Here is a 43,645-nt window from a genome sequence, read left to right as displayed (position 1 = left end):
TGATCAAGTTCAAGGTAATGTTTCAAATACAAATATTACATCCGGTAATTTTGGCGTTGGTAACGTCAGTGGTATCTCTAACAGCACCAACACTGACCAATATCAAGGAAAATATATTAATCCTTTCTGCGTAACTGGCAACCAAATTCAAGGTAACGCTACCAACACTGGAATCTCTGCTAGCAATGTCGGTTATGGTAATGTAACTGGAATTTCTAACGGTACAAACACCAGCCAAAGCCAATACGCTAGAGGCTGTTCTTACTAATCTTCACCCAAGTCTGCATTTCCAAATCTGCGCGACTAAATTTGCAAACATGCACATATAACTTGGTGAGGTGTTGCTAATACCTCGAAAATAGCCAAACCCTCAGGCTTTAGCAACTTTATCTTGGCAAATTTTTAAACTAACCCCACAACACATAACTAATAAGGACTAGAAACATGTTGAACAAATCTTTGGCTCTTGGTGTATTAGCTGCTTTTGCAATGGCTCCTGCCGCATTTGCTGGCGATCAAGTTCAAGGTAACGTTACCAATACACAAATTAATGCTGGAAACGTTGGTTCTGGAAACGTAACTGGAATTACCAACAGCACTGGTACTAACCAAAGCCAAGCCAAATTTGGTGGTCGCTGGTGTCGTACTTCTGGGAACCAAGTTCAAGGTAATGCTACCAACACTGGCATTTCTGCTGGAAACGTTGGTGTTGGAAACGTAACAGGAATTTCTAATTCCACTGGTACTAACCAAAGTCAAGTAGCTGGTTCTGGTTGCTATTTCCGCTACTAAATCTTGTGTTGCTAATATCTGCAATTAAATTGCCACATCAGCCAAACCATGTAGTGATATTAGCAATTTCCTCTCGAATTTCGATTTTTTCTTTGATTTAATTTCACAACACAACACATAACTAAATAAGGACTACGAACATGTTGAAGAAATCTTTGGCTCTTGGTGTATTAGCTGCTTTGGCAATGGCTCCTGCTGCATTTGCTGACCAAGTTCAAGGTAACGTTACCAATACAAGTATTGGCGCTAGCAATTTTGGTTCTGGAAACGTGACTGGGATTACCAACAGCACCGGTACTAACCAAAGCCAAGCCAAATTTGGTGGTCGCTGGTGTCGTACTTCTGGAAACCAAGTTCAAGGTAATGCTACTAACACTGGAATTTCGGCTGGAAACGTTGGTGTTGGAAACGTAACAGGAATTTCTAATTCCACTGGTACTAACCAAAGTCAAGTAGCTGGTTCTGGTTGCTATTTCCGTTACTAAGTAATAACGAATCTGAAGCTTCCGCAATCACATTACTCTCCTTCCCTTACTCAAGGGTAGGGTTGGAGAGGATTCAAGTCTAAATTTTTCTCTGATTTAATTTCACAACACATAACACATATCTAACAAGGACTACGAACATGTTGAAGAAATCTTTTGCTCTCGGTGTATTAGCTACTTTGGCAATGGCTCCTGCTGCATTTGCTGGTGATCAAGTTCAAGGTAACGTCACCAATACAAGTATTGGTGCTAGCAACGTTGGCGTTGGTAACGTCACAGGTATTAACAACAGCACTAACACTAACCAATACCAAGGTAAATATGGTAGTCCTTTCTATGGTTCTGGAGTTGGTAGCCAAATTCAAGGTAATGGAACTAACACAGGTATCGGGGCTGGAAACACTGGTTATGGTAACGTGACAGGAATAGATAACACTACCAATACCAATCAAAGTCAAACTTCTGGTAATTATGTTCGTTTCCGCAGACGATAAACAGATTAGTTAGTTAAATCTGTATATTGGCGACTCGATGCCAGGTTGGATAAGTTAAATACTCTCAACAACCTGAATTCACAACTTCAAGAAAACAAAAAAATCTGGTTAGCGAGGCTATTGATTATTGCTCAATGTTTTGGAATTAGCCAAACCCTCAAAAACATTAGCAACATTAGCTTCGTAACCAGCAACACACAACTAATTAGGTCTAGAAAGATGAAGAATAAAATCTACACCTTCGGTTTTTTAGCTGCTGCTCTGATTATATCTCCTGGTGCAGCGCTTGCCCAACAAAGCCAAGGGACAACCCAGAATATGGATCAAAATGTAGTTATCGGTGGTTCTGGTAACTCTGTTCGCACAAGTGGAACTCAAATTACAAACCAAAGCCAACAGAAAACTGGCTGGTGTAATTCTGGCGCTCAAATCCAAGGTTCTGGTCAAAACTTAGCTCAAAATGCGGTTGTTTTTGGTCATGGTAATCGCGTAAATATCGATGCTATCCAAAGAACTGTACAACAGCAAAGAGCAGCAGGTCGTTGTTACTAAATTTATTTACTTATTGGGTATTGGGTCTTGGTTATTAGTTATTAGTTAATAAGTTATTGGTTATGAACAAATAACCAAATGACAAAGTAAAAATAACTTTTAATCATTAGTAATTCACCATTACCCACTAATTGTAAATAATTCACTTTTTTATTTTATTGAGGATGAACGCCATGCCTGCTAAAAAAATCATATTCGCGATCGCACTCTGCTCGATTCCCCTGGTATTCACTTCTGGAATCGCTAATGCTCAAGATTTAAATATTAATACTGGCAACGTGCAAATGTCACTGGGTCAAAATGGTGTATTCATCAAAACGGCTCCAGTATTTCCTGTATATCCAAACAGTAACTTCAACAACAACCGTCGCATACAGACTTATCGTACGAACAAAGTTTTGAAATGTCGTAACGTTCGCCAAAATAGACGTTATTTCAGAGCTGGTAGTCAAGCGATCGCGTCTTCTTCGACAACTGTATGTAATTAATTTATACAAACTGCTGCTTTTACACTGACCGTACAAACTCACTTCACTAACTTAACTTCACACACTTAAAGGAAAGGAAATAACATGAAACTCAAATTACTGGCACTAGGTGCTTTCTCGATTAGCGCTATCTCGACTTTTCTTCCTGGATTAACACCTTCTGCAAATGCTGTTTGTGTCCTCACAGATGTTGGTGTACAAATCGCGATTCGCGGCAAAAATAGCGTTGCTAACCAGAATAACAATGTCAGTCAGCAAGCTAGTCCAGATTGCTACGGAAACACCGCTACAACTACGGGTACGCAAGTTTATACAGGTGCGGGTTCTGTTAACCAAAATCGTAATGTTGGTCAATATGTTTCCGGTGGCAACAACCCGACTGGAGTCCCCATGCCGGCGATTAAAATACATGTCAATCCTCAAATTGATGTCCCTGCTTATCCTAGTTTTTAGTTAATAATTATTACTGAATAGTCTCTAATTATTAACAATTATTAATGACTAACTAATACCAAAATTATTAGGAGAAAAATGAAACTGAAATTACTTGCTTTGAGTGCTTTTAGCATCAGTGCCATGTCCGCATTTACCCCAGCATTAACTCAAAAAGCTAATGCAGTATGTATCAACAACCGGGTGGGTGTACAAGTTGGTATTCATGGTAAAAATAGTGTTGCTAACCAAAACCAAAATGCGAGCCAAAGTGCTAGTGATGATTGCTTTAATAACCAATCAAGCGTTACAGGCACTCAAGTTTATACAGGTAGAGGTTCTGTTAACCAAAATATGAATAGTAATCAACATTTATCTGGTGGTAATAATCCCACTGGTGTTCGTGTCAAACCGATTAACAATAATGTCGAAGTTAAGGTTAATGTCCCAGCTTTTCCTAAATGATACCTTAACTATTCAGTTGATGCGATCGCCTCAATATAAATTGCAACGATATATTACCCCTACGGGGGTTTTTCGTCTTTCTTCGATAAATTGAAATAAGAGGCTGGGTATTGGGAATTGGAAATTAGGCAAATAATTAACTACTTAGAACTATGCCTTTCAAGGTGGGTGACGACTAATGTCAGCAACCGGGTTTATTTTTTAGAACTCAGTAGTCCCAATATTAACAGGATAAAGTCTCAGTTTTTAATCATTGCGGGATAATTAGTAGCAATCATCACCTGATTGAACAACGTCAAATTTTTAGTAATCCAGTCCCCATAGCCTATTTCCTCTTCCCAAACCTCACCCTAGATTTCAAATATCAAACTTCATATGAAAAATATACTCTTGTACGCTCTTTGCGTAGGATTAATCATTAGTCTCTGGACTGCACTCAGCAACAATTTTTCGTACAGTCAACAAAGTTCTTCGATTGATTCTTCTATTGATTCTTCTATTAACTCTAGTGGGAATAGTGATATGAAAAGCTTTACTTCTATCCAAACCCAGAATTCTAACTCTAGCTATTCTTCCAGTATTCAAGAAAGTACGATTAGTGTCAATTCAGAAAATCTGCAACAACCCCAAACTTTAAAGATTAATTCGTCTGGAACAGAATTCAAAGGCGAAATTTTGATTAATGGAAAAGTTATAAAACGTCTCGATCGCAACCAGTCTGAGATTAATTTATCACCCTATTTATCAACTGGTCAGCAAAAAATTGAGATTAAAGCTAATTATAAGCCAGCTTCCGCTAATGTAAATGTGGATATCGTCAGTTCGGGTAGTAATATTTCGCAACAAACAAGCGGGAATGGCACATTAAATTACACATTAAATTTAACTGTACAGTAAAGTAATGCGGTAAATTGACAGCATTATTTCTAAATTTAGATTCGCTGTCAAACGGTGATTTACAATTCCAAGTCGCCGTTTTTGAGAAATAGTTGTGGGCTGATTCCTGCTGTTTTAGCCGCATTTATTTTGATATACTTATGATTAGCCCTGGCTAGAGGGCTAAAGACTGAATAGTAGATGGATGAGTAAATTTTCCGAATTATATCTATTGAGTGTAATAATTTTTGCTTCTGTCTGCCAATTTTTATCTTCTATAATTCTGTATGTTGACAATCATTCTTTAACGTGAATATGTTGATGGGAGAGTATACTGACTAGTCGCTTGTAGTTGATTTTCAAGACTGGAACGGAGACGTAATTCGGAAATTGACCAAATCCAAAATTTATCTGGTGCATTTGTAAAGTCTTGATTTCGATGAGTAACGATCGCATTTATTTCTTGGAAGCTAGCACAAGCAAATTCGACTGCGGATTCAAAGTCTTGAATTGCCGAAGCACGAGCTAATTGCAGCATATCGCCATCTACTGTACAAATAGTAATTTTGTCTTTTAACCAATCAACAACAGCTTGAGCAACTTTTGTATTTTGCAAGCGACTGATATAGGTATAAACTTTTTCCCAACCAATATCAGTAACATACATTTTTAGCTGGGGATTCACTCTGTCAAATAATTCGCCAATATCTCCTACTAACTGGTTTCGATTCATTAATGCTTCAAGTATTAAATCAGCATCAATTAAAATTCCAATCACTTTAAAACTCCCGCTTGACTAAGCAATGACTGAGCGATTAATGCAATATGAAGTACGAATGAGTCGCTGTTCTCACTTCACTTCAGGAATATATCTACATACAAACTCAAATAGTGAAATTTCTGATTATTGGCATTTTTTGTAGAAATTCAAGTAATGTTTACGTATAAATTACTGCTTATCCTGTTATTTTCGTTCAAAAGTAACAGTATCAATTAAGTAGTTAATGTTATTTTTCATGACGAAAGAGATACCTTCTGGTTCCTATTATTTTTAATGAATAAAAATTAATAACTATTGACTTAGTTGGTGAATTGGTAGTTGAAAATTGTGTATTGCCAGCAAGCTAATCATTTACATCTCTAAATATGGTTTGTGTGATTGCTACTTGCTTATTTTTGACAATTAACTGACTTTAATTCACTAATTTTAAGATTGGGAATCAGCGAACATTATTCATCTAGAAATTTTGACTTCGAGATTGTATTTTTTTAATTTCAAATAATTTTCGCATCTATCTAAAGATATACTTACGTACCCTTAAAAGCATAATTATGACTTTTTTCATGATTTTGGTTTCAGCAGTAAGTAAAACAATTGTCCACGCCCAACGGTGACACCAGCCCTTTCGCCTGCGACTTTCCCCGTACCCGTGAAGTAATCAACACGACCCGCGCCTTTAATCGCACCACCGGCATCTTGGTCAAGTACGTATCTACTAACAATCCGATGTTCCATAGTTCCTTGGGAATTAGGGAAGGGAAGGTGAGCGCGAATTAATGCTAAAGCGCCGGGAGGCATCAGTGCTTTGTCGGTAGCAATAGAACGGTCGGCTGTAATTGGTACTGAGGTTGAACCTGTTGCTGTCACACCATAATTTTCTTGAAAGAAGACAAAGCTGGGGTCTTTGGGTATGTATATACTTAATTCTTGGGGATACTTACGAAAATAATCCAAAATCTTGGGCATTGTCATACCCTCTAGGGGTACTTTTCCATCGTCAGCCAGTGACTTACCAATACTTTTATAATTTTGGGCAATACTACCTGCATAACCAACATGAGTTTCACTACCGTCAGCAAGTTTAATTTTTGCTGAACCTTGTATTTGCATCATATAAGGTTCCAGGCGATCGCGAAACCAAAAAAATTCTAAACCCTTAAGTTTACTTTTGCTAGCTTGCAATCCATCTGCACCTTCTAAGTCGAGACGGGTAGGATGGGGTTTTTTCCAGGATTTTAAATCGGGGGGAACCCGGTATATTGGATAACGGTATTCGCTAGTAGGAACGCGACTTGCTTCATAAATCGGTTCGTAATAGGAAGTGAATAGTACCCCTCCTTGTTTGTCACCGCCAATCGACTGGTAAATCAGAAACTCTCGTCTCACTGCGTCGTTGAGTTGTCTGGCTGACTTGCTAGTTTGTAATAATTCCCGGAATCTAATCAAACTTTGAATGACATTGTTACGGGTGATGCCAGTTACAGGATAATTTCGATAATCCGCTTCTGCCTTAGGAGTTTTTAAATATTTCAAGCTTTGGTTAATTGAATTTATCAGTGCTTTTTGATCTGCGATCGTTTCATCTTCACCCCATATTTGATGATCGAAACAGGATGTATCATTTTCACAGCAAGTTACCCAAGGTCTCAGAACAAGTACGGCTGAACCTGTTGATGTTGGTTGAGTTTTTTTTGCGGTTGTTTGCGGTAGATTCCATTTTTTAACATGACATCTTTCTGGACTTAATGCTAAACGTCCTAATGGCTGTAAAGAGACTAAGTAAGTGAGAAAAAATACAGGTACACCGAAAATTAAAATTCCCAAAGAGAGTTTTTTCGGATTTTTCCCTAGCGAAAAGAGTCGTTTAGTTAGAAGTGTATTCACAATTAAAGTTAACTAGGACAATTCACCCAAATTTTAATTCGTCATAGTGACAATAGTGACATTTTTGCGAGCTTTACGAGAATTTTACGTTTGGTACTCTTAACTACGAAACATGCCAAGCTATTTATGCAACTAATCTCGAAAAGATTTACATTTCGTAATATTTTGGATTTGAGATGATTCCTCATCTTTAAATCTACCTGATGGCAGAGGAGACATTGAAAGAGGGAGAAGGAAGTAATACCAATTCTCCAAAAGAGAGTAACAGATGGTGACGCGGGGATTAATTTTATGTGTTGCCAGATTTTGGAGAAACGATATAATCCCCAATAATTCCCAAAAAGCAAAGAACCTAGCCAGTTACGACTAGGTTCTTCAGTAGTATTGGGGTAAGTCCCCGAAGTTTTCGATATATAGAGTTCGGTATAAGTTGCTTAACTGATTATTACTACCCAGGCGTTGACATCGATTTCGGAAAAGAAGCAAAATTTTTTTGAGGCGATCGCACTTAATCTATTATCCTGAATATATGAAACACTATTAGAACGGTATACAATCAGTATCAGGATTACGAGACTGCAAATTAGTGAGTTTAAATTTAATCAGTATTTTTCAGGAAGATGAATCATGATTTCTAGAAAACTTTTCGCAACTAAAAGTTTGCAAATACTAGCTGTCGGTGTTTTTTTATTAGGAATGATATTTCTCATAATTACCAATAATCCTAGCTTTGCAAATCAGAAACAACCAGTAAAAGTTGATGAGTTTATTAGTCGAGGAACAGAACCATTTTGGAGCGTTGAAGTGACTAAAAACGGTATTGTTTACTCAACTCCTGATGCGAAAAAACAGACTTTCCCTTACGTCAAACCCCTTTCGGCTTCCGGGCGTACTCTTGATACAGTCAGAGTGTATCGAATGAGAAGCAGAAATAATAATCACAATGTTTTAATTCTCAAAAAGCAAGATATTTGTAGTGATGGGATGTCTGATAAAGAATACCCATACTCTGCAACTTTTATTCTCGGAAATACTGTTTTAGACGGTTGTGCGGAGAAAAAATAAAAAATCTTTTTGATTTTGATTTTAATTTTGATTTTGATGATACATATCTTTCTCCGCCAATCAATATTCCAGAATCTTGTTATGCTAATGTGCCACCTTCACTCTTAATTAACTCTAAATAATGCCCTTCAACTTGACGTAACTCATCATGAGTTCCACGCTGGACAACTTTACCGCGATTTAAAACAATAATTTCATCGCAATCACGAATCGTACTCAAACGATGCGCCACAATTAAACAAGTGCAACCACGTAAGCGTAAATTTTGATCAATAATTTTTTCTGTTTCTGTATCTAATGCACTAGTTGCTTCATCCATCACCAAAATAGCTGGATTATTCACCAAAGAACGAGCTATTTCTAATCTCTGTCGTTGTCCCCCACTCAAATTGGTTGCGCCTTCCAATAAATCGGCATTATAACCACCAGGAAGAGAAAGTATGATTTCATGAACCGCAGCATCGCGGCAAGCTTGCATCAAATTACTATCAGGAATAGTTGTATCCCACAAAGTCAAATTATCCCGTACAGTTCCCGCAAAGAGTGTAATTTCCTGTTCAATAGTCGCAATTGAATTAGCCAAAACTTGACGGGGAATTTCTGTTTTCGGCTTACCATCAAAACAAATTTCACCTGTCCAAGGTTGGTATAAACCAGCCACAAGTTTGGCAACAGTTGATTTACCCGAACCACTGCCACCCACTAATGCAACACGTTGCCCCGGTTTCAATGCCAGACTAAAATTTTCAATTAAAGGTGCAGCATTCCGATTGTAACCAAAAGTGATATTCCGTAATTCCAAATATCCTCCTAATTTGGGAAATTGCGTATGATTTCTGGCAAATTGGGTATGGGAAACTTGTTTTTCTCCACTTCCTTCCGGGGGATTTTGTAAAACATCATCAAGTCTATTTACACTTCCTTCGAGTTCCTGCAAATCGCTACCTAAACTAACTAACTGATTCACAGGTTGGAGAAATTGCTGCATCAAAGCTTGAAATGCCACCAACATCCCAATAGTCAAGTTACCATTCATTACCCGCAAACCGCCGACAGTCAGTAATAGCATCGAAGTTACACCTGATAAAAACCCAGGCAATGTTCCTAAACCTTGGTTGAGACTGTCCATATCTTGACGAACATTAATTGCTTTCGCGTAATATCCCGCCCAACGGTTGAAAAAATCAGATTCTAAACCCGAAGCTTTCAAAGTTTCCATACTTTGTAAACCAGATATTGCTACCCCGCTTACTTTCCCTTGTTCCTGCATTAAGCGCATATTGGTATCTACACGCTGTTGAGACACCCACTGCAAAGCGACAAGATTAACTACTACAAAAGAAATACCAATTGATGTTAAAACTTTATCGTATTGCCACATGACAATACCATAGAAAATTACCATTACGGCAGAAATTACTGTTGTTGCTAATTTACCGGAAAGTAAACTGGCAAGATTATCATTAATTTGAATTCTACTACTGATTTCTCCAGCAAATCTTTGGTCATAAAAACTAACAGGTAAATGGAGTAAATGCCAAATAAATTTACTTGACATTCCCATTGCCAACTTGATTTTCATCCGTCGCAATAATTGCAATTGTAATCGAGTTAATAACCCACTTAAAATGGCTGTAAAAAACATTGCAAATATTAGGGGACGTAACCAATCTTCGCGATTTTGAATTAATACTTGGTCAACAAAAACTTGGGAAAAAGTCGGCATTGCTAAACCCGGTAATACCAGAAAAAATCCAGCTAAAACACAATAAATTAATGACCAAATATTTCCCTGTAACCTTTCCCATAAAGATAAATATAAACTGGGTTTGCGTCCACCTTTCTTAAACTCATTACCCTTTGCAAATACTAAGACAACCCCCGTAAATGCTTCGCTAAATTCCTCTAGTGTAACTTTACGTCTTCCTGTTCCTGGATCATTCAAAAAAACGTACTTTTTACTAAAACCTTCGACAACTAAAAAATGATTGAAATTCCAAAAAACAATATAGGGAGCTTCGAGATTTTTTAAACCTTCTAATTCAACCTTAAAACCCTTCGCTTGTAAACCATAACTCCGGGCTGCATTAAGTACATTCGTTGCCTTACTCCCATCTCGTGAAATCCCACAAGCCTGTCGCAATTCCGCCAGAGGAACAATGCGATCGTAGTATGCTAATATCATTCCTAATGATGCTGCACCACATTCCACAGCTTCCATTTGTAGTAATGTGGGAGTGCGACGAATAGGACGAAATTTAGGTTTTATTTTGAATGTTTTTTCTAGAATTTGTTTCAACATCAATCTTTAATTCTCCTGGCTAGAGAAGTGATATATCGCCCTCTCTCAATAAATATTTAGTCACTGGGGCTATTCTGAGAACTAACTATTTCTAGGAGAATAGACTGATGCAGTTTCGTACCTGGCTACAATCCCAAGCAATCAAGCAAATGTAGTGTTTGTGTAGTTGCATTTGCGAAAACTGAAATTCAGCTAATTTCCAGTCGCAAAAATACTTAGGCAAGCCCAGCCTGAGACATTTCAAACAATCTCCAGTAAACTGGTCGATTTATCGGTGATTAGCAAATATTTGATTTTATGAGCGCGAGGCTTTAAGGTAAAGTCAGATATGTAAACATCAAGGTGAAATTTTTCACTTATTATTTAATGACAGCAACATAAGTTAATTTATTGCTGTAAATATTAATTGGCAGAGTTGCGCCTATGGAATTATCAAGTAAGTTAGAATACGCGCTTTTAGCGTTGTTAGAAATAGCAAACCTTCACAATAACGGCGAACCCCTGCAAATTCAACAAATCGCAGATGCTCGAAATATACCCAAAAGATACTTAGAACAAGTCTTAGCAACTCTCAGACGTGGGGGCTTGATTAAAAGTACAAGGGGAGTTAAAGGGGGTTATGTTTTGGCGCGAGAACCTCACCAAATCAATGTTTTAGACGTATTAGAGTGTATTGAGGGATTGGAAGCAACGTTACCTAGTGCGAATATTAACCCGGAAACTGTGGGCGGAAAAGTGATTCAAGAAGTTTGGCAAGATGGGTGTAAGGCGCTGTATAAAGCTTTACAAGAGCGTAGCCTGCAAGATTTATGTGATTTAGAGAAGAAGCATTCTCATATGGCATTGATGTACTACATTTAAGGATGTAAAAACACTGTCAGGCACTAAAATTTAGTTGCGCTCAATTATCGGACAGATTTTATTTTCAGTTTGCTCTGGAACTTTTTCCCAATCTGAAATAATTTCTTCTAGTTCCGACTTCAAAACAAGTAAATGTTGAATTTGTTCTTCGATCGCAGCTAGTTTATCCAGCAATTTCGCTTTAATATGTTGGCAGGGTAAATTACCGCGATCGTGGACATCGAGAAACTCTCTAATTTCTGTTAAACTTAAACCTAGACTTTGCGATCGCTTAATAAAATGTAAACGTTCGATAATATCTGCATTAAATAATCTAAATCCGCCTTCAGTTCGACTCGAAGCCCTGATTAAACCGACTTCTTCGTAATAGCGAATGGTTTTAATGGGTATACCGCTTTCTTTGGCGATTGTGCCAATTTGTTGTAACTGTTCTTGAACTAACATAGATTTATTATTTATTTACCTTTGCTGGCTAATATCATCCTAAACTCTCTAGTGAACTAGAGATGAAGATAATTTCAAGTCTGGCAAATCATTGATTATTAACTTTTCCCTGCGTCTCTCTATCTCCATATCTCCGCGTCAGTTTTATCCTAGGTATTTAAGCGAACCTGATATAATTCCAGAAAACTCCAGTTCAATTAAAATTTCCGCGCCCAATCATCACGCCAACGCTCAACAACAACTTTTGTTTGTGTAAAAAATTCCACAGCATGGTTTCCTTGTCCATGTAAATCGCCAAAAAAGCTTTCCTTCCAACCACTAAAAGGGAAAAACGCCATTGGTGCAGCAACGCCAATATTAATACCAATATTCCCAGCTTCTGCTTCATATCGAAACTTCCTCGCAGCAGCCCCACTAGTGGTAAAGAGACAAGCCATATTACCATATTGTCCACTATTTACTAGTGCGATCGCTTCATCAATTGTGTCCACATGCATTAAACCTAGCACAGGACCAAAAATTTCTGTTTTGGCAATTTTTGATTCTGGATTGACATTGTCCAAAATAGTTGGACGAATAAAATAACCCTTTTCATAACCAGAAATTTGGGGTTTTCGTCCATCTACTAATAATTTTGCACCTTCTTCATGACCTTTTTGAATTAAACCTTCAATCCGCTTTTGACTTTCGGCGGAAATTACAGTCCCCATTTCCACATTTTGGTCTAAACCATTACCAACTATTCGTTTTTTGGCTGTCTCCACAATGGCTTCCGTAAAACTATTTTGCGCGGCTCCTACTGTTACAGCCAAGGAAGCGGCGAGACATCTTTGCCCTGCACAACCAAAGGCACTATCGGCAGCAATACGGGTAGTCATTTCCATCTCGGCATCTGGCAAAATAATAATTGGATTCTTGGCACCTCCTTGACACTGCATTCGTTTACCACTGGCGGCACCACGAGAATATATATATTTAGCGACGGGTGTAGAACCAACAAAACTAATTGCACGAACTTGGGGATTATCTAAAATACTATCTACAGTTTCTTTGGCTCCATTAACTAGATTGACAACTCCTTTAGGCAATCCCGTTTTTTCCAATAATTGAAAAATCTTTTGCATTGTTAGCGGTACTTTTTCCGAAGGTTTGATAATGTAAGTATTGCCGCAAGCCAATGCATAGGGTAAAAACCAAAACGGAATCATCCCTGGAAAATTAAACGGACAAATTGCGGCACAAACTCCTAAAGGTTGCCGTATCATCATTTCATCGATACCGCGTGCAATATCCTCGGAATTAGTTCCCTGTATCATCATGGGAATACCACAAGCAACTTCCACATTTTCAATTGCCCGTTGCATTTCACCTTTTGATTCTGCCAGTGTCTTACCACATTCCTGGGTAATAGTTCTGGCTAAATCTTCAAAATTTTCTGCTAATAGATTTTTGAGTTTAAATAGGTATTGTACTCTTTCTGTTGCTGGAGTTCGTCGCCAGGAAATAAATGCTGTAGCTGCCGCTTGCACAGCTGCATTTACCTCAGCAGCAGTTGATAAAGGCACTTGCGCCATTACTTCTACTGTGGCGGGATTTCTCACTTCTAGGTAGTTGGCAGTGGCGGATGTACACCATTCACCATTGATATAATTGGGTAATTTATTCAGGGTTTTCATAAGTCAGGATATGTTTAATTAAAGTAATATTGAAATATTGTTTTTTTAAGTTTCACGGTTACAGGGAAATAGTTAATCAAAGCTAACACAATTTAAGTGCGATCGCATTTCTCATAAACCTCAATTACAATATCAAAAATACAGTTCAGAAGATGACAGTAACAACACTCTTAAATTTCATGTTTTTTTTAGTTTTTACTATTGAATTTTATGTATTTTCCAACCATAAGCATTGTTACTAGCCAATACCCAAATGAGTGTGAAAACCGAACCTGATTGGAGCGCTATTTCTACCTGAAAAAATCATCTTTGACTCGATACAATTAAGACATGGCTGAAATGATGCTGTTTCTTAAACAAGTTTAATAGCAGTAAGACATGCAGTCTTCAGGAGAAAATAAAAATATGGGAAATCAATTCAAAACAGCTGCTTTGCTTGCTGGATTAAGTGGTCTTTTAATTGCTATCAGCTATTGGGTTATTGGCGGTACTACAGGTTTGATTGTAGGTATTGGCTTGGCAGCAGTAACAAATTTATTCTCTTGGTATCAATCAGATAAAATTGCACTAGCAGCTTATCGTGCCCAAGAAGTAAGTGAGGCACAAGCACCAGGGCTTTACCGCATGGTAAGCAAGTTGTCTCAACGAGCAAATTTACCGATGCCGAGAGTATATATTGTACCTGACTCTGGAGCCAATGCTTTCGCTACAGGACGTGATCCTGAACATGCAGCAGTAGCTGTCACAGAAGGGATTATGAATATTTTACCTGAAGACGAACTCGAAGCTGTCATCGCCCATGAATTAACACATATAGCTAATCGCGACACCCTTACACAAGCGGTTGCAGCCACGATTGCAGGTGCAATATCCTTCCTGGCACAAAACCTATTTTGGTTTGGTGGAGGCTCGCGGGATGATAATAACCGGGGTGGGAATTTTGTCGGTTTATTGTTAACAATGATACTTGCACCGATATCTGCAACAGTCATTCAAATGGCAATTTCCCGTACCCGTGAGTTTTCAGCCGATGCCGGAGCCGCCAGAATTACAGGAAATCCTCGTGCTTTAGCCCGTGCCTTGCAACGTTTAGAATCAACTGCACGTCAAATGCCCGTAGAATCTGGAAATCCTGCATTTGAGTCATTATTAATTATTAATCCTTTCTCTGGTGGTTCATTCGCTAATTTGTTTAGAACTCACCCGACAACAGAAAAACGAATCGAAGCATTACTCAATTTGGAAAAAGAATTACCAATTAGATAGTAGTGAATCCTAAATTCCCAATTCTAAATTCTGAGTAAATAATAATTTCTCCTTTCTCCTTTTCCCTATTTCTATTTATGGGTGCAACTTCCTGCCAATAACACCATAATTACAAACAAAAGGATGTTGAAAGTATGACTAACCATAATATTGAACCCGTAGAAATTGACATCACTCCACAAACCAACGATATGGTTGATACAGAAATGGCTGGCGAAACTGATGAATTAAAACAGGAAACAAAAGCTTTGATTGAAGCGCTAAAACGCCGTGCCCAAGCTGAAGCCGAATCTGCGGGAACACTAACTCGCGAAACCTATTTAAGTGCAGTGCGGAAAGCACGGGAAACTATTGAAGGTGAAAAAATTATTGAACGGGAAAAAATTGAAAACTCGTTGAATGTGATGCAACAAGAGGCTGAAAAGAATTGGCATTTGTTTGTCAACCAGTTTACCGAGTTAGGTTTGCGTCTTCAGGATGCTGCAAAAGCTGCATGGGAAGCTTTTAATGCACCACGCCCAAATTAGAACGAATATTACTCATCCTATCCTAGTACGTGAAGGCAGAAGTAAGAAGGCAGAAGTAAGAAGGCAGAAGTAAGAAGGCAGAAGGCAGAAGTAAGAAGGCAAAAGGCAGAAGGCAGAAGTAAGAAGGCAGAAGGCAGAAGTAAGAAGGCAGAAGGCAGAAGTAAGAAGGCAGAAGGCAGAAGGAATAAAGCTTCTAAAATAAGCTTTTTGTCACTTTAGAATGATTGGTTCATTTCCGCCGAACTGTACTAGTCTATAAAATTACCAATAGAGACGTGACATATCGCGTCTCTATTTGATTATGCATAGGCATAGATAGGTATTATATATTACCTAAACACAAATTTCTGTATTTTGATTCTGGAACAATTCTGAAATTTACGTGTCATTTCGTAGTATTCCATTTTCATTAATGGATAGCGAATCCGTTTTCTTCCGGATATATCGAAAAAAAGAAGAAAACTTGTCCTAGTAATTCTCACACACACTCGAAATAATACACATGAAGTTACGCTTTATATTACTTAGCGTCGCCAGTATTGGGCTGCTTTCTTCTCCCGCAAATGCTTCTCGACTAGAATCATGGTATTTCGATCAGACACAAAATCAACTCAATATTACTACAGAATCAGCAGTACAACCAAAGGCATTCTTAATTCAGAACCCGACACGATTGGTACTAGATTTACCAAATACAAATATTGAGGGAAATACCATACGCGATCGCTTTGGTTCTAAAGTTAGGGAAGTTCGCATTGGTAAAGTTGATAGCAAAACTGCTAGGGTTGTTGTGGAATTAGCGCCGGGATATACTGTTTCACCGGAAAAGGTATTAATTCGTGGTGATTCGGCTTCACACTGGATTGTGAATTTCTCATCCATTGAACGTATTTCTAGTGGTGGTTCTCAATCTAGTGAAGAAAAATTTCCTGTTCAAGTAGGTAGTATTTCCCCTTTTGCAGGTGTAGTTCCTTTAGGTAGTGAAATATCACAACTAGCTGCTCAAGTCAGAACCCTAATGGCACGTTATAAATCCATCGAACCGGGCATATTTGTTCTGGATTTAGACACAGGTAATTATTTAGATTACAACGGCGAAAAAATTTTTTCAGCAGCCAGTACAATTAAGTTTCCGATTCTAATTGCTCTTTTTCAAGAAATAGACGCGGGTAGAATCAAACCGAATGAAACCTTGGTGATGCGGCGCGACTTAATGACGGGCGGTTCTGGAAATATGCAGTACAAACCTGCTGGAACTCGCTTTAACTTGATGGAAACTGCCACCAAAATGATTACCATCAGCGATAATACTGCAACTAATATGATTATTGATCGTTTGGGTGGAAAATCAAAGCTCAATCCTCGCTTTCGCAATTGGGGATTACAAAATACAGTCATTCGCAATCTTTTAGGTGATTTTAAAGGTACAAATACCACTAGTCCCAAAGATTTGGTAAGACTATCGGCATTAATTTCCAATAATCAGTTATTAACTAACTCCAGTCAGACTAAAGTGATAGATATTATGCGGCGTGTGCGAAATCGAAGTTTGCTCGCATCTGGAATTGGCAAAGGTGCAGTCATTGCTCATAAAACTGGAACATTAGGAGTAATTCTCGGAGATGCAGGAATTATTCAACTACCATCAGGTAAGCGTTATCTAGCTGGTATCATGGTTAGAAGACCTTTTGGAGATTCGCGAGGAACCCAGTTTATCAGTCAAGTCTCTAAAGTTGTATATGGTTATCTGAGTCAACCGAGAGTTGCCAGACAACCATAATAATTCGTAATTCGTAATTTCCTAACTCAGGACTTTTAACTGCTTAAAAAACTCTTGCAATTTGCCTTCGATTTCCAGAATCTAGTAATAGCGCATCGACTAGGGGAGCAATTTTTATTGCTTCCTCAACCGATTTTTCATCCTCTAACTTTATCAAGACGACGAAATAAATATAACCAAAGTGGTAGAGAAGCATTAATTGCCATCAACCTGACTAAATGTCCTGCTGTGACTATCTCAACATGATGATTTAAAGAAAGTGCCACTAAAATCATTTCCGCAGCGCCTCCAGGTGCGGTGACTAGCAAGCATGTCAACCAATCCCAATCTGTTAGGAACATAGCAATTAAAGATGCAAATACACCTGCAACTAATGTTGCGATCGCACAAACAATAGCATAGATCAAAGTTCGCTTGCTAAAGGTGGGTTTTTCTCCCCAATATTCCCCAATTGTAATACCCAATAACATTTGCCCAATTAAATTAGATAATGATGGAGGAGTAAAGTTAATCTCACTGACAAATGGCAAACTATTCATGATTGAATGAAAGCTCATGCCAACCATTAATGCGGCAAAAAAATCAGCAGCAGGTATCTGTAAACGTACCGCAAAATTCACTGCAATCACTACAAACAAGAATACTATTCCCAACAATCCTAAATATGATGGTTCCAGATTAATTAATGGTGAATTGCTGAGAAAATATGGTTGCACCACATCCGTATCTATCCCAGTTCTGGCAATGAGGGGAATCAGCAAGACAACGGATGTAACACGAATAACTTGAACCAAGGCTACAAGGGTGACATTACGATTATAGTCAGCTGCGATCGCTGACATCACCCCCACTCCTCCAGGTACTGTCGCCAGCATTGCTGTAAGTAAGTTGGTTTTACTCAAGCGTGAATAAACATAACCAATCCCGCAACCACTAATTAATAAAAAAAACGTCAAGACAATATATACAGGAATACCCTCAGCCACATTTGCAAAGTTCGCTTTGGCGTTAGAAAAACCAATTGCTAAACCCACCAACACCATCCCTACTTTCCTCGCCATGCGGTTGGGTTTGGCTTGATATTGAAATAATATGCGAATACTTTGAAAGATAATTCCACCCGCAGCAATTCCTCCAAATATCCAAGCAATTCCTCCAAAGTTGAACTGAGTCAGGATATAGCCTAGAGGTATCGCCAGAAGCAACTCTAAAGTTAAAATGATTAACTTTTTTGGCGATATTTGTAATTTTGTAACAGATGCTGTTTCATGTGCAGATACCCGCGAAGTTGGAGTCGCACTTAAAGTTTGATTGATTAACACGAGTTTATTAAATTAGTCTGTTTAATCGAGTTTATATATCCAAGCTAACCTGAAGCGAAACCAAATGCACCTAACTCAAGCTCGATTAGCAACTCATTTCCCCAAAAAGACAAAATTCTCGCTACAGCTAAAGCAAATAAAGCCAATTTAGCTATAACGAGGCATATACTTCTGATTTGGAGCCATTGAAAACCTTCGGTAGAAACAATTAACTAAGCTTTAGTCTTGTTGTTCCCACCTATTCGTAAAGATATTATTAAACTGGAAAATAATCTATCTATCGGAAGGAATATTTAAATTGTTCATTGAAATTCTTCTCATCGCGATTGAAGGATTGTAATTGGATGGGGATATTAAATATAAGCTAAAAGCCAATAGTGAAGGACGAACGAAGATAAAATTTGAAGAAATGGCTAATTACACAACTTGCAATTAGCCAGGAGCAACCAGGAACACTTAGTCATATCATGTCCGCTTGAATACTTATTATTAAGACTGACACGGAGACTTAGAGACGCGGGGACGCGGAGAAATTTTAATTGTAAGTGATTAGCCGAACATGATGTCAAGGGCAATCAGCAATCGCAATCATTCTCATATATGCGGCTAGATAAATAATTACCCCTAATCTCATTGTTAAAGTATTTACCAACGGAGTTTGTATCATGCAAATCCTGCCAAACTTCCGGCTCTACACCTGCATATTGGTAAACTGCACCGTTACGAAATTCAATTTGTAAAACAGACATGTCCGCATCATAGCCAACTGCATTTGCCATCGACGAATTAATTGGTAACATTGCGATCGATTCATTAGCTGGAGGTAGTGCCGTTGCTTCTGCAACTATCTCATTGAGTTCTTGCAATCCTGCAAATACTGCGACTGGTGCTTCTATCTCCAATAATTCCAGTTCATCGCCTCGATTTAATAATAACTGCAAGTGCCCATTTGTATGGGCTACAGCAATTACACTACTCAAATTCAGTCTCGACAGCTTCATGAATTTAGCTCTCCTAAATTGCTGATTCTGATGACTTTTGCCATGCAATTTCTTGATTGGGGGGACTTGAGAATCTTTAAAGATATTCAACTAATTAACAAGTGGTAGTTCAAGTGTACTATACTTTAAGCCCGTGGTCAAGTATTTAACTAAAAAATACTCAACCGCGATTCATGTTGAGCATTTATGGGAATATTGGCGTAATTAGCAGACAGACTTGTCGCTAGCTCAGGGAAAATACAGAAGATTTGACGTACTCTCATCTATAAATTGGAACAATTTGATTTATTTCTGATTGATGATATTGCTAATTGTCGTCGCTAACTTGCCTACACCTTCTTGACTATAGTTAGGATCATCCTCATCTAAATTGATCCGTTGATTGGATAATACCGCGATCGCAATACCTTTGGAAAACTCAAGCCTGATGTGAGATTCTGCACCCCTTTGAGCACCACTATAAGTAAAAACACTGTTCCATCCTAATTGTTGTCGTCCTTGTGGAGACAGGAATGAACCATCGATGACTTTCATCCCAAATTTAGCCAAATCAACGCTAGAGGACTCAAAACCACCGCCTGCATATTTCCAACTCAGATTATCTCGATTTGCTGGTATATTCTTATCATTAGCATCATTTTTATCTTGATAGATATTTGCCCGTTTACTGTTGGCTTGGTTGATAAATTCAGGACGCAAGCTTGATAAATTTAACCCTTGAGTCAGTTCTTGATTGACTAATCCCGTAAATGACTTTTTCGATGAACCTTCGAGTACCGCTCCTAAAACTGTATAAGCATGGGTGCTGTAACAGGGTTTAGTACCAGGTTTGAACATCAAGGGGTCTTGACTAAATAATTTTGTCGCTGCGGTAGCTGTTGAATATTGGGTATTGCTGGAATCCTTCCAATTCGGGTTATTGGGAACTTCACAGTCTTTGGCTTTACTTCCCCGATAGTGACGAATACCAGATTGACGTTTTAGTAGATGAGCAACAGTATAGGTGTGATGGGCTGGTAGTTCAGGGACATAAAAACGGGCTGGCTTGTCAAGCGAAAGACCTTTTTCAACTTGACGCATAGTCAAAGCCATTGTAATTGGTTTGCTCACTGATGCAAGGCGAAATACAGTCCCAGAGTCAACTTTTTGCTGTTTAGCGATGTCTGCGAACCCAAACCCAGCAGCATAAACTATTTTGCCATTCTGTGCGATCGCAACACTCATCCCCGGAACATTAAATTTATTTTTGTAGGTATTAATTGCAGCATCAACTTGTCGTTTTGGTGTCCAGTTAGCTTGATTTATTTGCCGCTCAACTTGTGCATGGATTATTGGCGGAGTTGGAGATATGGACTTGTTGAAGGAGCTTTCTCTAACTTCATTTGGTGTAATTTCTGCTACAGTGGCAGTCGAAATTGAAGCAACAATTAAGATTATAGTTGAGAAAAAAGTCATGGAGATTTTCATGGTTTTCATAGTTACTATACTGAATATCAAAAGTAAATTTATTGTTGATTTACCGGCGTTAATTGATGAGAAGTTCGATTATACTCATACTTACCCGCAGGTATTTCTGAAGTAGGATTGACGCACACATCACTATTACTTAATCCTGTAAGTATGACCACTGAATTTCCAGAATCACAATCAACTTTTGTCCACCCCCATTTAGCTAAAATTTCATCAGCCGAATTACCCACTTGAACAATTGATGGTGGAGTTCCCGGTAGTGAGTTTGGGTTTGTAGCCAGTTCTTCTGCATTTTCTGAAGCAGAATTGGAATTATCTGATCTTATTCCTTGATGACCTAAAGTTTCAATCCGTTTTTGTTCAGTTTCTGCATCTGCGGTAATTGCGGTTTTGACAATTCCAGCTATTTCCCGAATTATTTCCAACCCTGTCGAATTAGATTGCGAATTATCACTAGATTCTAAGTCAGGGGTTTCTGGATTTGCTAAATCGGGATTTTCAGCTTCTGGTTCTTGAGTTTCAGTTGCTGTATCTGTTGGATTGGGTTTTTTCTCGGTTGGAGTTCCTACCCTACCTGGTAAGTTTGAAAATACACGAGTTCGGCTTCTATTGGGAAAAGAAATAGCTGGATTTAGCCGAGTTGTAACTCTTCGGGGTGCTGTCACCCGTGCTAATAAAATTTTGCCACTGCGGTCTTTGCGAAATTGATAATTACCATTTTTTAAGGGATACTGTTTACCTGTACCGACGATAAATAGACGTAGACGGTTCGCTGGTAAAGTATTTTGATAGGAAGCTTTTTGCCCTGGAGCTAATTCATAAATTTTACCTGTCGGGAGAGCAAACTTAATTATTTTGTCAGTTTTATTTTCAATCGTATATTTAATACTAATTGTTGGTTGATTAGGTATTTGGTTTTCTTGGCAAGGTGCAGCAGAATCACCACACTTTCCTTCTCCAGCTTGGACAATATTTGTTATGCCTAATAAACTAGTTGAGACAATACTCAAAACCAAAAATGTACCAGTTATCAGTTTATGTGTCCGCATCGCTTAAACTCCTTTGAGAATAATATTTTTGCTTGTCCATTTATATTTACGTACGGGGGATTTTGAAAAAATATGCATAAAAATACTTATTCTCTATCAATAAAAAATTAAGAAAAGTAAAATCAAGTCGATTGGAGTTGTTAGCTGGTCGAGAATGTGACGTGTATGCATTAACAACACCAATCTCCGATTACTTGCTATCGCACTCTTTGAGATGGAAAATCTTTGTCATCAAAAGTTGCAGTTACTGTGACAGGAAATGTTTTCTGTTGTCTTGCAAGACCAGAACATTGTCCCCACACATCAATTGATTTTTTCAGAGTTTTTTTGACAGTCTTCGTTTTATTGTTAGATGGACCAGGTTTAGGCCAAGCACCACCTAAAGCTGTTTGTCCTGCTTTTTCTAATTCTTCTAAGGAAAATGGTTGCATGGTCACAGTTCCAGAATAATTCTGAAAATTGGTATTTCCATTAAACACAACCCTTGTACTTTGTCCTTGAGGTTGATAAGCTAAATAAGTAATTTGACGACCGGCAGGACAAGTCATACCCAGCTTGAATTTGATGTCGAGATTTCCTGATTTAGTAGCTAAAACATGGATACCACAATCAACAACTCCTTCACAGTTACTACGCTTCATGGGGACATATGCAGTCGTACCACCCAGCTGAGATAAACTTGGACCCAACGGAGGAGGGGAACTACCTAAATCATCCTTTGTTGTAATTTGTGCAAACACACTATGGGATATTGATGCTGCAATTAAAGTGCTGATTGCAAGAATTTTGAGATAATATTTCATCACTATTACCTTTATTTTAATTAGTTTCTTGGTGCTGGAATTGGATTATTTTCCGGACAGTCAACCGAATCAATTACGCCCAATTGACACTTATTAATCTGAAAATCTTGAGGTATTTCTGGTGGAAATTTAAATTGACTGTTTGGATTTGGATTTTGAAAATTTCCGTTTAATGGTCGAGGTTTGATCCGATTGGGAATACAACCAAGTTGAGGATTTAAAGGAGGTGTTGCGGGAACCCAGCCATCGGGACAACCGGGTGGATTCACTGGTGTTGATGCAAATGCTACGCTGGAGATTGAAATGGTACATAAAGTATTTATGACCATTAATGATGTCAAAATTTTGCGATTTAACATGATGTTAACTCCTGAGAAATAATCAAAAACATCCAAAAAACAAGAAAATTTAGTAATGCGATATTAGAGGCGATCGCATTACTCAAAATTTACAAATTAAAACATTAAACAGCTATAACTAACTAGTCACCTTAAAAGTACAACCACTCCAACCTGAACTCACACGCATATTCGATGCATTTACAAAAAAGTCACCTCCATTTCCTCTCACTGTTTTTTGTCCTTGAATGCAAGAGATTTTTCCAGTATTTTGACCACTGGTTTTGTAGTATCCCCATTCGGCTCTATCTACACTATGACCAGCATTTAATACCTTTTGAAAAACACTGAAACAATCATCGGCAATTGAACTACCACCGTACGCATAATAACTAATCCCTTTATTCGATGCGGCTGTACAATAAGCCTTTTGATTCGATTGTGCTACAGCTTGGTTTGTATTCATAGTTGAAGATAAGGTCACAACACTTAGTAACAAAGCTGCCGACAAAACTGGTTTAAATTTCATAATTTTCACCCATTAATATTGTGATATCTACTTGAGAGATGAAAATCATTAAGCTTTATTTATGAAATATTCATCTCTTCAGTTCATGGCTATATCATGACGTAAGTAAATCAAGCTCACAATAGGAAATAATCAGACATTAAAAATGTCAAAAAATAAGTAATCAGATATTAAACATAGGAAAAAATCAGGTAGTTATAAACCAAAATAGGATAAAGTCAGGTTTTAGCTGGCAATCATTGCCACAAGTCAAAGAAAAACTATAATTAACTCAGCCTCAGTTATTACCCAGTAATTTTTTATGGACTCACCATTAGGTACTGGTGAACAAAAACTAATTGTCAAGAAATGTAAAGCCTGTCTGTTAACTTCCGAAAAACTACTTCAAACTTTGAAGCTATACAAGAAAGTTAAACACAAAGTTATCCAACTTTGTACTTGTATGACAGAATCAGATTTTACTTGGGAAACAGCCCTGGAATTTGCTGATAAGCTTATATTTGACAACACTGGTATTCATTTAAAAGATATTGAAATAAACGTACTTCAGGCTTCTTGGGAAGGTGTCACCTATCCGCAAATGGCAGATAATTACGGTTATAGTGCTGAATACCTAAACAAAGATGTTGGCAATAAGTTGTGGAATAAGCTTACCGAAGCATTGGGAAAGGGAGAAAAAGTTAGCAAACACAATTTTAAAGAAGCACTAAGACGAAGTTGGAAGCAGCACAAGTGTGTAATTAATGACATTAGTCAAACTTTACAATTATCATTAATACCAAGAGACTCTGTTTATATCGAACGTCCTCCCATCGAAGAACGCTGTTTTACAGAGATTATCCAACCTGGATGTCTGCTACGAATCAAAGCTCCTTTGCAGACAGGAAAAACTGAGCTGATGTCGAGAATATTGCATTATGCAAGTAATCAAGGCTATCGAACAGTGGAGTTAAATTTGCGGGACGCAACTGCGGCAGATTTTTGTAGCTTAGACGCCTTTTTACAGTGCTTGTGTACCAGTATTACGGAAATGTTGCAGGTGAGTTATCCAGTTGCGGAACATTGGCGGAAAAGTTTGGGAAATAGCAAAATTAAGTGCAGAACCTATTTTGAAAAATATTTGTTAACGGCTGATAAACCTTTGGTTTTAGCTTTAGATGAAGTCGATAAAATGTTTCCCTACCCAGAAATTACAGGCGAGTTTCTAGGGATGTTAAGAACTTGGCATGAAGATGCAAAAACTCGTCCTTTGTGGCGACAATTGCGGTTAGTTGTGGTGCATACTCAAGCTTATATGCAGTTAGATATCAATCAGTCACCTTTTAATGCAGGAACAGAGATAAGTTTGCCAGATTTTACTGCCAAACAAGTACTGTTATTTGCACAAAAATATGGTCTAGATTGGGATATAAATCAAGTTATGCAGTTAATGGTAATGGTGGGGGGACATCCTTATTTAGTTGGAGAAGCCATTAAACATATATCCCAGGAGAATATATCCTTAGAAGAAGTTTTGCGAACTGCTGTGACTGGATGGGGTATGTATCGCTATCATTTACAGAAACATTGTCAGAACCTTTTGGCTAATTCTCAATTAATTGCAGCATTTAAAAAGGTTGTCACCACAGATATTTCCGTTGAATTCGATGGGCTACTAAATCAAGATACAGCAGTTAAGTTAAATGATTTAGGTTTAGTTACACTTTCGCAAACAAGTGCTAGACCCCGTTATGAATTGTATCGTTTTTATTTTCGCCAGCGTTGTCAAGAAAATGATTAATATTCGTCAAAACACTTGCTAAATCTCTGACATAAACCACATCTATATTAACTTCATTTCTCAAGCTAAATAAGGCTTAAATTAGTAATTATTAATATAGGATAATCCAAAATTGGATGATTTATGAGTACAGTCAAAACATTCAGTAATTGTTATCAAGTTGGTGGTAGTTTACCTTTGACTACAACTACCTATGTCTTGCGACAAGCTGATGAGGAACTGTATGCAGGATTAAAGGCTGGTGCGTTTTGTTATGTGTTAAATTCTCGACAGATGGGTAAATCTAGTTTGCGAGTGCGAACTATGAGAAGATTAGCAGCAGAAGGATTTGCCTGCTGTGCAATTGAAATGAGGGATATCTGTGGGTATGGAGTGACACCAGATGAATTTTTTGGTGGTTTTTTGAGTTTAATCGTCAGTGGTTTTAATTTAGAAATTGATGTGGGAGAATGGTGGTATCAGCATGAATATATTTCTCCGTTACTAAGGTTAAGTAAGTTTATTGAAGAGGAATTATTAGAGAAGTTTGCTCATAATATTAATAGCAAAAAAATAATTATTTTTGTTGATGAAATTGATAATTTACTCAACTTAAAATTTAAAGATGATTTTTTTGCTTTTGTAAGTGGCTGTTATAATAAAAGGGCTGATAATTATCAATATAATCGCTTAACTTTTGCATTATTAGGAGTTGCAACACCCACAGATTTGATAGCAGATAGTAATCTCACACCGTTTAATATTGATAGTCAAGCTGTGGAATTAACGGGTTTGGAACTTGAGCAATCAGTTCCCCTGGAACAAGGATTTGTGGGAATAGCTAGAAATACAAAACTGGTGTTGCAGGAAGTATTAAATTGGACAGGTGGGCAACCATTTCTAACTCAATGGCTGTGCCAAATAGTTTGTACATATCCTTCTATATTTGTGTATCCAAATAATGAAGCTGAGTGGGTAGCAGAAATTGTTAAAGAAAGAATAATTGATAATTGGTGGACACAGGATAAACAACAGCACTTACAAACAATTAAAGAGCGTATTTTAAGTAATGAGTCTCGTAGTTGTCGGTTATTGGGTTTGTATCAACAGATTTTGCAACAAGGGGAGATTACTGCTGATGATAGTCGTGAGCAAATAGAATTAAGGCTATCAGGTTTAGTAGTTAAGCAGCAAGGCAAAATAAGAGTTTATAATCGCATTTATGAGTCAATTTTTAATCGTGATTGGGTTGACAAACAACTAGAAAACTTACGTCCTAATTTTTATACACAAGCATTTTTAAAATGGCAAGCTTCTGGTTATCAGGGAACTACATATTTATTACAAGAAACAGACTTACAAATAGCTTTGAAATGGGCAACAGGTAAAAGTCTAAGTGATTTAGATTATCAGTTTCTTTCGGATAGCCAAAAATTAGCAATTCAAGATTTTGAAATTGCTTTAGGTGATGCTGAAACAGAGCTTAATCAGGCTAATTTACAAAAGCAACAGGCACAACAACAAGTTAATCATGTATTACGACAAATTAAGTCAGCTAAACAGCAATTAAAGAGGACAATTACTATCGGCTCTATTTCCATAGTGGGGATGATATTAGTTGCGACAGGATGGGCAAAAAAAGCTGATTTCTATGCTCGTAAAGCTGATAAAGAACAGGAAAATGCCAAATTAGCCCAAATCGAAACTCAAGAGGTACAGCAGGACTTATTACAAGCTATCGAAAAAGAAAATTCGGCGAGGGAAAAATCATATTTAGCCGAAAAACAACACAAATATGCTCAACAAAAGGCAAAAGAGGCAGAAAATGTAGCACTAGATGCTCACATTCGAGCAGAAAAAGCTGAAACTTCACGCAAACAAGCTCAAGGAACAGTAAAGCAAGCGGAAATATTAGCAGAAAAGGCTCAAATTAGACGCACTCAAGCAGAAATTGCGCGAGCAAATGCTCAACAACAAGCAGCTATAACTGAGCAAAAACGAAAACGGAAAGAACGAGAATTAGCAGAAAGTCAGGTAGTAACTCTTAGTTTATTCGCGCAAGCAATTTTACCAGAAAATCCCTTTGAAGCAATGTTAAAAGTGATGGAAGGGTCACAAAAATTCAAAGAATTAGAACAAGTAGCACCATCTGCAACTAATACAAGAATAGTAATAAAATCTACATTACAACAAGTTTTATTTGTAATTAGAGAACGAAATCGCTTACAAAGCCATCGAGGTACTATTAGAAGTGTAAGCTTTAGCCCAGATGGTCAATATTTAGCTTCTGGTGGTGAAGACAATACAGTAAAATTGTGGAATAAAAAGGGGTTTTTAAGATTTACATTTGAAGGTCATAGCGATAAGATTTGGCAAGTTACATTTAGCAACGATAGTAAAATTTTGGCATCTGCTAGTGATGATGGGACAGTGAAATTGTGGGATATAAAAAAACAAAGTCTAATTAGAACTATTCCTGCTCATCGTGAATGGGTGAGAAGTGTGGTTTTTAGTCGAGATGGTAAAATTTTGGCTTCTTCTAGTTCTGACGGCACAATTAAATTGTGGGATGTGAAAACTGGTAATTTATTAAAGACTTTAAACAAACATCGCGGTTGGGTGACACATCTGAGTTTGAGTCCTGATGGTAACATTTTGGCTTCCACTGGAGCCGATCGCACAGTAAAATTATGGAATTTAGAAACTGGTGATTTACTGCGAACTCTTGAAGGTCATACTGGTAATGTCAGAAGCGTAGCTTTTAGTCCAGATGGGAAAGTTTTAGCTTCCGGTAGCGAAGATAATAGTATTAAATTATGGAATTTAAAAGATGGTAAGGAAATAGAAACTATCCAAGAATATCGCGCTCAGATTTGGAGTGTTGTTTTTAGTCCAGATGGTAAAACTTTAGCTTCTCTGGGTGCTGACAGTACAATCAAATTACGAAAAGTAGATAATATTACTGATGTCTCAACCGAAGCTCAAGTCTTCAAAGGACATCAAGGAAGAATTTGGAGTGTGGCTTTTAGCCCAGATAATAAAACTTTAGCATCTGGAAGTGTCGATGAAACTGTCAGATTATGGAACTTAGAAGAAAAAGTCGATACCTATGTTTCTGCTAATAGTTTGATTAGCGTTAGCATCAGTCCAGATGGTAAATTATTTGCATCCGCAGGTAATGAGGGGATTGTAAAACTGTGGGATATGCGAAGTAAACAACTACTCTTTACATTTAAACATGATAAAGCGATTCGCAGTATTCGATTTAGTCACGATGGTAAATTTTTAGCTTCCGCTAGCGATGATCAAACAGTGCGTTTGTGGAATGTTAAGGATGGTAATCTATTTAAAACCCTTCAGGATGGTCATAAGTATAGTATTGTCAGATTTAGCCCTGATGGTAAAACTATTGCAACTAAAGGTCATAGAAGATTAAAACTGTGGAATATTCAAGATGGTACTCCCATAAGAACCCTTGAAGATACGTCAGACAAACGTTGCTTAGTGAGAAGTATTAATTTTAGCCCCAGTGGTAAAACGATCGGTGTTGCTTGCTCCTACGGCAATGTGCAAATATGGGATACCATAACTGGGTCTGTGCTTTTGAATATTAAAGCTCACAGCAGCCATGTTTCTAGTATTAGTTTCAGCCCTAATGGAAAAATATTTGCCTCTGGTGGAACTGATAGTAAAGTTAAATTGTGGAATGTGAATAATGGTAAGCTAATTAATAAAATTAATGCCCATCAAAGTGATATTAGAAGGGTGACATTTAGCCCTGATGGTAAAATTTTAGCTTCAACTGGCGACGATATGATAGTCAAGTTATGGAAAGTGGCGGATGGTAGCCTTGCGAGTGAGTTGAGAGGGCATCAAGGAAGGATTATTAGTCTTAGTTTTACTCCTGATAGTAAAATTATTGCTTCCGCTAGTTCTGATAACACCGTAAAACTGTGGAATTTAGATGAGCATTTTGATGATTTTCTCAACCAAAGTTGTTCGTGGTTGTCAGATTACTTTGTCACACATCCAGAGTTAAGAGGTAAATTCAAAGTGTGTCATCAAAGCAGCAATTTGTGAAGAGAATTAATAGTCCAAGTTGTACTATTCGTATGGGTTTGATTTCCAATATTTAATTTAAATATATTTAAATATTAATAATGACAACTTAACATTAGCTTCCAGTCGCTATCTGAGGTAATTGCTTGGGAATATTTTCCTCTATTCCCTCATCATCACTATCATCTTCTTCGTTGATATCTGGCTCAATTATTTGCTGTTTTTGGTGAATATTTTCTTCATTATCTAGGTTCGCTTGCGCTATCTTTTGTAAATCTTTAGTTTCTTGATTAATTTGGCAAACTAAAACTTGCATTGCTTCAACATCAAGTAATACAGATTGTATCTGCGGTTTTTGGATTTCTAAGGAAATATGATTTTGTCTAAAAATCTTGCCTAAATTTTCAGAAACTTGAGCCAGCAAACGCTCTAATTTTTCCTGATGATTAATTTTATGATTGAGTATTTGCTGAATTTTTTGTGATTCTACTTGTTGAAATGTCTTTTCGATGCTTTCTTCAACTTCAAAGATTTCTTTGATTTCCAGACTTTGTAGTAAATTTGTTTCCGTGACAATCCCAATTCCTTCTCCCCAATCCCACGATACAACCAGTCTCCGTACTTGGCGATTCTGCATCTCTTGATAGGCTGTCCACAGGGTATCTTCCGGTTGCAATAAAAACAAGGGACTACTCATCACCCTATCCACAGGAGTTTGACTCATATCGAGCTGCAAAGCTTGAAAGTGGAGAATATCCCGTTCAGTCACAATTCCCACAGGAAATGCCCGATTTTCTTCACCCTCTACTTCAATATCTTGGGTAATAACAACACAGCTAACTTGATGAACTGTCATGAGTTGAGCAATCTCTGATACAAACGCTTGCAGAGGTGCAACAATTACTGGCGTTGTCATCACTTCTGCAACTCGCTTAAGTTTCAGAAAGTCAGTCGGTTTTACTAGCTGCCTAATGCTATCTTGAGAAATAATACCAATCAACTCACCGCGATCGCCAACTATGGGTAAGTGTCGAATTTTATACCTGCGAAACAAAAACAATGGACCAAATAAATCCCGCAATGAGTTGATTGGCAAAGTAATCACTTGAGGAGTCATCACTTCCCCAACGGTTAAAGTTTGAATATTTCTCCCTTCAGCCGCTAATTTCACTATGTCCCGCTCTGTAAATATCCCTAGCAGCTTTTCGTCTTTCATCACCAGTGCAAAGCTTGAAGTTTTGCATTTTGGATGATTCGAGCCTTGATTACCAGCTAAATTAGATTGGTTTTGGCTATCAAGCCCACTCTGAGTCATTAGAACCACTACTTCAAATAGGGGAGTCTCAGGAGTAACTAATAATGGCTGACGATCAATAGCGCTGTCGATATCTCTTTCGGTTGTCAATGACTCATCAAAGTGCATAAACAATACAGTTCCGCTATGGCTAGTGGACTTTGTTTCAATTGAAACATATGATAACGGATGTTACGCTTTGTTGGGTGCAAATTCAGCAAATAAAAGCGTTTACAATCTATATAGGTTTGCCAAACTAGCCAGTAGCTAACTGATTAATCTAGAACCAGATTAAGAATTTTCCTCCAATTGGATACGTTGATGGTGAGTATTGCGATTTTCGATGTAATTCGAGTTGCTACTTGTAGTCACGCCTGATATTCTAGGTGTCTTGCCGTATAACCGGTCAAGCACTCGCTTCACAGATATTCGTTTCCACATCTGACCTCTTTTGGTTGTGTAATCGTTCTCGTTTAGCCAATTAGCTATTTGCTGTAAAGACTTTCCTGATTTATGGTGGCGACGAATCATCTCAATTATGGCTTGCTCGTCTGGGTTTTCAACGAGTTCGCCGTTAATTGAGGTCAGACCGTATGGTGGTGAACCGTAACCAGCGTAACCACCACGTGCAGCCTTTAACTTTCTGCCACGCTCTAGCCGTTCCCAGATACTTCCGTTGTGGGAGTTATCTGCTGTCATTTTCTTTAGGGTAAAACTCTATGTGCGTTGTTATCTTAACTCAAGATGTTAAGTATGTACACGTATTTCTTTCCCTCCTACTGGGGTTGCGATCGCTATGCAATGTTTTTAAATCAAGTCAAGCTAGATGAGATTTTTAGAGCTTTTTAAACATCAAATTTGATTCAAAAACCAGTAAATGGTCAGAATCTAGGGCAAATATTCCGATATTGATTTTGATACATGTATTCACAGCTAGAAAAGCTGATTTCTGGTTTTAGATTGTTGATGGGTTTGTTTTCTTTTGGATCAAAATTGCAATAATTTGTGATGCGGCAATACAGAGATAGATTCGTATAATACACAACTCTACTATGTTTAGTTGTCAATCAATATCCTCAGATATATTAAAATCATTTTTCAAATTTTAAATTTCAAAAATTAATTAAAACTAGCCAGATTAAGATATGTAACAATTGATTTCAATAATCACAGTCATCTCAACATTAGAAATATTAGTGAGCATCTTAACATAGCTTAATGTCAATCAAAATTAGCGTTCTGGCTTGTATAAAAGAAAGGTAAACAAATTTTGCAATACATGTACTTTTCTCCTACGATAAATGTCGGATGACAAAGCATAGGGATGCTGACAAAGGTTAGGATTCCAGTTTGCAACAACACAAACTCCAGAATCGCTAATTATATTTCATCCAATACAAATTGACTTCTGCCTTTCTATACATTTTCTATCTTGTAGTTGATGAAGAAATGGCATAAAAGCAATTATTGTTGTAAGGAAGTGAGCTTGTTTGTCAGTTCCTCCTGAGCGATGCAAACTGCATCCTCCAATTCAACAGCCTTTTGGTTGTATTCTGTCGGATAAGAAAAGCTTAACTGTCATTATAAATGGAAGCGGAAATGCAAGAACCGGAAATCATGGAAACAAAATCTCCAGAGGCGACAATGCCAGAAATCAACAACCAAACAGGAACCATTACCAGGGTTCAACCAGCTGGTTCTCAAGACGAATGGCTCAAATACGGGGAGAAGCTTTCTAGCATTTTAGCAACGCTGCCCGAATATGCTGGAAACATATTCAATCAATACAAGCAGCCATTGATTGTCTTTGGTTTAATTGTGGCTTCGATTGTTACGCTCAGAGTAGTGTTAGCAATATTGGATGCATTGAATGATATTCCCTTAGTAGCACCAACTTTTGAATTAATCGGGATTGGTTACTCAGTTTGGTTTATTTACCGCTATTTACTCAAAGCCTCAAGCCGAGACGAGTTAACTTCCGAAATCTCAACTCTTAAAAATCAAGTTGTCGGCAAAGAATAAAATATCTCAAAATTTGCTGCAAAATACAGCCACTTGCTAGTTAGCAGAAGAAACTGCGCGGCAGTGGCTGTGTTTTTGGAAGTTATCTCAAACCGGCGCAACTCTAGAGAAAATTATGGCTTGGTTGCTTGGATGATATTTTCAGATTTAATTGGCTGTAACCTACCCATCTTAACTAAGGCTTGGTGAATCATTGCTGCGGCTTCAGCACGGGTAATTTCTCGTTTGGGGGCAAGACTTCCCTTATCGGGATAATTGACTACCAGCCCATCGATGGTAGCTGCTGCAACTTTAGGAATGGCGTACTTGGGAATATCTTTAGCATCCTTGTAGATACTTAGCACCTTTTCTGGAGCAGCTGGTATTTTTAAATTTAAGCCGCTAACAAGAGCAACTAAAACTTGAACACGGGGAATTTTCTGCTCAGGTTTAAAGCTTTGATCTGGAAATCCTCTCATAAATCCAGTGGCGATCGCATCATTTATCGCTCCTGTTGCCCAATAGTTGGCTGGAATGTCATTAAAATTTAACTTTGTCTGTCCAATCTCTTTCTTAAAGGCACGATTGACAATCGCTGCAAATTCAGCCCGATTGATTGGCTGATTTGGACGGAATGAATTATCTTCAAAGCCTTCGATAATTTTGCGTGAAGATAGCACATCAATAAAATTCCGCGCCCAAAATTGATTCGGTACATCCGTAAAAGTTTTTGGAGGCGGGATAGTAGGTAGTTTTGTTGCTGGCGTGCTAACTTCAGGCTGGGGCGAAATATTTGGGGTATTACTATCAACCAGTGGCGGAATTACCCCAAAAACCCCAACCGCCGGAACAACAGGTTTTTCTGGTGTCGGCATCTCGACTGCTGGAATACCGGGTTTGATAGTGCCCTCAGAAACATCAGAACTGGGAATAGCAGGTATTTGAGGCTCTAAAGCGGGTGTAACTTGAACTTTAGGGATGCCAGGAAGTAGATTATTAAGATTATTATCTAAACCTACTTGAGCATTGGGTTGTATGCTTGGAGCCACAGATGGAGACAGTGAAGGCATCCACTGAGCAAAATTCCAGCCTGATTCTTTACGAGATAAAGCCCAAAATAGGATTGAGCCAATAGTTAAAAATGCAACTATGACTCCGATAAATTCATCAAAATCAAGAGGATTGCGTTGAGATGAGCGAGGGTTTGCAGGAGGTAAGTTTGTCATCTTTCTTTCCGCGATCGCGCTTTTATTTTTACTAGAGTAAATTAAATTACTGCAAGAAATTGATACAAGTTATGCCAAGACCATCATTACAGGGAAAGTACACACAAAATAGACGAATCAACACACATTCTTGATTAAAGCTTATAAGGTTTCGTCGCCAACGTAAAAAACCGCACTATTTTTTCATGTTCTTGAATACGGGTAATGTGTAATACTTCCTCAATGAGATAGCTAAAGTAATTTAATCGCCTGGCTCATACCACTTCTCCAAACAAAATATTGCGACACATCAATCTCTCCATCTCTCCATCTCTCCATCTCCCCATCTCCCCATCTCCCCATCTCTCCATCTCCCCATCTCCCCATCTCCCCATCTCCCCATCTCCCCATCTCCCCATCTCTCCATCTCTCCATCTCCCCATCTCCCCTCACAACTGCTTGACCTTTAAATCACCCGCAACAAACTGGGAATACTATGAATTGCTTCCATTGTGCGAATCTCATCCAGAGCTTGTTTTACCTTACCTTCTTGGACATCGTGGGTGACAACAACTATTTCGGCAAGTTCTCCTTGAAAACCCGTTTGCACCACCGATTCTAAGCTCACATCATATTTACCAAAACAAGTACCCAATTTACCAATGACTCCAGATTGGTCTTTGGTCAAAAATCGAGTGTAAAATCGGGCTATCAGTTCAGAAACAGGTGCAATTTGACAATAATCTTGGTGTGAACATGCTAAAAGTGGGTCAATATTAGAACTAGAACTAGAACTAGAATTGTTTGCAGATGTGAGATGGGCAGCAAGATTCAAAATATCAGAGCAAACTGCACTCGCTGTTGCACCTGCACCAGCTCCGGGACCAAAAAACATGACTTGTCCTAATGGTTCCCCTTCCACAAGAATCGCGTTATATACCCCATTGATGCTGGCAAGGGGGTGGGTTTTGGGCACTAATGTCGGGTGAACTCGCACGGAGAGAGTGGGGCAGGAAGAAGAGGGAGAAAGAGGAGAAATGCGCTTGGCGATCGCTAGTAGTTTAATTACAAATCCTAATTTATCGGCATAGGAAATATCAGTTTTACTAACCTGGCGAATCCCTTCGCTAAATACTTCTTCGCGATTAATCCGTCCTCCAAATGCCAACGATGCCAAAATTGCAATTTTATCGGCTGCATCCCAGCCATCAACATCGGCTGTCGGATCAGCTTCGGCGTAGCCTAGTCTTTGAGCGTCTGCGAGAACATCATCAAAGTTACTGCCTTCGGTTTGCATCCGCGTCAAAATATAATTTGTTGTACCGTTAACAATACCTGTCACAGTGTGAATACGGTTAACACTTAATGACTGCTTCAAGGGCTGAATCACGGGAATCCCACCACCCACAGACGCTTCTAGCATCACATACACCCCAGCTTTATTTGCAGCAGTAAAAATTTCTGCCCCAAAGCGGGAAATTACAGCTTTATTGGCTGTGACGACATGCTTACCGTTGGCGATCGCTTTGAGAATTAATTCCTTGGCGCGATCGATTCCACCAATTAGTTCCACTACAATATCTATCTGTGGGTCATTGACAATAGACTCTAAGTCTGTAGTAATGACACCTGTGGGTAAATCGACTTCACGAGGTTTATCAAGAGATTTTACTCCCACCCGCCAAATTTCTAATTCTCGTAACAAAGAATGGCGACCCACATTGTCTAGCAATAACTGTACAGTGCCGGTTCCCACTGTACCTAAACCTAATATGCCTAATTTTATTCCCATAATCAAAACACCCTAGTTTCAATAGTTTAGTCAGCGATTTCCAGCTTAACTTGCATATTTTGGGTTTATCCCAGGAAAAGGATGTAGATGTTACCTTTTTCCTATCTTTACCAACTGCTTCGCGGCGGCAAGTTACAGTCTCAATATGTAAATTAAATGTTTTACAGCTTAAGTTTTCCAGATTAATTTAGTAATGAGTAATAATTACTGCATGTTAAATTTTCTCAGAAACAGAAATTAACTAATCAAAAATTTGGACTCACAAAAACCAAACATGATAGGGTGAGCAATGCCCACCCTACTTAAATTAGATATTTTATTTCGCACTCAGCATACTCTAGGAGAAGGCGAAGTACAAATCATCAGTGCATAATAGTTCGCACTTAGTAGGTTTCAACGTGCCAGCGACCTGCTTTCTTGAGTTGCTTCTGGTAATCGCTCCAAACAACACCTTCTTTAGCAGCAGCAGCAGTCAAAGCAGCGTCGATACCATCTTCCATACCGCGCAAGCCACAGATGTAAGTATGGGTCTTTTCTTCTTTAACTAACTTCCACAGTTCATCCGCATGTTCAGCAACGCGGTCTTGGATGTACATTCTGCCACCCTGAGCATTCTTTTGCTCGCGGCTAATCGCGCAAGTCAAACGGAAATTATTGGGATATTTCTGTTGCATTTCTTCCAACTCTTCCTTGTACAGAATGTTGGGAGTTGTGGGAACACCAAAAATTAACCACGCAAAACCATTAAATTGGTAATCTGGGTTCGCTGCTCTTTCATTATCCTTGAACATACGCCACAAATAAGCACGCATTGGCGCAATCCCAGTTCCGGTTGCCATCATGATGACCTTCGCATCTGGATCATCAGGTAAAAGCATTTCCTTACCTACCGGACCTGTAATTTTAACTTCATCCCCAGGTTTGAGGTTGCACAAGTAGGTAGAGCAGACACCGTAAACGGTTTCACCACTTTCAGGATGTTTGTATTCTAACTGACGGACACAAAGTGATACGGTTTTATCATTAACATCATCGCCATGACGAGTTGAAGCGATGGAGTAAAGTCTGAGTTTTTCTGGTTTACCGTTCTTATCTAATCCAGGTGGGATAATACCAATACTTTGACCCTCAATGTAGCGCAAATCGCCACCACTCAAGTCAAATTTAAGGTGTTGAACTAGACCAATTCCACCTTCGCCCACTAAAGCCTCATTGGAAATACATTTGCCAATAAAAGGGGAATTAGGACGGTAAATATTTACGGGAACGTCAGCGTGTTTGCCTTTCGCTTGAGTCATGCTGTTGCCTTCTTTTGTCTTCTTGGGCTGTTGCTCAGATGTGGCTTTACCATTCCCTTCAATGTTAGCAATCGTCCCATTTGCTGATGAGGCGCTACCGTTGGAAGCATCAAATTCTTCGCTCGATATTATACTAACAATTTTGCCGCCTAGACGAGTGATTCGCCGCATTTCTTGATTCATGCGGTTATAAGGCACTCTGATGAATACGCTGCCGCTTTTGCGAATTGGGTAGTTTGATTTATCGCTGATTTCGTTTTGACGCAGGCCCACCACTTCATAAACGAAGATGCGACTACCTGATGCTGTGATGGCAGCACCTTCAACGGCACCTTGATTGTTCATTCGCTTTCCCACTCCGATTTTCTACTTAACCTTACTTAAAAACCCTCCCTACTACGTGCAGTTGTTTTCAAGTTAAAAACAATTGTCACTTCGGGTTAATCGGCATTAAAAAAATAATGCCTTGCTGCGTACACTCGCCAAAGACATGCAGGCACTGCAAAGACACACCTGTTCACCTTCTAAATTAGAGGATAAGTCTTTGGGAGAATGTTAATAATGAGTCAATTTAATCTTTTTTTCTGGAACTGCTACCTGTTATCTAGAACTTAATCAAGTCGTCTACCGACCAGCTTAATGTCTACTTCTCGCTGCCTCCAAGGGAGTTGACTCTTACTTGTGAGGTGTTGTGCTGCGGTGAGTCTACTTGGCTGTGAATTTATCCCTTTAGGCGTTTGCCATCAGGTGATAACACATGTGGAGGGTTATTTCCCCACCAAAAGTAGCTTGCTTCCCGGAGTATAACCAAAGACTGGTTTTCTTCGTTATTGCAACTGCCATCCGCAAACACAAATTCGGGAGTAGCCCTCCCTAGTTGTTGTTGACAGTATAAGACCCTGGAATTTGTGCCAAATAGTTACCCAATTTAGTAGTTATAAATAACTATGGGTGAATATCAGACTGCTTCTTCAAGCTCCAAGGAGACTCCCAGTTACTTTTCCAACTCTGTTCTTTGAGTGTTTTACAGAGGAAATGTGGTTCCTAATTTGGTCTTTGCCAGTCAGGGTGACTAATTCAACTGACAATATTGCCACTCAGAGAGATGAATTATATAAGTAACTACAATATATAAGTTTTACGTGATGTGAAAATTCTGTCAACCATTTATCATTGCTTGTCCCTAGCTTGTAATCGTTTTGCGGCTATCCCTGAAAAGAATAAGTTCCTAAAATACAGCAAAAGGGCAATTAATTGATTTTCTGCGCTTAATAAAAAGCAAAGAAGCGCCTCTGAATTTCAGTATCACCTCACTTACTGAGTTGATTGTTAAAATTATTTGCGAAAAAGTTAAATTTTTATAAATAAAACTTATTAATGCTTTTGTGATTCGATTTCGTAGTTTAAATTTTCCTGGATTCGTAGTGTTTTTTGGAGCCAATATCGTATTTTTTTCATTTTTGCAAATACCCTTAGCCCGATCGCTCAGTCGTATTTATGGTTCATGAAATAAGCCTTGTATAGAATAACCTCCTTCTGTTAAAATTCGATTTAACACTAGGATTAAATACTTAGCAGCAATAAGTTAAAAGTAGGCGATCGGGTAAATAATGTTGATAACTCTTTTACCCGTAGATTCTTCTATGGTGCTGCTCTGTGGCAAGAACGCAGGACAAGCCAGTGGGGTAAACTCCGAACCTCACCTGAACATCTTTTGTGTGAAAAGAAAAAAAATATAGCGTTTACTCAATTTTTATTTAGAGGAGATTTATGACGACTAAGCCGGAACGGGTGGTGCTGATTGGAGTTGCTGGAGACTCTGGGTGTGGTAAATCTACGTTTTTGCGTCGCCTGACAGATTTATTTGGTGAAGAGTTAATGACAGTTATCTGTCTGGACGACTATCATTGTCTCGATCGCAAACAGCGCAAAGAAACTGGAATCACTGCGCTTGACCCCAGAGCAAACAATTTTGACCTCATGTATGAGCAAATTAAAACGCTCAAAGAAGGTCAATCGATCATGAAGCCGATCTATAACCACGAAACCGGCATGATTGATCCTCCCGAATTAATCGAACCGAATCATATTATCGTTGTTGAAGGTTTACATCCTTTATATGATGAACGGGTACGCGCTCTGATTGACTTTAGCGTTTACTTTGACATCAGTGATGAAGTCAAAATTGCCTGGAAGGTTCAACGCGACATGGCAGAGCGCGGTCATAGCTATAATGATGTGCTGCAAGCAATCAACTCACGCAAACCAGACTTCCAAAAATACATCGAACCTCAACGCGAATTTGCGGATGTGGTTCTCCAGGTATTGCCAACCAATTTGATCAAAAACGACGAAGATCGCAAAGTATTGCGTGTGCGGATGCTCCAGCGTGAAAACAAAGAAGGCTTTGAACCCGTTTACCTGTTCGATGAAGGTTCGACAATTAACTGGACTCCTTGCGGACGTAAGCTAACTTGTTCATATCCTGGTATGCAAGTATACTACGGTTCAGATGTGTACTATGGTCGCTATGTTTCCGTATTAGAGGTCGATGGTCAGTTTGACAATCTCGATGAAGTTATTTACATCGAGACTCATTTGAGCAAGACATCTGCTAAATACGAAGGTGAGATGACACACCTGTTACTTCAGCACCGCGAATACCCAGGTTCCAACAATGGTACTGGATTATTCCAAGTGCTTACTGGTTTAAAAATGCGTGCCACTTACGAACGTTTAACATCAAAAGAAGCTCAGTTAGCAGCAAAAGTTTAAGTATTTAACTTTAAGTATTTAACTTTAAGTCTCTAGTTCAAATACCCAACAAATCATTAACTTCCCAAAGGACACCGCATGGTGTCTTTTTTGTGCCATGACCAAATTTAAGCTGTGTTGGATATGATTTCTGAATCAGAGAATACATTTTTGTCAAATATCTGACAAAAACATGTAAAAAATAGCTGTCAAACATATGTATTTATTTTAAAGGGATTGAACAAAAATCGAGGAATTTTCGTAAAGATAACAAAACGCTAAGTATCAGCACTGAAAATGGTGTTACGATCGCAAATTGAGTATCCAGATAAAATCTAGAAGTTTTATCTAGGTGCAAAATTCCATATTTCCATAGTTTATGGAGGAATTACATTTGTCGCGTAAAAATCTATTTACCTCCGAGTCAGTCACAGAGGGACATCCCGATAAAGTCTGCGACCAAATTTCAGATACTATCTTGGATGCATTACTGGCACAAGACCCCCTTAGCCGCGTTGCTGCTGAGGTAGTAGTTAATACTGGAATGGTAGTAATTACAGGCGAAATCACTACCCAAGCAAATGTTAACTACGTCAAATTAGTTCGGCAAAAAATCTCTGAAATCGGTTATAACGACGCAGATAACGGTTTTTCTGCGACTAGCTGCTCGGTTTTAGTGGCACTAGACGAACAATCACCCGATATTGCCCAAGGTGTCGATTCAGCCCACGAAACCCGCGAGCAAAGCAGTGATGAACTGTTTGACAAAATCGGTGCTGGCGACCAAGGTATTATGTTTGGTTTTGCTTGTAACGAAACCCCTGAACTCATGCCTTTACCCATCAGCCTTGCCCATCGCATTGCTCGCAGGTTAGCGTCGGTTCGTAAAAATGGTGCTTTGTCTTACCTACGCCCTGATGGTAAAACCCAAGTAACCGTGATTTACGAAGATGCTCGTCCCGTTGGTATTGATACAATTTTGATTTCGACCCAACATGATGCCACAATTGGTGATATTACCGATGAGGCAGCAGTACAGGAAAAAATTAAACAAGACCTCTGGACTGCTGTAGTTGAGCCTGTCTTCGGTGACATCACAATTAAGCCGGATAGCACAACACGATTTTTGGTCAACCCTACAGGTAAGTTTGTAGTCGGTGGACCTCAAGGTGATGCAGGTTTAACGGGACGTAAAATTATCGTTGACACCTATGGTGGTTACTCGCGTCATGGTGGTGGTGCTTTCTCTGGTAAAGACCCCACAAAAGTTGATCGTAGTGCTGCCTATGCTTGCCGTTACGTTGCTAAAAATATAGTTGCGGCAGGTTTAGCTGATAAGTGTGAAGTGCAGTTAAGCTATGCAATCGGTGTTGCTAGACCAACAAGTATTTTCGTGGATACTTTTGGTACAGGCAAAGTTAGTGATGATGTCTTGCTGGAATTAATCAAAAATAATTTTGAGTTACGTCCCGCAGGAATTATTCACACATTGGGGTTAAAGAACTTGCCAAAAGAACGAGGCGGACGTTTTTATCAGGACATCGCGGCTTACGGTCATTTTGGTCGAGATGATTTAGATTTACCCTGGGAACGTACCGATAAGGCAGCATTATTGAAAGCTGCGGCGAGCGAGTTAAAACCTGCTGCGTTAGCGTAGTTGTAGTTTTAGGGATATCTCTGATTCTTCGTACTACCTGGATGACAGGTTAAAAATCAATATAGATTAATAGGGCATAGGTAGCTGTTTTTGGTTTCCCGTGCCCTTTTCTGGGCTTTTTGAGATAACGCTCAAATACTGGAGCTATTTTTATTATTTTCTAGTACCCTCGATATTAAGTGCATTACATAGTGGTTTTGATCGCCAGAACAGCATATGCTATCAAAAAAACAAGCACTTTCTATCAATATTCTGAGTACACTGCAACCAAATCTGAAGCAAAAACAGTGCCAGTCGAACAGTCCTCCGATGATGAATTACCAACTATTGAGTTTCCTTCCCGGAGGAAATTAAAAGCTAGTTCTTGGCGTATCCACCAAAAAATTGGCTATGGATATTTTCTGGCTATTGGTATTGGCTTTTTTGGTTCGTTCACAGGTTTTCTCATTGCCAACTACTATCGGGGTCAAGAAATTCGGCAATTAATGCAAGCTGATACTCAATCTCAGCTTTTAGCTGCTTACAAAGATGCCGCATTAGGGGCGCAGTTAAGTAGCTTCAAATTACCTGCTTTGATCCAAAATCCCCAGCAGTTACAAGCGAAAAAACAGGAATTTTTTCGGGATATTGAGAAGGCAGAGAAGTGGAAAAATGAAATCACTCAATTTATTGGTAGCCAACGGGGTTTAGTTCCCAGACCTGAAAGTGTTCAAGCATTGTTAGATGATTATGCGAAAAATTTAAATTCTTATGTTGGTCAAGTTGAGTCGATTTTACAAGAGGTAGAGGCTAAACAGCAACTTCAACCACAGGAAGTTGCCGTGCTGCAATCAGAATTGCTGGAAGTCATGCGTGGAGAAACTGCTCTCCAATTAGATGAACTTTCTCAAAGACTGGTGAATACCCTGCAAAGTGCAGAAGAAGAACGCACTAAGCGTAATGAAGATGTCAAAGAAGCAAAAATGGTCGAACGAGGAATTAGCATTATCAGTATGTTAGTTTCTGTCGTCATTGCTGCCGTCGTTGCTTGGCGAACTTCCCGAGCGATCGCCGAACCTGTTATCACTGTTACACAAGTCGCCGAACAAGTTGCTAAAAAATCTAATTTCGATTTACGCGCACCAATAACCACGGAAGATGAAATTGGTCTACTGGCAAAATCACTGAATAGATTAATTGAAAGAGTATCAGAAAGAACAAAAGAATTACAACAAGCAAAAGAAGAAGCCGAAGCTGCAAGTAAAACCAAAAGTCAGTTTCTTGCCAACATCAGCCACGAATTACGAACTCCCCTCAATGCCGTAATTGGTTTAAGTCAATTATTACAAGATGATGCGATTGATATGGGACTATCGGGAGATTTTGCCACCGACTTAGAAACAATCAATGCAGCAGGTAGGCACTTACTCGAATTGATTAACGACATTCTTGACTTGTCAAAAATCGAAGCCGGGAAAATGACGCTTTACCCAGAAACATTTGAAATTGCGACATTGATTAATAATGTTGTACTTACAGTCAGACCTGCGATCGAAAAAAATGGCAACATTTTGGAAATTCTCTGCGATTCCCAATTGGGGACAATGTATGCAGATCAAACCAGGGTGAGACAGGTATTGTTGAATTTACTGAGTAATGCGGCTAAATTTACGACTAATGGAAAAGTCTCCTTAAAAGTGTGGACGGAAAAAATAGAGAAAGAAAATCATCAAGGCGGGAAGCATACAGTCGAAAAAATTATTTTTACTGTTAGCGACACGGGTATTGGCATGTCATATCATCAGCAGCAGCATTTGTTCAAACCTTTTACCCAGGGTGATGCTTCCACAACTAAAAAGTATGGTGGTACTGGTTTAGGTTTAGCAATTAGCCGTCATTTTTGTCAGATGATGGGGGGAGAGATTTTAGTTAAAAGTGAACCAGGTAAAGGTTCTGTTTTTATTGTTTATATGCCGTTAATGGCGGAGTTATAGTTACTTTGCCCAGCTAAAATTGATAAATTGAGATTGACTTGGAGAGTTTACAGGTAAGCGAACATACAGTTAATAATATGAGGCTGTAAACTATGAGACGCGGGCAAGATGCCCGCACTACAATTATTTTGGGTTTTTGACTTATATGATTTAGCTGCACATCAGCTTATA

General features: G+C 38.6%; 38 protein-coding genes. 20 read left to right on the top strand and 18 right to left on the bottom strand.

Features of this window, described 5'->3' with window-relative positions:
• The 9 genes from VB733_RS15725 to VB733_RS15685 all read left to right on the top strand — a co-directional run.
• Positions 1-268: hypothetical protein (locus VB733_RS15725; RefSeq protein ID WP_323340997.1), on the top strand; the 268-nt coding region annotated here is incomplete at its 5' end.
• A 176-nt stretch (positions 269-444) separates the two neighbouring features.
• Positions 445-792, top strand: a complete 348-nt coding sequence (locus tag VB733_RS15720) for a hypothetical protein (protein ID WP_323340996.1) — start codon at positions 445-447, stop codon at positions 790-792.
• 140 nt (positions 793-932) lie between these two features.
• Positions 933-1,277 carry a hypothetical protein gene (locus VB733_RS15715; protein ID WP_323340995.1) on the top strand — a complete coding sequence of 115 codons (345 nt, stop codon included), beginning with the start codon at positions 933-935 and terminating at the stop codon, positions 1,275-1,277.
• 140 nt (positions 1,278-1,417) lie between these two features.
• On the top strand, positions 1,418-1,771 hold the full coding sequence (locus VB733_RS15710; protein ID WP_323340994.1) for a hypothetical protein: 354 nt from the start codon (positions 1,418-1,420) through the stop codon (positions 1,769-1,771).
• Between the two features lie 219 nt (positions 1,772-1,990).
• Positions 1,991-2,323, top strand: a complete 333-nt coding sequence (locus VB733_RS15705) for a hypothetical protein (RefSeq protein WP_323340993.1) — start codon at positions 1,991-1,993, stop codon at positions 2,321-2,323.
• 173 nt (positions 2,324-2,496) lie between these two features.
• A complete protein-coding gene (locus VB733_RS15700; RefSeq protein WP_323340992.1) occupies positions 2,497-2,811 on the top strand; it encodes a hypothetical protein in 315 nt (104 codons plus the stop codon).
• Between the two features lie 84 nt (positions 2,812-2,895).
• Positions 2,896-3,264: a hypothetical protein gene (locus VB733_RS15695; protein ID WP_323340991.1), complete on the top strand. Its 369-nt coding sequence runs from the start codon at positions 2,896-2,898 to the stop codon at positions 3,262-3,264.
• A gap of 78 nt (positions 3,265-3,342) precedes the next feature.
• Positions 3,343-3,708: a hypothetical protein gene (locus VB733_RS15690; RefSeq protein ID WP_323340990.1), complete on the top strand. Its 366-nt coding sequence runs from the start codon at positions 3,343-3,345 to the stop codon at positions 3,706-3,708.
• Positions 3,709-4,230: 522 nt separating this feature from the next.
• Positions 4,231-4,605, top strand: coding sequence for a hypothetical protein (locus tag VB733_RS15685; RefSeq protein ID WP_323340989.1), 375 nt, complete (start codon positions 4,231-4,233; stop codon positions 4,603-4,605).
• A 283-nt stretch (positions 4,606-4,888) separates the two neighbouring features.
• Here VB733_RS15685 and VB733_RS15680 read toward each other — a convergent pair whose 3' ends face one another.
• Both VB733_RS15680 and VB733_RS15675 read right to left on the bottom strand, forming a co-directional pair.
• The gene (locus VB733_RS15680) at positions 4,889-5,362 is read right to left on the bottom strand and encodes a PIN domain-containing protein (RefSeq protein ID WP_323340988.1); all 474 of its coding nucleotides are present in this window, start codon (positions 5,360-5,362) and stop codon (positions 4,889-4,891) included.
• Positions 5,363-5,926: 564 nt separating this feature from the next.
• On the bottom strand, positions 5,927-7,249 hold the full coding sequence (locus VB733_RS15675; RefSeq protein ID WP_416336320.1) for a murein transglycosylase A: 1,323 nt from the start codon (positions 7,247-7,249) through the stop codon (positions 5,927-5,929).
• 627 nt (positions 7,250-7,876) lie between these two features.
• Between VB733_RS15675 and VB733_RS15670 the strand changes: the two genes are divergently transcribed.
• Positions 7,877-8,314 (top strand): hypothetical protein, encoded by a 438-nt coding sequence (locus tag VB733_RS15670; protein ID WP_323340987.1) that lies wholly within the window; start codon positions 7,877-7,879, stop codon positions 8,312-8,314.
• A gap of 79 nt (positions 8,315-8,393) precedes the next feature.
• Here the strand turns inward: VB733_RS15670 and VB733_RS15665 are convergent, their stop codons facing one another.
• Complete coding sequence (locus tag VB733_RS15665; RefSeq protein WP_416336322.1) at positions 8,394-10,535, bottom strand: NHLP family bacteriocin export ABC transporter peptidase/permease/ATPase subunit; 2,142 nt, start codon at positions 10,533-10,535, stop codon at positions 8,394-8,396.
• A gap of 504 nt (positions 10,536-11,039) precedes the next feature.
• Here VB733_RS15665 and VB733_RS15660 point away from each other — a divergent pair.
• Positions 11,040-11,477 carry an Rrf2 family transcriptional regulator gene (locus VB733_RS15660; protein ID WP_323340985.1) on the top strand — a complete coding sequence of 146 codons (438 nt, stop codon included), beginning with the start codon at positions 11,040-11,042 and terminating at the stop codon, positions 11,475-11,477.
• A 30-nt stretch (positions 11,478-11,507) separates the two neighbouring features.
• Here the strand turns inward: VB733_RS15660 and VB733_RS15655 are convergent, their stop codons facing one another.
• Positions 11,508-11,921, bottom strand: coding sequence for a heavy metal-responsive transcriptional regulator (locus VB733_RS15655; RefSeq protein WP_323340984.1), 414 nt, complete (start codon positions 11,919-11,921; stop codon positions 11,508-11,510).
• A 197-nt stretch (positions 11,922-12,118) separates the two neighbouring features.
• The gene (locus VB733_RS15650) at positions 12,119-13,597 is read right to left on the bottom strand and encodes a CoA-acylating methylmalonate-semialdehyde dehydrogenase (RefSeq protein WP_323340983.1); all 1,479 of its coding nucleotides are present in this window, start codon (positions 13,595-13,597) and stop codon (positions 12,119-12,121) included.
• A 405-nt stretch (positions 13,598-14,002) separates the two neighbouring features.
• Between VB733_RS15650 and VB733_RS15645 the strand changes: the two genes are divergently transcribed.
• The 3 genes from VB733_RS15645 (at position 14,003) to VB733_RS15635 (ending at position 17,170) form a co-directional block, all read left to right on the top strand.
• Positions 14,003-14,863 (top strand): zinc metalloprotease HtpX, encoded by an 861-nt coding sequence (locus VB733_RS15645; RefSeq protein ID WP_323340982.1) that lies wholly within the window; start codon positions 14,003-14,005, stop codon positions 14,861-14,863.
• A gap of 134 nt (positions 14,864-14,997) precedes the next feature.
• Positions 14,998-15,390 carry a hypothetical protein gene (locus tag VB733_RS15640; protein ID WP_323340981.1) on the top strand — a complete coding sequence of 131 codons (393 nt, stop codon included), beginning with the start codon at positions 14,998-15,000 and terminating at the stop codon, positions 15,388-15,390.
• 502 nt (positions 15,391-15,892) lie between these two features.
• Positions 15,893-17,170, top strand: a complete 1,278-nt coding sequence (locus tag VB733_RS15635) for a serine hydrolase (protein ID WP_323340980.1) — start codon at positions 15,893-15,895, stop codon at positions 17,168-17,170.
• Positions 17,171-17,307: 137 nt separating this feature from the next.
• Here the strand turns inward: VB733_RS15635 and VB733_RS15630 are convergent, their stop codons facing one another.
• From VB733_RS15630 to VB733_RS15600, 7 genes are all read right to left on the bottom strand, one after another.
• A complete protein-coding gene (locus tag VB733_RS15630; RefSeq protein ID WP_323341031.1) occupies positions 17,308-18,486 on the bottom strand; it encodes an AbrB family transcriptional regulator in 1,179 nt (392 codons plus the stop codon).
• A 581-nt stretch (positions 18,487-19,067) separates the two neighbouring features.
• Positions 19,068-19,493, bottom strand: coding sequence for a KTSC domain-containing protein (locus tag VB733_RS15625; RefSeq protein ID WP_323340979.1), 426 nt, complete (start codon positions 19,491-19,493; stop codon positions 19,068-19,070).
• A 285-nt stretch (positions 19,494-19,778) separates the two neighbouring features.
• Positions 19,779-20,969, bottom strand: a complete 1,191-nt coding sequence (locus tag VB733_RS15620) for a serine hydrolase domain-containing protein (RefSeq protein WP_323340978.1) — start codon at positions 20,967-20,969, stop codon at positions 19,779-19,781.
• Between the two features lie 29 nt (positions 20,970-20,998).
• The gene (locus VB733_RS15615; RefSeq protein WP_323340977.1) at positions 20,999-22,012 is read right to left on the bottom strand and encodes a hypothetical protein; all 1,014 of its coding nucleotides are present in this window, start codon (positions 22,010-22,012) and stop codon (positions 20,999-21,001) included.
• A gap of 197 nt (positions 22,013-22,209) precedes the next feature.
• Positions 22,210-22,815, bottom strand: coding sequence for a hypothetical protein (locus tag VB733_RS15610; RefSeq protein WP_323340976.1), 606 nt, complete (start codon positions 22,813-22,815; stop codon positions 22,210-22,212).
• Positions 22,816-22,835: 20 nt separating this feature from the next.
• Positions 22,836-23,174, bottom strand: a complete 339-nt coding sequence (locus VB733_RS15605; RefSeq protein ID WP_323340975.1) for a hypothetical protein — start codon at positions 23,172-23,174, stop codon at positions 22,836-22,838.
• 118 nt (positions 23,175-23,292) lie between these two features.
• A complete protein-coding gene (locus tag VB733_RS15600; protein ID WP_323340974.1) occupies positions 23,293-23,682 on the bottom strand; it encodes a hypothetical protein in 390 nt (129 codons plus the stop codon).
• A gap of 301 nt (positions 23,683-23,983) precedes the next feature.
• Between VB733_RS15600 and VB733_RS15595 the strand changes: the two genes are divergently transcribed.
• Positions 23,984-25,462, top strand: a complete 1,479-nt coding sequence (locus VB733_RS15595; protein ID WP_323340973.1) for an AAA-like domain-containing protein — start codon at positions 23,984-23,986, stop codon at positions 25,460-25,462.
• 123 nt (positions 25,463-25,585) lie between these two features.
• Positions 25,586-29,521 carry an AAA-like domain-containing protein gene (locus VB733_RS15590; RefSeq protein ID WP_323340972.1) on the top strand — a complete coding sequence of 1,312 codons (3,936 nt, stop codon included), beginning with the start codon at positions 25,586-25,588 and terminating at the stop codon, positions 29,519-29,521.
• 94 nt (positions 29,522-29,615) lie between these two features.
• On the opposite strand, the gene VB733_RS15585 is transcribed toward VB733_RS15590, so the two are convergent.
• On the bottom strand, positions 29,616-30,923 hold the full coding sequence (locus tag VB733_RS15585) for a CBS domain-containing protein (protein WP_323340971.1): 1,308 nt from the start codon (positions 30,921-30,923) through the stop codon (positions 29,616-29,618).
• Positions 30,924-31,085: 162 nt separating this feature from the next.
• A complete protein-coding gene (locus tag VB733_RS15580; protein WP_323340970.1) occupies positions 31,086-31,493 on the bottom strand; it encodes a recombinase family protein in 408 nt (135 codons plus the stop codon).
• An 888-nt stretch (positions 31,494-32,381) separates the two neighbouring features.
• On the opposite strand from VB733_RS15580, the gene VB733_RS15575 reads away from it, so the two are divergent.
• Positions 32,382-32,816, top strand: coding sequence for a CAAD domain-containing protein (locus VB733_RS15575; protein ID WP_323340969.1), 435 nt, complete (start codon positions 32,382-32,384; stop codon positions 32,814-32,816).
• A gap of 113 nt (positions 32,817-32,929) precedes the next feature.
• Here VB733_RS15575 and VB733_RS15570 read toward each other — a convergent pair whose 3' ends face one another.
• From VB733_RS15570 to petH, 4 genes are all read right to left on the bottom strand, one after another.
• Positions 32,930-34,021: an S-layer homology domain-containing protein gene (locus tag VB733_RS15570; protein WP_323340968.1), complete on the bottom strand. Its 1,092-nt coding sequence runs from the start codon at positions 34,019-34,021 to the stop codon at positions 32,930-32,932.
• A gap of 231 nt (positions 34,022-34,252) precedes the next feature.
• The gene (locus VB733_RS15565) at positions 34,253-34,435 is read right to left on the bottom strand and encodes a hypothetical protein (RefSeq protein ID WP_323340967.1); all 183 of its coding nucleotides are present in this window, start codon (positions 34,433-34,435) and stop codon (positions 34,253-34,255) included.
• 31 nt (positions 34,436-34,466) lie between these two features.
• Positions 34,467-35,792: a homoserine dehydrogenase gene (locus VB733_RS15560; RefSeq protein WP_323340966.1), complete on the bottom strand. Its 1,326-nt coding sequence runs from the start codon at positions 35,790-35,792 to the stop codon at positions 34,467-34,469.
• A gap of 383 nt (positions 35,793-36,175) precedes the next feature.
• Positions 36,176-37,435 (bottom strand): ferredoxin--NADP reductase, encoded by a 1,260-nt coding sequence (gene petH / locus VB733_RS15555; RefSeq protein ID WP_323340965.1) that lies wholly within the window; start codon positions 37,433-37,435, stop codon positions 36,176-36,178.
• Positions 37,436-38,860: 1,425 nt separating this feature from the next.
• Between petH and VB733_RS15550 the strand changes: the two genes are divergently transcribed.
• From VB733_RS15550 to VB733_RS15540, 3 genes are all read left to right on the top strand, one after another.
• A complete protein-coding gene (locus VB733_RS15550) occupies positions 38,861-39,865 on the top strand; it encodes a phosphoribulokinase (RefSeq protein ID WP_323340964.1) in 1,005 nt (334 codons plus the stop codon).
• Positions 39,866-40,238: 373 nt separating this feature from the next.
• Positions 40,239-41,501, top strand: a complete 1,263-nt coding sequence (gene metK, locus VB733_RS15545) for a methionine adenosyltransferase (RefSeq protein ID WP_323341030.1) — start codon at positions 40,239-40,241, stop codon at positions 41,499-41,501.
• 287 nt (positions 41,502-41,788) lie between these two features.
• Positions 41,789-43,474: a sensor histidine kinase gene (locus VB733_RS15540; RefSeq protein ID WP_323340963.1), complete on the top strand. Its 1,686-nt coding sequence runs from the start codon at positions 41,789-41,791 to the stop codon at positions 43,472-43,474.
• Positions 43,475-43,645: the final 171 nt, after the last annotated feature.

The sequence above is a fragment of the Calothrix sp. UHCC 0171 genome, assembly GCF_034931845.1.
In the GTDB taxonomy this organism is placed as follows: domain Bacteria; phylum Cyanobacteriota; class Cyanobacteriia; order Cyanobacteriales; family Nostocaceae; genus Brunnivagina.
Note: the sequence above shows the minus strand (reverse complement) of the source record. Positions and strands in the feature narration are given on the sequence as shown.

Bases quoted from the DNA above. Each gene is read 5' to 3' on its own strand.
- VB733_RS15615 (WP_323340977.1), bottom strand. From the start codon at position 22,012: ATGCGGACACATAAACTGATAACTGGTACATTTTTGGTTTTGAGTATT.
- VB733_RS15605 (WP_323340975.1), bottom strand. From the start codon at position 23,174: ATGTTAAATCGCAAAATTTTGACATCATTAATGGTCATAAATACTTTA.
- VB733_RS15570 (WP_323340968.1), bottom strand. From the start codon at position 34,021: ATGACAAACTTACCTCCTGCAAACCCTCGCTCATCTCAACGCAATCCT.
- VB733_RS15685 (WP_323340989.1), top strand. From the start codon at position 4,231: ATGAAAAGCTTTACTTCTATCCAAACCCAGAATTCTAACTCTAGCTAT.
- VB733_RS15595 (WP_323340973.1), top strand. From the start codon at position 23,984: ATGGACTCACCATTAGGTACTGGTGAACAAAAACTAATTGTCAAGAAA.
- VB733_RS15710 (WP_323340994.1), top strand. From the start codon at position 1,418: ATGTTGAAGAAATCTTTTGCTCTCGGTGTATTAGCTACTTTGGCAATG.
- VB733_RS15655 (WP_323340984.1), bottom strand. From the start codon at position 11,921: ATGTTAGTTCAAGAACAGTTACAACAAATTGGCACAATCGCCAAAGAA.
- VB733_RS15640 (WP_323340981.1), top strand. From the start codon at position 14,998: ATGACTAACCATAATATTGAACCCGTAGAAATTGACATCACTCCACAA.
- VB733_RS15645 (WP_323340982.1), top strand. From the start codon at position 14,003: ATGGGAAATCAATTCAAAACAGCTGCTTTGCTTGCTGGATTAAGTGGT.
- VB733_RS15695 (WP_323340991.1), top strand. From the start codon at position 2,896: ATGAAACTCAAATTACTGGCACTAGGTGCTTTCTCGATTAGCGCTATC.
- VB733_RS15600 (WP_323340974.1), bottom strand. From the start codon at position 23,682: ATGAAATTTAAACCAGTTTTGTCGGCAGCTTTGTTACTAAGTGTTGTG.
- VB733_RS15565 (WP_323340967.1), bottom strand. From the start codon at position 34,435: ATGGAGAGATGGAGAGATGGGGAGATGGGGAGATGGGGAGATGGGGAG.
- VB733_RS15625 (WP_323340979.1), bottom strand. From the start codon at position 19,493: ATGAAGCTGTCGAGACTGAATTTGAGTAGTGTAATTGCTGTAGCCCAT.
- VB733_RS15690 (WP_323340990.1), top strand. From the start codon at position 3,343: ATGAAACTGAAATTACTTGCTTTGAGTGCTTTTAGCATCAGTGCCATG.
- VB733_RS15670 (WP_323340987.1), top strand. From the start codon at position 7,877: ATGATTTCTAGAAAACTTTTCGCAACTAAAAGTTTGCAAATACTAGCT.
- VB733_RS15620 (WP_323340978.1), bottom strand. From the start codon at position 20,969: ATGAAAACCATGAAAATCTCCATGACTTTTTTCTCAACTATAATCTTA.
- VB733_RS15580 (WP_323340970.1), bottom strand. From the start codon at position 31,493: ATGACAGCAGATAACTCCCACAACGGAAGTATCTGGGAACGGCTAGAG.
- VB733_RS15705 (WP_323340993.1), top strand. From the start codon at position 1,991: ATGAAGAATAAAATCTACACCTTCGGTTTTTTAGCTGCTGCTCTGATT.
- VB733_RS15665 (WP_416336322.1), bottom strand. From the start codon at position 10,535: ATGGAAGCTGTGGAATGTGGTGCAGCATCATTAGGAATGATATTAGCA.
- VB733_RS15635 (WP_323340980.1), top strand. From the start codon at position 15,893: ATGAAGTTACGCTTTATATTACTTAGCGTCGCCAGTATTGGGCTGCTT.
- VB733_RS15650 (WP_323340983.1), bottom strand. From the start codon at position 13,597: ATGAAAACCCTGAATAAATTACCCAATTATATCAATGGTGAATGGTGT.
- VB733_RS15715 (WP_323340995.1), top strand. From the start codon at position 933: ATGTTGAAGAAATCTTTGGCTCTTGGTGTATTAGCTGCTTTGGCAATG.
- VB733_RS15585 (WP_323340971.1), bottom strand. From the start codon at position 30,923: ATGCACTTTGATGAGTCATTGACAACCGAAAGAGATATCGACAGCGCT.
- VB733_RS15550 (WP_323340964.1), top strand. From the start codon at position 38,861: ATGACGACTAAGCCGGAACGGGTGGTGCTGATTGGAGTTGCTGGAGAC.
- VB733_RS15560 (WP_323340966.1), bottom strand. From the start codon at position 35,792: ATGGGAATAAAATTAGGCATATTAGGTTTAGGTACAGTGGGAACCGGC.
- VB733_RS15610 (WP_323340976.1), bottom strand. From the start codon at position 22,815: ATGAAATATTATCTCAAAATTCTTGCAATCAGCACTTTAATTGCAGCA.
- petH (WP_323340965.1), bottom strand. From the start codon at position 37,435: ATGAACAATCAAGGTGCCGTTGAAGGTGCTGCCATCACAGCATCAGGT.
- VB733_RS15660 (WP_323340985.1), top strand. From the start codon at position 11,040: ATGGAATTATCAAGTAAGTTAGAATACGCGCTTTTAGCGTTGTTAGAA.
- VB733_RS15720 (WP_323340996.1), top strand. From the start codon at position 445: ATGTTGAACAAATCTTTGGCTCTTGGTGTATTAGCTGCTTTTGCAATG.
- VB733_RS15700 (WP_323340992.1), top strand. From the start codon at position 2,497: ATGCCTGCTAAAAAAATCATATTCGCGATCGCACTCTGCTCGATTCCC.
- VB733_RS15590 (WP_323340972.1), top strand. From the start codon at position 25,586: ATGAGTACAGTCAAAACATTCAGTAATTGTTATCAAGTTGGTGGTAGT.
- VB733_RS15575 (WP_323340969.1), top strand. From the start codon at position 32,382: ATGGAAGCGGAAATGCAAGAACCGGAAATCATGGAAACAAAATCTCCA.